The organism is Arthrobacter sp. AB6, from assembly GCF_031844545.1.
Lineage (GTDB): Bacteria > Actinomycetota > Actinomycetes > Actinomycetales > Micrococcaceae > Arthrobacter.
Genome location: NZ_JAUZVL010000014.1, coordinates 57,672 through 103,448 on the forward strand (window position 1 = coordinate 57,672; position 45,777 = coordinate 103,448).

42 protein-coding genes, 6 tRNA genes and 1 riboswitch (1 of these 49 cut by a window edge) are annotated in these 45,777 nt (G+C 67.2%); of the genes, 29 read left to right on the forward strand and 19 right to left on the reverse strand.

Annotated features, from left to right (window positions below; all coding sequences use genetic code 11):
• Positions 1-499, forward strand: partial view of an energy-coupling factor transporter transmembrane component T gene (locus Q9R30_RS12350; protein WP_104997572.1) — the 3' portion only. The gene continues 245 nt to the left of window position 1, outside the view; 499 of the gene's 744 nt are visible here — the last part of the coding sequence; its start codon lies off the left edge, out of view; its stop codon occupies positions 497-499.
• Positions 500-501: 2 nt separating this feature from the next.
• Positions 502-2,094 carry an ATP-binding cassette domain-containing protein gene (locus tag Q9R30_RS12355; protein WP_311217752.1) on the forward strand — a complete coding sequence of 531 codons (1,593 nt, stop codon included), beginning with the start codon at positions 502-504 and terminating at the stop codon, positions 2,092-2,094.
• Positions 2,095-2,107: 13 nt separating this feature from the next.
• Here Q9R30_RS12355 and Q9R30_RS12360 read toward each other — a convergent pair whose 3' ends face one another.
• The 9 genes from Q9R30_RS12360 to Q9R30_RS12400 all read right to left on the reverse strand — a co-directional run bounded on the left by Q9R30_RS12360 (position 2,108) and on the right by Q9R30_RS12400 (position 12,393).
• Positions 2,108-4,267: a 3-hydroxyacyl-CoA dehydrogenase NAD-binding domain-containing protein gene (locus Q9R30_RS12360; protein ID WP_311217753.1), complete on the reverse strand. Its 2,160-nt coding sequence runs from the start codon at positions 4,265-4,267 to the stop codon at positions 2,108-2,110.
• Positions 4,264-5,526, reverse strand: coding sequence for an acetyl-CoA C-acyltransferase (locus Q9R30_RS12365; protein WP_311217764.1), 1,263 nt, complete (start codon positions 5,524-5,526; stop codon positions 4,264-4,266). The genes Q9R30_RS12360 and Q9R30_RS12365 overlap by 4 nt, the downstream gene beginning before the upstream one ends.
• Before the next feature lie 291 nt (positions 5,527-5,817).
• Positions 5,818-7,152 (reverse strand): HRDC domain-containing protein, encoded by a 1,335-nt coding sequence (locus tag Q9R30_RS12370; RefSeq protein ID WP_104997575.1) that lies wholly within the window; start codon positions 7,150-7,152, stop codon positions 5,818-5,820.
• A 121-nt stretch (positions 7,153-7,273) separates the two neighbouring features.
• Complete coding sequence (locus Q9R30_RS12375) at positions 7,274-7,924, reverse strand: DUF3000 domain-containing protein (protein WP_104997576.1); 651 nt, start codon at positions 7,922-7,924, stop codon at positions 7,274-7,276.
• Positions 7,925-7,991: 67 nt separating this feature from the next.
• Complete coding sequence (locus Q9R30_RS12380; protein WP_311217765.1) at positions 7,992-9,077, reverse strand: low specificity L-threonine aldolase; 1,086 nt, start codon at positions 9,075-9,077, stop codon at positions 7,992-7,994.
• An 8-nt stretch (positions 9,078-9,085) separates the two neighbouring features.
• Complete coding sequence (locus tag Q9R30_RS12385) at positions 9,086-9,862, reverse strand: SDR family NAD(P)-dependent oxidoreductase (protein WP_311217754.1); 777 nt, start codon at positions 9,860-9,862, stop codon at positions 9,086-9,088.
• Complete coding sequence (locus tag Q9R30_RS12390) at positions 9,859-11,226, reverse strand: DUF6421 family protein (RefSeq protein ID WP_104997578.1); 1,368 nt, start codon at positions 11,224-11,226, stop codon at positions 9,859-9,861. The genes Q9R30_RS12385 and Q9R30_RS12390 overlap by 4 nt, the downstream gene beginning before the upstream one ends.
• Before the next feature lie 142 nt (positions 11,227-11,368).
• Complete coding sequence (gene msrB, locus Q9R30_RS12395; protein ID WP_311217755.1) at positions 11,369-11,887, reverse strand: peptide-methionine (R)-S-oxide reductase MsrB; 519 nt, start codon at positions 11,885-11,887, stop codon at positions 11,369-11,371.
• A 14-nt stretch (positions 11,888-11,901) separates the two neighbouring features.
• Positions 11,902-12,393 carry a hypothetical protein gene (locus Q9R30_RS12400; protein WP_104997579.1) on the reverse strand — a complete coding sequence of 164 codons (492 nt, stop codon included), beginning with the start codon at positions 12,391-12,393 and terminating at the stop codon, positions 11,902-11,904.
• Positions 12,394-12,517: 124 nt separating this feature from the next.
• Here Q9R30_RS12400 and Q9R30_RS12405 point away from each other — a divergent pair, with 124 nt between their 5' ends.
• Positions 12,518-13,798: an alpha/beta fold hydrolase gene (locus Q9R30_RS12405; RefSeq protein ID WP_311217756.1), complete on the forward strand. Its 1,281-nt coding sequence runs from the start codon at positions 12,518-12,520 to the stop codon at positions 13,796-13,798.
• Here Q9R30_RS12405 and ybaK read toward each other — a convergent pair.
• From ybaK to Q9R30_RS12420, 3 genes are read right to left on the reverse strand one after another with little or no spacing between them, the layout of a single operon-like run.
• A complete protein-coding gene (gene ybaK, locus Q9R30_RS12410) occupies positions 13,775-14,281 on the reverse strand; it encodes a Cys-tRNA(Pro) deacylase (protein WP_104997581.1) in 507 nt (168 codons plus the stop codon). The genes Q9R30_RS12405 and ybaK overlap by 24 nt on opposite strands.
• A gap of 23 nt (positions 14,282-14,304) precedes the next feature.
• Positions 14,305-14,763: a SufE family protein gene (locus tag Q9R30_RS12415; RefSeq protein WP_199775358.1), complete on the reverse strand. Its 459-nt coding sequence runs from the start codon at positions 14,761-14,763 to the stop codon at positions 14,305-14,307.
• A 38-nt stretch (positions 14,764-14,801) separates the two neighbouring features.
• On the reverse strand, positions 14,802-15,725 hold the full coding sequence (locus Q9R30_RS12420; protein ID WP_311217757.1) for a sulfurtransferase: 924 nt from the start codon (positions 15,723-15,725) through the stop codon (positions 14,802-14,804).
• 216 nt (positions 15,726-15,941) lie between these two features.
• On the opposite strand from Q9R30_RS12420, the gene zapE reads away from it, so the two are divergent.
• Positions 15,942-16,979, forward strand: a complete 1,038-nt coding sequence (zapE, locus tag Q9R30_RS12425; protein ID WP_104997584.1) for a cell division protein ZapE — start codon at positions 15,942-15,944, stop codon at positions 16,977-16,979.
• 118 nt (positions 16,980-17,097) lie between these two features.
• Here zapE and Q9R30_RS12430 read toward each other — a convergent pair whose 3' ends face one another.
• The 6 genes from Q9R30_RS12430 to Q9R30_RS12455 all read right to left on the reverse strand — a co-directional run bounded on the left by Q9R30_RS12430 (position 17,098) and on the right by Q9R30_RS12455 (position 18,067).
• On the reverse strand, positions 17,098-17,361 hold the full coding sequence (locus tag Q9R30_RS12430) for an antitoxin (protein ID WP_104999699.1): 264 nt from the start codon (positions 17,359-17,361) through the stop codon (positions 17,098-17,100).
• A gap of 158 nt (positions 17,362-17,519) precedes the next feature.
• A tRNA-Val gene (locus Q9R30_RS12435) sits at positions 17,520-17,591 on the reverse strand.
• 40 nt (positions 17,592-17,631) lie between these two features.
• Positions 17,632-17,704: transfer RNA gene (locus tag Q9R30_RS12440), tRNA-Gly, on the reverse strand.
• 58 nt (positions 17,705-17,762) lie between these two features.
• Positions 17,763-17,837 (reverse strand) — tRNA-Val (locus Q9R30_RS12445).
• Positions 17,838-17,876: 39 nt separating this feature from the next.
• Positions 17,877-17,947: transfer RNA gene (locus Q9R30_RS12450), tRNA-Cys, on the reverse strand.
• A 47-nt stretch (positions 17,948-17,994) separates the two neighbouring features.
• Positions 17,995-18,067 (reverse strand) — tRNA-Gly (locus tag Q9R30_RS12455).
• A gap of 296 nt (positions 18,068-18,363) precedes the next feature.
• On the opposite strand from Q9R30_RS12455, the gene Q9R30_RS12460 reads away from it, so the two are divergent.
• The 14 genes from Q9R30_RS12460 (at position 18,364) to hisF (ending at position 29,602) form a co-directional block, all read left to right on the forward strand.
• Positions 18,364-18,435, forward strand: a tRNA-Val gene (locus Q9R30_RS12460).
• 104 nt (positions 18,436-18,539) lie between these two features.
• Positions 18,540-19,400 carry a cytochrome gene (locus tag Q9R30_RS12465; protein WP_104997585.1) on the forward strand — a complete coding sequence of 287 codons (861 nt, stop codon included), beginning with the start codon at positions 18,540-18,542 and terminating at the stop codon, positions 19,398-19,400.
• A 63-nt stretch (positions 19,401-19,463) separates the two neighbouring features.
• Positions 19,464-20,075, forward strand: a complete 612-nt coding sequence (gene def / locus Q9R30_RS12470) for a peptide deformylase (RefSeq protein WP_104997586.1) — start codon at positions 19,464-19,466, stop codon at positions 20,073-20,075.
• The gene (fmt, locus tag Q9R30_RS12475) at positions 20,072-20,992 is read left to right on the forward strand and encodes a methionyl-tRNA formyltransferase (RefSeq protein ID WP_104997587.1); all 921 of its coding nucleotides are present in this window, start codon (positions 20,072-20,074) and stop codon (positions 20,990-20,992) included. Before def ends, fmt begins: the two co-directional genes overlap by 4 nt.
• Positions 20,989-22,560, forward strand: coding sequence for a transcription antitermination factor NusB (locus Q9R30_RS12480; protein WP_311217758.1), 1,572 nt, complete (start codon positions 20,989-20,991; stop codon positions 22,558-22,560). Before fmt ends, Q9R30_RS12480 begins: the two co-directional genes overlap by 4 nt.
• 18 nt (positions 22,561-22,578) lie before the next feature.
• Positions 22,579-23,259, forward strand: a complete 681-nt coding sequence (gene rpe, locus Q9R30_RS12485; RefSeq protein WP_311217766.1) for a ribulose-phosphate 3-epimerase — start codon at positions 22,579-22,581, stop codon at positions 23,257-23,259.
• Positions 23,260-23,298: 39 nt separating this feature from the next.
• A riboswitch (FMN riboswitch) is annotated at positions 23,299-23,448 on the forward strand.
• 173 nt (positions 23,449-23,621) lie between these two features.
• Positions 23,622-24,803 carry a bifunctional diaminohydroxyphosphoribosylaminopyrimidine deaminase/5-amino-6-(5-phosphoribosylamino)uracil reductase RibD gene (gene ribD, locus Q9R30_RS12490; RefSeq protein ID WP_104997590.1) on the forward strand — a complete coding sequence of 394 codons (1,182 nt, stop codon included), beginning with the start codon at positions 23,622-23,624 and terminating at the stop codon, positions 24,801-24,803.
• Complete coding sequence (locus Q9R30_RS12495) at positions 24,803-25,447, forward strand: riboflavin synthase (RefSeq protein WP_104997591.1); 645 nt, start codon at positions 24,803-24,805, stop codon at positions 25,445-25,447. The genes ribD and Q9R30_RS12495 overlap by 1 nt, the downstream gene beginning before the upstream one ends.
• On the forward strand, positions 25,444-26,199 hold the full coding sequence (ribB, locus tag Q9R30_RS12500; protein WP_311217759.1) for a 3,4-dihydroxy-2-butanone-4-phosphate synthase: 756 nt from the start codon (positions 25,444-25,446) through the stop codon (positions 26,197-26,199). The genes Q9R30_RS12495 and ribB overlap by 4 nt, the downstream gene beginning before the upstream one ends.
• Positions 26,196-26,936 carry a GTP cyclohydrolase II gene (gene ribA, locus Q9R30_RS12505; RefSeq protein WP_311217760.1) on the forward strand — a complete coding sequence of 247 codons (741 nt, stop codon included), beginning with the start codon at positions 26,196-26,198 and terminating at the stop codon, positions 26,934-26,936. Before ribB ends, ribA begins: the two co-directional genes overlap by 4 nt.
• Positions 26,937-27,004: 68 nt before the next feature.
• A complete protein-coding gene (ribH, locus tag Q9R30_RS12510) occupies positions 27,005-27,493 on the forward strand; it encodes a 6,7-dimethyl-8-ribityllumazine synthase (protein ID WP_104997594.1) in 489 nt (162 codons plus the stop codon).
• Between the two features lie 101 nt (positions 27,494-27,594).
• Entirely contained in the window at positions 27,595-27,858 is a 264-nt protein-coding gene (locus Q9R30_RS12515; protein WP_009358176.1) for a phosphoribosyl-ATP diphosphatase, read from the forward strand.
• Positions 27,859-27,948: 90 nt separating this feature from the next.
• A complete protein-coding gene (hisG, locus tag Q9R30_RS12520; protein WP_104997595.1) occupies positions 27,949-28,809 on the forward strand; it encodes an ATP phosphoribosyltransferase in 861 nt (286 codons plus the stop codon).
• A 16-nt stretch (positions 28,810-28,825) separates the two neighbouring features.
• The gene (gene hisF, locus Q9R30_RS12525; protein ID WP_104997596.1) at positions 28,826-29,602 is read left to right on the forward strand and encodes an imidazole glycerol phosphate synthase subunit HisF; all 777 of its coding nucleotides are present in this window, start codon (positions 28,826-28,828) and stop codon (positions 29,600-29,602) included.
• Positions 29,603-29,685: 83 nt separating this feature from the next.
• On the opposite strand, the gene Q9R30_RS12530 is transcribed toward hisF, so the two are convergent.
• Positions 29,686-30,330, reverse strand: coding sequence for a TIGR03085 family metal-binding protein (locus tag Q9R30_RS12530; RefSeq protein ID WP_104997597.1), 645 nt, complete (start codon positions 30,328-30,330; stop codon positions 29,686-29,688).
• 112 nt (positions 30,331-30,442) lie between these two features.
• Between Q9R30_RS12530 and hisI the strand changes: the two genes are divergently transcribed.
• The 11 genes from hisI to pyk all read left to right on the forward strand — a co-directional run bounded on the left by hisI (position 30,443) and on the right by pyk (position 45,745).
• Entirely contained in the window at positions 30,443-30,886 is a 444-nt protein-coding gene (gene hisI, locus Q9R30_RS12535) for a phosphoribosyl-AMP cyclohydrolase (protein ID WP_104997598.1), read from the forward strand.
• A 144-nt stretch (positions 30,887-31,030) separates the two neighbouring features.
• The gene (locus tag Q9R30_RS12540; RefSeq protein WP_104997599.1) at positions 31,031-32,593 is read left to right on the forward strand and encodes an anthranilate synthase component I; all 1,563 of its coding nucleotides are present in this window, start codon (positions 31,031-31,033) and stop codon (positions 32,591-32,593) included.
• Entirely contained in the window at positions 32,590-33,225 is a 636-nt protein-coding gene (locus tag Q9R30_RS12545) for a Trp biosynthesis-associated membrane protein (protein WP_104997600.1), read from the forward strand. Before Q9R30_RS12540 ends, Q9R30_RS12545 begins: the two co-directional genes overlap by 4 nt.
• 104 nt (positions 33,226-33,329) lie before the next feature.
• A complete protein-coding gene (locus tag Q9R30_RS12550; protein ID WP_050055433.1) occupies positions 33,330-33,617 on the forward strand; it encodes an HGxxPAAW family protein in 288 nt (95 codons plus the stop codon).
• Positions 33,617-34,438: an indole-3-glycerol phosphate synthase TrpC gene (trpC, locus tag Q9R30_RS12555; protein WP_104997601.1), complete on the forward strand. Its 822-nt coding sequence runs from the start codon at positions 33,617-33,619 to the stop codon at positions 34,436-34,438. Before Q9R30_RS12550 ends, trpC begins: the two co-directional genes overlap by 1 nt.
• Positions 34,439-34,556: 118 nt before the next feature.
• Positions 34,557-35,885 carry a tryptophan synthase subunit beta gene (gene trpB / locus Q9R30_RS12560; RefSeq protein ID WP_104997602.1) on the forward strand — a complete coding sequence of 443 codons (1,329 nt, stop codon included), beginning with the start codon at positions 34,557-34,559 and terminating at the stop codon, positions 35,883-35,885.
• On the forward strand, positions 35,882-36,706 hold the full coding sequence (gene trpA / locus Q9R30_RS12565; protein ID WP_104997603.1) for a tryptophan synthase subunit alpha: 825 nt from the start codon (positions 35,882-35,884) through the stop codon (positions 36,704-36,706). The genes trpB and trpA overlap by 4 nt, the downstream gene beginning before the upstream one ends.
• 3 nt (positions 36,707-36,709) lie before the next feature.
• On the forward strand, positions 36,710-37,864 hold the full coding sequence (gene lgt, locus Q9R30_RS12570) for a prolipoprotein diacylglyceryl transferase (protein ID WP_104997604.1): 1,155 nt from the start codon (positions 36,710-36,712) through the stop codon (positions 37,862-37,864).
• Between the two features lie 264 nt (positions 37,865-38,128).
• Positions 38,129-42,742, forward strand: a complete 4,614-nt coding sequence (gene gltB, locus Q9R30_RS12575) for a glutamate synthase large subunit (protein ID WP_104997605.1) — start codon at positions 38,129-38,131, stop codon at positions 42,740-42,742.
• Positions 42,735-44,192, forward strand: coding sequence for a glutamate synthase subunit beta (locus tag Q9R30_RS12580; RefSeq protein ID WP_104997606.1), 1,458 nt, complete (start codon positions 42,735-42,737; stop codon positions 44,190-44,192). Before gltB ends, Q9R30_RS12580 begins: the two co-directional genes overlap by 8 nt.
• Before the next feature lie 62 nt (positions 44,193-44,254).
• Entirely contained in the window at positions 44,255-45,745 is a 1,491-nt protein-coding gene (pyk, locus tag Q9R30_RS12585; RefSeq protein WP_311217761.1) for a pyruvate kinase, read from the forward strand.
• Positions 45,746-45,777: the final 32 nt, after the last annotated feature.

Consider the following 45,777-nt stretch of genomic DNA (forward strand, 5'->3'; position numbering starts at 1 on the left):
GCCGGCCCGCGTCACCACGGAGGGGCTTTCCTTTGCCGTGGAGCGGGCGGCACAGCTGGGGGCGGCAGTCCTTGCGCTCCTGGTCTTCTCCTTCAGTGTCAGCGTTCCGGACCTGGTGGCGGCGTTGTCCGCCCGCGGCGTCCAGGGCCGGTTCGCTTTCGTGCTGGCGTCCACCCTCACCCTGCTGCCAGCCATCACCTCCAGGGCGGAGGGGATCCGGCAGGCCCAGGAATCCCGCGGCCTGGTGATCCGGCGCGGGCTGCTGCACCGCGTGGCCGCCTTCCGCCGCCAGGCGGTCCCGCTGGTCCTGTCCCTGGTCGAGGACGCCGGTACCCGTGCAGCGGCGCTGGAGTCCCGTGGCTTCAGCAACCCGGGACCCCGGACCACCTACCGCGACGTGCCGGATTCCCAACTCCAGCATGTGCTCCGGGTTGGCCTGCTGGTGGCCGCCTCAGCGGCGGTTGCCCTCCGGCTTTGGCTTTCCGCGGTGGGAACCTAAATATGGCCGGAGGCCGGGACACCCTGGAAACCGCCGGACCCATACTGTCGGCCGGCATCAGCACCTTCACGTTCCATGACGACGCCGCCCCCGTCCTGCAAGGGATGGAGCTCGCCTTCGTCCCCGGAACGTTCACCGCTGTGCTCGGACCGTCGGGAAGCGGGAAATCCACCCTGGGCCGGGTGCTGGCCGGCTGGCTTCCGCCCGGTGGCGGGGGAACCCTCCACGGCTTCCTGGAGCTCGCGGGTACCCGCCTGCAGTTCGGCAGCGGCAGGGATCCGCGCATCAATCCCGCGGAATGGGGCCGCCAGGTGGGGTTTGTTCCCCAGGATCCAGCCGCCGTCCTGTCCACGGTGCGGGCCACAGTGGCCGAAGAACTCGCGTTCGGCCTCGAGAACAGGGCAGTGGAGCGCGCCGCCATGAAGGCCACGGTGGAACGTACCGCCGCGCTCCTGGGACTCACGGACCTCCTAAACCATCACCCGGCCCGGCTTTCCGGCGGCGAGCTGCGCCGGCTTGCCATTGGGTGCGCCATCGTCACGGAACCGCGGGTGCTGATCATGGACGAGCCCTTCGCTTCGCTGGACAGCGCCGGAACCGCCGGACTGGCACAGCTGGTGCGGGACCTCGTCAAGGGCGGCACCGCCGTCGTGGTCCTCAGCCAGGTGGTCGACGCGCCGCTGCTTGACGCCGGGACGTGGCATGTCGTGGTGGACGGCAGGGTGACGGCCAGCGGCACCCCTGCCGACCTGCATCCGGGCTCCGGGCTGCTGCCCTCGGGCATCCGGCGCCCTGGCGGCCTGGTGGAAGGAACACTTGCGGCACGGCCCCGCGGATCAGCGCGCCCGGCCGTGCCGGCCAGTGTGCCGCCGGGCACGGCGCCAGCCGTCCCGGCCCTGGAGCTCCGCGGGGTCTCCTTCGATTACGCAGGCGGCGGCAGGAGGACCCCTGGCCGTACGCGGCGGGGAGGTGGTCCCGACGACGCCAAACAACCCCAGGTGCTGCGGGACGTCAACCTGGCGGTCAACCCCGGAGAGATCGTGGCAGTCACCGGCCCCAACGGTGCAGGGAAATCAACGTTGCTGCGCCACTTCAACGGTCTGCTGCGGCCCGCTTCCGGGCAAGTCCTCGTCCGTGGCTCAGACATCGCCGGGATCCCGGCGGGCATGGTGGCCCGATCAGTGGGCCTGCTGTTCCAGCAACCCCGGGACCAGCTGTTCGAGCGGACCGTACTCCGTGAGGTGCGCTTCGGCCTGGACAGCCTCTTCCAGCCCGGTGAGGCGGCGGGCCGGGCCCTCGAGGCGCTGGCCGCCGTAGGCCTGGCAGGGGCTGCCGGTGAGCACCCCGCCGAACTGCCCGCGTCCAGCCAGCGCCTCCTTGCCCTGGCCACGGTCCTTGCCCGCAAACCCGCGGTCCTGGCCCTGGACGAACCCACCGTGGCGCTCGACGGCGACGGCTTGGCCCTGCTGGACGCTGCGGTGCGTGCCGCGGCAGGGGAGGGCTCCGCCGTCGTGCTCGTTACGCATGACCTCGCCTATGCCCGGTCAATGGCACACCGCGGTGTGGAGCTCGACGGCGGCCGGCTGGCCCGCTGATCAGGCTGGCTGGTCAGGCCGGGCGGGACGCCGCTCCCGGCGGCAGGAAGCGCCTGCCGTTGACGCGCTCGGAGGCACCCACCCGGTCAAGGTACGGGGTGATGCCGCCGAGGAACAAGGGCCAACCGGCGCCGAGGATCATGCAGAGGTCAATGTCCTCCGGGCCCGCAACCACGCCTTCTGCGAGCATCAGGCCGATTTCCTCGGCAAGGGCGTCCTGGGTGCGCTGGAGCACCTGCCCGGCGGTGGAAGGGGAGGTGCCGAAGGACATCAGCGACAGGGTGGACTCGGGGATCGCCTTCGAGCCGTCCGGGCCGGTGGTCCAGAGGCCCTTCACGCCGTTGTCGATGAGCTTTTGCAGGTTGGCGGACACTGTGAAGCGTTCGCCGAAGGCGGCGTGGAGTGATTCCTGCACGTGCTGGGCGACAGGAAGCCCCACCATGGCGCCCAGGGTGAAGGGCGTCATCGGCAGGCCCATGGGCCGCAGGGCGTTGTCGGCCACTTCAGCCGCGGTGCCCTCGTCAAAGGCCGCCGTCACTTCGCCCATCAGCCGCAGCAGGATCCGGTTGACCACGAACGCGGCGGCGTCCTTGACCAGCACGGCTGTCTTCTTCAGGCCCTTGGCCAGCTCAAACGCGGTGGCGAGGACGGCGTCGTCGGTCCGCGGGGCCCGGACGATTTCCAGCAGCGGCATGACGGCCACCGGATTGAAGAAATGGAAGCCCACAACGCGCTCCGGGTGCTTCAAATCCTCCGCCATGGCCGTGACCGACAAGGAAGAAGTGTTGGTGGCCAGGATGCAGTCCGGCGTCACGACCTCTTCCAGTTCCGCGAAGACCTGCTTCTTGACGTTGAGTTCTTCAAAGACCGCTTCGATCACAAAATCGGCGTCCGCGAAAACCTCCTTGGACACCGAGCCCGTGACCAGCGCCTTCGTCCGGTTGGCGGCGTCCTGGCTGATGCGTGCCTTGGCCAGCAGCTTGTCCACCTCAGCGTGGACATAACCCACGCCCTTGTCCACCCTGGCCTGGTCGATGTCCGTCATCACCACGGGGACCTTGAGCTGGCGGGCGAACAGCAGTGCCAGCTGGCTGGCCATCAGGCCGGCGCCAACAACTCCCACCTTGGTGACCGGGCGGGCCAGTTTGGGGTCCGGGGCTCCGGCCGGCCGCTTGGAGCGCTTCTGGACCAGGTCGAGGAAGGCGTACACGGTGGCACGGAATTCATCACTCTGCATGAGTCCGGCCAGGGTTTCGCATTCAAGGGCAGCGGATTCGGCCTGGGTCATGGTGCGGTTCGCTTCGAGGATGTCCAGGACCTTTCCCGGGGCGGGTGCTGCATTGGAGGTCTTGGCCTCCACGAAGGCCCGCCCGGCCGCGACCGCACCGGCCCACCTGGCGGCGGTTTCGGGTTCGGAAGGATCGACGGCGTTGGCACGTTCCGGGGTTACGGTGCCGGAGATAACTCCCGCCGCCCAGGCCAGGGACTGCTCGAGGAAATCGGCCGGTTCGAAGATGGCGTCGGCCAAGCCGAGGCTGAATGCCTCGGGGCCGGTCAGCGTCCGGTTGTTGCTGAGCGGGTTTTCGATCATCACCTTCACGGCGTTTTCCGGCCCGATGAGGCGGGGCAGGATGTAGACACCGCCCCAGCCCGGGACCAGGCCGAGGAAGGCTTCCGGCAGCGCCAGTGCCCCGGCTCCCGTGGACACGGTGCGGTAGGTGGACTGCAGCGCGATTTCGAGGCCGCCGCCCAGGGCTGCGCCGTTGATGAAGGCGAAGCTGGGAACGCCCAGGTTGGCCAGGGTTGCGTAAACGTCGTGGCCCAGCTGCGCCATCCACAGCCCGTGCTCGCGTTCTTCGAGGTTCTTGACGGCGGAAAGATCGGCGCCGGCCACGAGGTAGTAGGGCTTGCCCGTTACTCCGACGCCGACGATCTCGCCGCGGCCGGCGCGCTCGCGAAGGCCCTCCAGCACCGTGCCGAGCTCCACCAGGGTGTTGGGTCCCAGCGTGGTGGGCTTGGAGTGGTCCAGGCCGTTGTCCAGGGTGATGAGCGCAAAAGTGCCCGGGCTGGGTTTTCCCGCCGGAGCGGGCAGTTCGATGTCCTGGACGTAGGAGTGCGTGACGGTCTCGTTCGGGAACAGGTCTGCAAGCTTGGTGAAATCTGCGGCGCTCATGCGGCTCCTTCGGAAGCGGTTTCGGTGGCGGCGGAATCCCCGGGCCGGGCTCCGCTGTAGTCTGTGTATTCCGAGTGATGCGGGTTTTCCCAGATCACGGTGGCTCCCATGCCGAGGCCGACGCACATGGTGGTGATGCCGTACCGGACGGAGTGGTCCTCCTCGAACTGCCGGGCGAGCTGGGTCATCAGCCGAACACCGGACGAGGCCAGGGGGTGGCCCACGGCGATGGCGCCGCCGTAGCGGTTGACCCGGGGGTCGTCCTCGGGAATGCCGAAATGGTCCAGGAAGCTGAGCACCTGCACGGCAAAAGCTTCGTTGATTTCAAAGAGGCCGATGTCCGCAATCGTGAGCCCCGCATTCTTCAGCGCCTTCTCGGTGGCCGGCACGGGCCCGATGCCCATGACTTCTGGTTCAACACCGGCATACGCGTAGCTGACCAGACGCATTTTGACCGCCAGCCCCAGCTCGGCGGCAGCCTCGGCGGACGCCAGGACCGCTGCGGTGGCGCCGTCGTTCAGGCCTGCGGCATTCCCGGCGGTGACGCGGCCGTGGGCCCGGAACGGGGTGCGGAGGCCGGCGAGGTCGGCCAAGGTGGTGCCTGGCCGCGGCGGTTCGTCCGCCGTGTTCAGTGTCCAGCCCTGGCCGGGCTTCAGCGCGGCAACGGGAACCAGGTCCGGCTGGATGCGGCCGTTGCGGCGGGCATTCTCGAACTTGGCCTGCGAGGCGACGGCGTAGGCATCCGTTCGTTCCTTGGTGATGGCCGGAAAACGGTCGTGCAGGTTCTCGGCAGTGTTCCCCATGTTGAGCGCGGCCGGGTCCACCAGCCGCTCTGACATGAACCGCGGATTCGGGTCGGCGCCTGACCCCATCGGGTGGTTGCCCATGTGTTCCACGCCGCCGGCCACCACAACGTCGTATGCGCCGAAGCTGATCCCTCCGGCCACAGCGGTCACCGCGGTCATGGCTCCGGCGCACATGCGGTCAACGGCAAAGCCGGGAACCGTCCTGGGCAGTCCGGCAAGCAGGGCAGCCGTCCGGCCAAGGGTTAGGCCCTGGTCTCCGGTCTGGGTGGTGGCCGCAATAGCCACTTCATCGATCCGCGCGGGCGGCAGCGACGGGTTCCGCCGAAGCAGTTCGCGGATGCACTTCACTATCAGGTCGTCAGCCCGGGTGCCGGCGTAGATGCCCTTGTCCCCGGCCCTGCCGAACGGTGTGCGGAGGCCGTCCACAAAGACGACGTCCCGGACAGTGCGCATGGATGCGCCGCTTCCCTGGTGGCTCACGTATAACTCCTCATCGAGACGTAGGCGCCGGTGGCATGCCTTTGCTGGCAGTGGCCTGGCGGCAATACGTCCGATGTTACTCGTGAGTAACTTGGCCCGCAAGGCCCCCGCCTAAAGGGACGCTCTCTCACTTAATGCGCATTTTTGGCCAATGCTCTCTCACTCTCTTCAAGAAAGTGAGCGAGCGTTGGCAGCTTTCACGCATCAAGTGAAAGAGCGTTTGGGATTCGTTGTGGGAGCCGGAGGCGGTGCAGGCGGATGCGCCTATTTCCCCGCTGCGGTGGCGTCCGCTTTGGGTTCCTTGGCGGGCAGCGGCTGCGGGTGCAGGAACGCTTCAACGATCAGGGGCGTCGCCAGTTCCACCTGCCACTCACGTGCGCCCAGGGCGCGCAGTTCGGCGGCGACTGCTGTTTCGGTGATTTCCGCCGGCGGCCGCCAGGCTACCCGCCGCAGGTAATCCGGAGTAAGCAGGTTCTCCAGCGGGAGGCTCAGCGACTCCGCCTTCGCCTGCAGCAGCGGCCGTGCGGTGGCCAGGCGGGCAGCGGCCTCCGGGTCCCGGTCCGCCCACACACGGGGCGGAGGCGGCGCGTTGGTGGGGAGGTGAAGCGGCGGGAGTTCTTCGAGATCCCGTGCAGCTGCGATGCAGCGCAGCCAGCGGGGCGCTTCACGTTGCGCCGCCCGGCCGTGGAAGCCCTTGGTGCCCAGCAGCTGCGGCACGGTGGCCGGCATGGCTTTGGCCGCCGCCACCAGGGCGGAGTCAGGAATCAGCCGTCCCGGTGCCACGTCCCGTTTCTGTGCCAGGGAGTCGCGCTCCAGCCACAGCTCACGTACGGCGGCCAGCTGCCGGCGGTCCCTGATCTGGTGCAGGCCGGAGGTCTTCCGCCACGGGTCCACGCGGGCTGCAGGCAATCCGGCGGCCAGGATCGCAGCGAACTCCTGCTCGGCGTATTCCAGCTTTCCGTCCGCCTGCAGGAGCTCGATGAGTTCCTCCCGCAGTTCCGTGAGGACTTCAACGTCCAGTGCGGCATACCGCAGCCAGGGTTCGGGGAGAGGCCGGGTGGACCAGTCCGCTGCCGAGTGCTCCTTGGCGAGCCCGAAGCCGAGCAGCTGCTCGATGACGGCGGCCAGGCCCACGCGGGGCAGCCCGGCCAGCCGTGCAGCGAGTTCGGTGTCGAAAAGCTTGTCCGGCCACATGCCCAGCTCCGCGAGGCAGGGCAGGTCCTGGCTGGCGGCGTGCAGGATCCATTCGACACCGCGGAGGGCGTCGTTGATGACGTCCAGGTTCTCGAAGGGTTCGGGGTCGATCAGCCAGGTCCCGGCGCCTTCGCGCCGGATCTGGACCAGGAACGCGCGCTGCCCGTAACGGAAGCCGGAAGCCCGCTCGGCGTCCACACCCGCCGGTCCGGTGCCGGCGGCGATGGCCGCAGCGCAGCGCTCCAGGCCGGACTGCGTCTGGATGACCAGCGGAACGCCCTCCCGGGGGGCGGCGAGCTCAACGATTTCGGGGATGGGGCTGTCAAAGCCTTCCACCGTGATGTGGGGTGCGGTATCAGCAGCCGGGACGCCGGCCGTGGTGTTTTCCGGAATGTTAGGGGTCATGATGCCTCCAGTTTACCGGCCGGCCAGTACACGCCTGCCTTCTGGCCCGGCACCATGCCCCGCCATCCCGTCCGCGGCGGTGCGCCATCGGTCCGCCTTCGGTCCGTCACCAACAATGGTCTTAGTTCCGGCGGCGCAGCGTCAGCGGCGTCACGCCGTCCGGCAGCGGCGGCAGGCCGGCGAAGGTGCACACCATGTCGGACCAGGCCTCAAGGTGGGCCTGGACGTCGGACGTGGCGGGTGTCCAGGAGGCCCGCAGTTCGATGTCGATGGATCCGGGCCTTTCGGACAGGGTCCCGAAACTCTCCGAGAGGACCCTGGTGGCAGTGCCGCCGGCGGCCCGGTACGCCGCCTTGTGGTTCTCCAGTGCCTCCACCAGCCAGGTCCAGGCGACTGTTCCGAGCATTTCGTCGTTGCCCATCTCGGGTTCCAGCTCCGCACGGATATAGGTGACAATGCGGAATTCCCCGTCCCAGACCTCGGAGCCTTGGGGGTCGTGGAGGAGGATGAACCGCCCCGTTGCAAGTTCCATCCCGTCCTCGCCTTCCGTTCCGGACGCGGCAGCGAGTGCCATCGCGGCGGGGCCGTGAAGCGGGGTGCCCGGAGCGCCGGAGCCGGGGGCGAAAACTTCGGCGCCCAGGGCCACGGCAAAGGGCGCCAGCCGGGCCGGTGCCGGGATTTCCGCCAGGCGCAGTTCCCGGCGGCACTGGGCTTTCCTGAGGGTTCCCAAAGCGTGGAGAAACTCCGGGGGAACCTGGTCAAGTGCGTTCACCTTCGCAGGTTACGCAACCGGGCGGGGCAGGTCGGGTAGGCTCGCCGCCGGCTGACGGCGCGGACCGTCAGTTCCCGCCATTGTGCAGTTCCCGGCGGAGTGCGGCAACGAAGGCATCCACATCCTCTTCGGTGGTATCGAAGGAACACATCCAGCGCACCTCGCGCGTGGCTTCATTCCAATCGTAAAAGCGGAACGACGCGCGCAGCCTGTCGGCCACGCCTTCGGGGAGGACGGCAAAAACGCCGTTGGATTCGGTCTCCTGGGTGGGCCGGACGCCGTCGATGGTGTCGACGGCGGCGCGGAGCCGGGCGGCCATGGCGTTGGCGTGCGAGGCGGACCGCAACCACAAGTCACCTTCCAGGAGCGCGATGAACTGCGCTGACAGGAAGCGCATCTTGGAGGCCAGCTGCATGTCCATCTTGCGCAGGTAGACGAGCCCGTGGGCCGCTTCCGGGTTCAGTGCCACCACCACTTCGCCGAACAGCAGGCCGTTCTTGGTGCCGCCAAAGGACAGGATGTCCACCCCGGCGTCGCGCGTGAAGGCCCGCAGCGGAATCCGGAGGTGGGCAGCGGCGTTGGCCAGGCGGGCGCCGTCCATGTGGAGCTTCATTCCCTTGGCATGGGCATGGTCAGCAATGGCCCGGACTTCCTCCGGCGTGTAGCAGGTGCCGAGTTCCGTGGTCTGGGTGATGGACACCGCCAGCGGCTGGGCGCGGTGCTCGTCCCCCCAGCCCCAGGCCTCCCGGTCAATCAGTTCGGGCGTGAGCTTGCCGTCCGGCGTGGGGACATGCAGCAGCTTGATGCCGCCCATGCGTTCCGGCGCGCCGTTCTCATCCATGTTGATGTGGGCGGTGGAGGCGCAGACCACGGCGCCCCAGCGGGGGAGCAGTGACTGCAGTGAAAGGACGTTGGCGCCGGTGCCGTTGAAGACGGGAAAGCACTCGATGCCTGGGCCGAAGTGGTCCTCCATCAGCTGCTGCAGCCTGGCGGTGTAGTCGTCCTCGCCGTAGGAGACCTGGTGGCCGTCGTTGGCGGCCGCCAGGGCAGCCAGCACCTCGGGATGGACGCCCGAGTAGTTGTCCGAGGCGAAACCCCGCACGTTCGGATCATGGAGGCGGATGCCGGCGGCGGTTTCGGCGGTTGTCGTCATGGCTTTGCTCACGCTTTCAGTCTAGGTAAAGTCCGGGCCGGGGACACTGACGCCGCCAGCTGCAGCCGCCGGCCGTTCAGTTCGGCGGCAGGGGCATCAAAGAGTCCGACGACGGCGCGCGCCAGGTCTTCGACGTCCGTTGCGCCCGCGAAGGACCGCTCGGGGTGGCGGCGGCGCAGTTCCTCATCCACCAGTGCTTTGACCACCAGGACGACGGCGGCTGCCGCGCTGCCGCCGTTCCTGCCGGCGGCGCGGCTGAAACCATCAGCGATGGCTAGGGTCCAAGCCTCGGCCGCTGCCTTCGCGGCGGCGTAACTGGCTGTTGCCGCGGTGGGCATGGCGGCGGTGGTGGAGGACACCATGGCGAACCGGCCACAACCGGAGGCGGCGACGTCGTCGTAAAAGACGCGAGAGACGTTGCGGAGCGTGGTGACGGCTCCGCGCACAAGGAAGTCCCAGTCCTCGTCGGTCTGGTCCGCAATGCCTTGCGCCCCGCGCCAGCCGCCCACCACGTGGATCACAGCATCCATTGGCCCGGCAGCAGCGGTGACATCGGCCCGCAGTTGCCGTACCTCATCCATGCGTGCAAGGTCGCACACGAAGGGGGCAACGCCGTCGCCCGCCTGTGCTGCCGCTTTCCTGATCCGCTCCAGGTCCGAGCCCACGGTGAAGACGCGGTGCCCGGCCTCCCTGAGTGCCCGGGCCACAGCGACGCCGGACGCGCCGCTGCCGCCCGTAACCAGGACGTTCAGCGGCGGTTTTGCCGGCTCTGTAGCAGCTGTCACAGCGCGGATGCTCCAGTGATGCCGGCAGTGGACTCAATGACCGGGCGCATCTTCTTTTCCAGTGCTTCGTAGAACATGGACAGCGGGAATTCGTCGTCCAGCACCTGGTCAGTGAGGCCGCGCGGCGGGCCCGCCAGCGGCAGCGCCTCCGGCCCCCTGGCCCAAACGGACGCCGGATGGGGAGTCACAGTGGCGGAGACCAGCTCGTATGCAGCCAGCCAGTGGGCGGTTTTGGGGCGGTCGATGGAGCGCCAGTACAGGTCGTCGATGCGGGCGCCGAGGGCGATGACAGCATTGGCTACTTCATCCCAGTCGATGGTCAGCCGGGTGTCCGTCCAGTGCAGGACGCGCTGCTGGTGCAGCCACGCGAACAGGAGCTGGCCGCCCAGGCCGTCGTAATTCCGGACGCGGCTGCCGGTGATCGCGAACCGGAAGATGCGGTCAAAGATGATGGCGTACTGCACCAGCTTGGCGTGGCGCCGGGCTTCCGGATCGGCGTCCTCGTCTTTTTCTATCCGCACGGACTCGCGGAACGCAGTCAGGTCGCAGCGCAGTTCTTCAAGGGAGTACAGGAAGAAGGGCATCCGCTGCTTGATCATGAACGGATCGAATGGCAGGTCGCCGCGCATGTGCGTCCGGTCGTGGATCAGGTCCCACATGACAAACGTGGCCTCTGTCAGGTCCTGGTCGGCGAGCATCTCCGCTGCCCCTTCGGGCAGTTCCAGGCAGGTGGTCTCGGCGGCGGCCTTGAGGACGCGGCGGAACCTGGCTGCCTCCCTATCCGCGAAAATCGCACCCCAGGTGAAGGTGGGGGTCCTGCTGACCGCCACGGTCTCAGGAAACAGCACTGCCGAGTTCGTGTCGTAGCCGGCGGTAAAGTCCACGAACCGGATGGGTACGAACAGCTTGTTCGAGTAGTCCCCGGCCTCAAGCCCGGCGATGAAATCAGGCCAGATCACCTCCACCAGGACTGCCTCCACAAGGCGGTTGCTGCTGCCGTTCTGGGTGTACATGGGGAAGACGACCAGGTGCTGCAGACCGTCCTGGCGCTGTTTTTGTGGTTGGAAGGCCAAGAGGGAGGAAAGGAAGTCGGGGGTGGCGAATCCGGCCTGGGCCCACCGCGAGAAGTCAGCGCAGGCAGCTTCCAGGTACGCAGCATCATGCGGGAAGGCGGGGGCGAGGGCACGGAGCGCATCGATGATCTCATCCACCAGGGCAGCTGCCCCTGCGTGGTGTGCGGGATCCGGAATGGAGCCGTCCCGGGCCTGGAACGCCTGGATGGCGGTTGCGGCTGCCTTGAGCCGGAGCCAGTCCTTGTTTTCGGCTGAAATCCCGGTGACGGCGGTGGTCAGGGTTTCGGTCATCGTCGGCTGCCTTTCTGGTTGCTTGCTTCTATGGCGAGCGTAGCAAGCAACCAGCAGGGCTAATTGAAAAAGTGGTCAACCCTAAGTATTCCTTTGGCTCGGAGCCCTTTCCAGTGCCCGGAGCAGGACCTTCCCTGCGGGATCAGGACTCCCGTTCCGGGCCGTTGACCTGCGGATCCTCGGTGGAGACCAGCCGGATGGAGATGGAGTTGATGCAGTAGCGCTGGTCGGTGGGGGTCCCGTAGCCCTCACCTTCAAACACGTGCCCCAGGTGGGAGTCGCATGTGGCGCAGCGGACCTCCACCCGGTCCATTCCCAGCGTGCGGTCATGGATGTAGCGGACGTTTCCTTCGGCAAGCGGGGCCCAGAAGGACGGCCAGCCGCAGTGGGAATCGAACTTTTCGTTGCTGGTGAACAGGTCCGCTCCGCAGGCCCGGCACTGGTACACGCCGGCAGTGTGGGTGTCCCAGTACTCGCCCGTGTACGGACGCTCGGTTCCCGCCTCGCGGAGCACATGGTATTCCTCCGGCGTGAGCTCCTCGCGCCACTGTGCGTCGGTCTTTTCCACCCCGTTGCCCGCGACGCCGGTCCCGGCAGGCGGTTCCGTGGCCGGGGGTTCCGTAGCCTTGTTGCCGAAGATGCTGTTTCCGAAGATGCTCATAGCCTTGTCAACGCTTACGAGTCGCCGATAAATCCCGAGCCTGCATAAAGGTGGAGTACCGGCACGCCCAATTGGTCCTGTGCTTTGTTGGCCCAGTCCGTATGGAAGGTGTCAGCGACGGCGTGCGGCCGGGTAATCACAACGGCCTGCCCGGCGCCGGTTTCACGGACCTTGGCGACCAGCCCGTTGACGGCCCCGCCGTCCACTATTTCGCCAGTGACGCCGGTGCCCAGCCCCTCCAGGGCGGCCAGGGAAACGGCGAGGGTCTCCGCTGCCTGCGCCCGCTCCTGCGTGGGATCGGGGGCGTGGGCAGTTAGCTCCCTGAAGGCCTTGGCTATGTCCAGCATCGAAAGGTTTTCAAGGAAGTCCACCAGCAGGTGCCGCTCGGTGTTTGCTGGCACGAGCACCACCAGGCGCGTTTCTGCCCCATCCACCAGGCGTTCGATGTTCAGGCGGTCGTCCGCCCCCAGGGGTTCTTCAGTCAGGATGACGATCGGTTCACTCATGGCCCTAGCCTAGTCCCGGAAGCGGGCCATGCGCAGGGGGCGCCGCGCCCGGCGGGCGGCGGGGCGGACCTGGCGGTCCGCGGCGAAATGCGGGCTTCGGTGCCCGGGCGGTAAGAATGGTTCCATGGCATCTTTCCAGCGAACCCGCCCCGCCCCCGTTGACCACCCCGAGACCGGTGGAATGTCGTTGCGGACAAAATGGGCAATCGGCGGAGCGATCGGCGGAGGCGGCCTGGCCGGGCTCCTGGGCGCGGGTTCGTCCGCGCTGGCGGTGTACTTCGCACGCCGGGTCATCACTCCCGCCCGGCAGCGGACGTCGGACCAGGAGATACTCGCCGTCATCAGGGACGGCCAGGGGCAGCGGGCCATCTTTGCCGCCACTGACGACACCACGGTCGACGGCGTCTACGGGTTCTTCTTCGACGGCGGCAAAGGGCATGCGCGGATCGGCCGCATCGTCTCCTACTCGCCCGCCGACAGGACCGTGCTGCGAGAGGTTGAAGCGGTATACGCCGGCGACCTCTCTGCGGCGCGCCGCGGCTGGTGGAGCGGGGCCGTCTATCCTGACCCTGCCGCCGCCGGAATTCCCTATGAGGATGTCAGCATCGATGTGGAGCGCGGGCAGGCGCCCGCGTGGCTGGTCCGCGCCGGCGGCACGGCCCGCACGTGGGCGGTGATGGTGCATGGACGCGGCGCCACCCGGCAGGAGGCGCTGCGCGCCGTCGGGCCCGCGCTGGAGCTTGGGCTCACCAGCCTCCTGGTTTCCTACCGGAATGACGGCCTGGCGCCGTCCGCCGACGACGGCCGTTACGGCCTGGGCTCCACGGAGTGGCGTGACATTGAAGCTGCCATCGAGTACGCGCTGGCCAACGGGGCCGAAGAAATCGTGCTGTTCGGCTGGTCCATGGGAGGCGCCATCTGCCTGCAGACCGCGGACCTGTCCCGATACCGGCACCTGATCCGGGCCATGGTGCTCGACGCGCCGGTTACTGACTGGGTCAATGTGCTGGCCCACCATGCACAGCTGAACAGGATCCCCTCCCTGGTGGGGCGGTATGGCCAGCTGATGCTGGGGCATCCACTGGGCAGGCGGCTCACCGGACTGTCCGCGCCCGTGGACCTGAAGGTGATGGACTGGGTGTCCCGGGCCGTCGAGCTGCGGACTCCCACCCTGATCCTGCACAGCGTCGATGACGAATATGTACCCTACGAGCCTTCGGCCCTGCTTGCGGAGCGGAACCCGGAGATGGTGACCTTCGAGCCCTTCCACCAGGCCCGGCACACCAAGGAGTGGAATGTCGATCCCGACCGGTGGGAAGGCCGGGTCAAGTCGTGGCTTCGGCAGCAGCTGGCTCCCAGGCTCAACCCTGGCGCCCTGGGCTCACTGGCTTCCGGGAGCGGGTGAGCTGATGGAGGCCGTGACGGCGTCCGTGAGCCGGACCAGGTCGGCCGGCGCCAGTTCGATGTCCAGTCCGCGCCTGCCACCGGAGACCAGCAGGGTGTCCAGCGCCAGGGCGCTGGTGTCCAGCACGGTGGGGGAGGGCAGCCGCTGGCCCAGCGGTGAAATGCCGCCGAGCACATAGCCGGTGCGCCGCTGGGCCGCGGCGTGATCTGCCATTGCCGCCTTCTTTGTTCCCAGCACCGCAGCGAACGCCTTCAGGTCAAGGGTTCCGCTGACCGGCACGATTCCCACGGCCAGCCGCCCCTCCACCTCCACCATGAGGGTCTTGAAGACCCTCGACGGATGGATGCCGAGGACTTGGGCCGCTTCCGCCCCGTAGCTTGCGGTTGCGGGATCGTGGGTATACGGGTGGAGCACAAAGGGAACCCCGGCCGCGGCCAGAGCCGCTGTTGCCGGGGTTCCCTGTGCTGCGCTCTTGCGTGCCATGGGTGCTTCCCGCCGCGTTGGTATCAGGAACGTCCGGCGGTAGCCGCAGCCACCCTGCGCTTGATCCTCCCCAGCATGGCGGTCATGCCCCGCATGCGCAGGGGCGTGATGGCCCTGGTGAGCCCCAGGAGTTCGGGCATGTCGTCCGGAACAGAGAGGATCTCTTCGGCGGACAGCCCGTCCAGGCCTTCATGGAGCACGCCGGCGAAGCCCCGTGTTGTGGGAGCCTCCGCAGGGGCCTTGAAGAACAGCCGCACGGCGGCGCCGGGGCCGCCCTCCCTGTCCGTCTCGATGGTCAGGAAGAGCGGCGACTGGCATTCCACCACCTGTTCCAGCAGTTCGGGGTGGTCCTTGAGCCTGTCCGGCAGTTCCGGGAGGCCCTGGGAGAATTCCAGCAGCAGCTGGAGCCGCTCGGGTTCAGTCAGGGCCTGGAAGTCATCCACGATTGCCGCCAGGGCGGAAGGCAAAGCTTGAGTAGTCATCGGTTCAAGTCTACGCAATTGCGCCGCGGCGGGCAGCGTCAGGCGCCGACTGCGGTAGGGACCGAACCGCGTTCCGCGCCCTTGGCGATCGGTACGCGCACGGCGTTGCCCCACTCGGTCCAGGAGCCGTCGTAGTTGCGGACGGAATCGAAGCCCAGGAGGTACTTAAGGGCGAACCAGGTGTGGCTGGAACGTTCGCCGATACGGCAGTAGGCCACGACGTCGTCGCCCGCCTTCAGGCCCGCTTCGCCAAGGTAGAGGGCTTCAAGTTCCTCCCGGCTGCGGTAGGTGCCGTCCGCGGCGGCGGCGCGTGCCCACGGGATCGACGCGGCAGTGGGAATGTGGCCGCCGCGCAGGGCGCCTTCTTCCGGGTACGCCGGCATGTGGGTGCGCTGGCCGGTGTATTCCTCGGGGGAGCGGACATCGATCAGGGGCTTGCCGAAGTGCGCAAGGACGTCTTCCTTGAAGGCGCGGATGGGAGCGTCGTTGCGCTCAACAACCGGGTAGTCGGCCCTGGCTGGAGCAGGCTTCTCCGTGGTGAGTTCGCGTCCTTCGGCAATCCACTTGTCCCGGCCGCCGTCGAGCAGCCGCACGTCCTGGTGGCCGAAAAGGGTGAAGACCCACAGGGCATAGGCGGCCCACCAGTTGGACTTGTCCCCGTAGATGACCACGGTGCTGTCACGGGAAATCCCCTTCGACGCCGCCAGTTCCGCGAAGGCGGCCCCGTCCACGTAGTCGCGGGTTACTTCGTCGTTGAGGTCGGTGTGCCAGTCGATCTTTACGGCGCCGGGGATGTGGCCGGTTTCGTACAGGAGCACGTCTTCGTCGGATTCCACCACCACCAGCTCTCCGTTGGCGGCAGCGCCACTTTCCAGGGCGGCCGCAAGCCACTCCGTGGAAACCAGCCGCTCCGGGTGGGCGTAGGCGGCGAACTTCTCATTCTGTTCAACGGGATAGGGCATGATTCTGGCCTTTCATTGAGGACACGGGTGACCTGCTGGACCTGAAGAGGACCTGGTTCCACCCTAGCCAGCGGCCCGGGCCATGTCCGTATTCCGTTAACAGGGCGAAATGTTGGCTTCATCACGCCGTCCGGCGCGGGGACGTGCGGCATTAAAAGGCCCGGTCGCAATGCCGGTATCCTTTCTGGGGACCACCCACCAGCAGAACGGACCACCTTGGTACAGATCGAACAGCTTGCCGCCCGCACTCCGGCAGTTTCGGTGGATGAACTCCTCAAGGGTTTTTATCCGTCGCCGCGATTCGGCCAGGTTTCCTTTGCCAGTTACCGCCCCGATCCCAAGCAGCCCAGCCAGTCCGCCGCCGTCCGGGCACTGGAGGGCTTTGCCGACGGCGTCGGTTCCAATGGGGGCGGAGGGCTGTTCAAGAAACTGTTTGCGAAGAAGGACGGTTCCCGCGCGGGCATCTACCTGGACGGCGGGTTCGGCGTCGGCAAGACCCACCTGCTGGCCTCGTTGTGGCACGCTGCGCCCGGCCCGAAAGCCTTCGGCACGTTCGTGGAGTACACGAACCTGGTGGGCGCCCTGTCCTTTCGCAAGACAGTAGAGGCGCTCAGCAGCTACAAGCTTGTCTGCATCGATGAATTCGAGCTCGACGATCCGGGCGACACCGTCCTGATGTCCCGGCTGATGCGCGAGTTGGCCGACGCCGGGGTGAAACTGGCCGCCACCTCCAACACCTTGCCCGGCTCCCTGGGTGACGGCAGGTTCGCGGCAGTCGACTTCCAGCGCGAAATCCAGGTGCTTGCGGACCAGTTCGACGTCATCCGGATTGACGGGGAAGACTTCCGCCACCGGGGCCTGCCCGCGGCGCCGGCCCCGCTGAAGAACAGCGAACTGTCCTCCCACATGAAAGCGGAGTTCGACGGAAAGACGGTTGCCCAGGACGAGTTCAGCACCCTGATTGGGCATCTGGCCGGGGTGCACCCCAGCCGCTACCGCCAGCTGATTGACGGTATTGACGGGGTGGTGTGGCGCAACGTGCACACCATCACCGAGCAGGCCGTGGCGCTCCGGTTCGTGGTGCTTGCCGACAGGCTCTACGACAAGGACGTTCCGATCCTGGCCAGCGGAGTGCCGTTTGACCAGCTCTTCACCGAGGACATGATGACCGGCGGCTACATGAAGAAGTACTTCCGCGCTGTCTCCCGCCTCACCGCGCTGGCCCGCGAAGGGCAGAACCACGAGCCGTCCTAGGCATCGGGCCGCCGCCGGCACCCGCCGTCGTCCTTAAACGCCAAAGGTGCAGGTGCCGCCTCCCGGCGGGACCTGCACCCCCTTGACGTGCTAGGGCAATGCCCTGGCCAAATCCTTCTTACGGAGTCCTGTCAGCCGGCGGAACCGGGTTGACGGGAGTGACCGGCGGAACCTGCTCAGCGGCAGGTGCCTGGCCCGGGGTTCCGTTTTTGTCAATGAGCTTGGAAGCGCCATCCTGGATTTTGTCCACATGGCCGGAGTACTTGCCTCCGGTCTTGGTGTCGACGAAATCACCGGCCTTGTTGATGCCGTTCTTGATGGTCTGCTCGTTGCCGCGGATGAGACCCTGAGCTTTGCCCTTTAGATCGTCAATCAGTCCCACGAACACCTCCCTTCAATCGCGGAGCCAGGTCGCTCCTCCGCGTTCGATCCTAGCGCCGCGGGGGATGCCCAACAAGGAAACCAACCGTTTTGGCCGTTCGCCCGTAGCGGATGCAGGCGCCGGGCATGAAAAAAGCAGCTCCGGGGAGCTGCTGCATGTGGGCGATACTGGGATCGAACCAGTGACCTCTTCCGTGTCAGGGAAGCGCGCTACCGCTGCGCCAATCGCCCGGAACCGGAAGTCCGGCTTATGGGATTTTAGAAGTATGAGAGCGGACGACGAGATTCGAACTCGCGACATCCACCTTGGCAAGGTGGTGCTCTACCAGCTGAGCTACGTCCGCGTATGAAGTGCGTTCCGGCCGGGGCCGGTGCGTACTGCATGAAGCAAGTTTCCTTGCTTGGTGGGCGATACTGGGATCGAACCAGTGACCTCTTCCGTGTCAGGGAAGCGCGCTACCGCTGCGCCAATCGCCCATTGCATCCGGTTTGATCCGGAAACCATGGTTTTCACCGAGGTGGGTACGGGATTCGAACCCGTGTATACGGCTTTGCAGGCCGCTGCCTCGCCTCTCGGCCAACCCACCGTGTAAGCGTCGGTTCCGGAGAACCTTTGCTGTGACAGTGTCCTGCGAGCGGACGACGAGATTCGAACTCGCGACATCCACCTTGGCAAGGTGGTGCTCTACCAGCTGAGCTACGTCCGCATTTTGGAGGGTTGATTCCTTGCCGTTCCCGGCATTTCCTCGCGTTCCAACGAGTAAAAACAATATAGGAGGTTCAGGGATTCTCCAAATCGCCCCGGCCAGGGGCAGGCGGCGTGACCTTGCTTCCCAGTGCTGGCGCGGAAGCGGGCGAGTTACAGGGGTGTAATTCACGACGGCGGACGGGGGCCTTTTGGCTCTTCCCTTGCCCTTGTGGGGGCTGCGGCAGTGCGGTCCCGGCGGGTCAAGGCCGGCGATTTTTGAATTACGCCAACGTCGGCTAGCATTCAAATGCATCAGGGCGATTGGCGCAGTGGTAGCGCGCTTCGTTCACACCGAAGAGGTCACTGGTTCGAACCCAGTATCGCCCACCGCACAGAGGTCCGTTTCCGCTCGTTCGCAGCGGAAACGGACCTTTTTGTTTGTGCGGATCCTGCCTGCAGATTTTGTCGGCCCCCTGTGAAAGAGTTTTTCTATGACAGCTCCACTCCTCGCCCATGCAACCGAATACGGCCGGATGTACGCCCGCTCCACGTCGGAGCAGTTCTCGGTTCCGTCCATCACCACGGTCATCAGCCAGCAGCCGCACGGACTGGACGGCTGGTTCGGGTACATGGGGGCCAGCAGCCTCGCCAACGATCCCTTGCTGGCGGACTGCCTGGGGAGCCCGGCCAAAATCCGCCAGGCTGTCAGCCGGGCGGCGAAGGCTGCCGAAAACTACCGCGATGACGCCGCAAAGCGCGGGGACCGGGTGCATTACTACTGCGAGCAGGTGGCGCTTCGTGCGTTGGGGCGTCCCCACGCCATGCAGGAGGCCCGCGAAGCCTTGGCCGCCAACGGGGAAGAGGCCTTTGCTGTCCGGTTCGATGAATGGTGGGAACTGTTCCGGGTGGAACCCATCGCTCCGGAAATCACCGTCTGGAACAATGCCGTGGGGTATGCAGGAACCCTGGACCTGGTGGCCCGGATCAACGGCCGCGTCTGCCTGATCGATTACAAGACCAAGGGCACCACGCGGGACGGCCTGGTCAAGCCGCTCGATGACAAAGTGGTGATGCAGCTGGTGGCCGGCATGAAGGCCGAAGAAAGCCTGGTGGACCCCGTGGCAGGGACGTGGGAGCCCTGGAAGTACGGTGAAAACCCCGTCCTGCTGGCGGTGGCCATCGGCGAGACGGAGGTCCGTCCCGTCCGCGCCAACCCGGATGTCCTGAAGCATCACTGGTGGAAGTTCTGCGCCCTGCGGCGGGTCTGGGAGCTTTCTGCGGACACCATCAGCGCCGGCGCGGCGCTGCTCCCCATCGCCCCGCCACCGCTGGCGCAGGTGCAGACGGCCTAGCAGTTTCTCTGCGCCTAAACTGGATAGGTCCCCTTTGCCGTCAACCGTGAGGAAATACCGCGCATGGCTATCCTGAATATCCGCATCATTGGCGATCCTGTGCTGCGCACAGTTGCCGATCCCGTGACGGAATTCGGGCCCGAGCTGGCCAAGCTGGTCGCGGACATGACCGAAACCATGGAGGACGTGGACGGTGCCGGCCTGGCCGCGCCGCAGGTGGGCGTAAGCCAGCGCGTTTTTACCTACCGCATCGACGGCGTCGAGGGCCACATCATCAATCCTGTGCTGGAAAACAGCGAGGACTACCAGCCCGACCATGTGGAAGGCTGCCTGTCCATCCCCGGCCTGGGCTTTCCGGTGCGGCGTTTCCGCTCCACGCGCGTCACCGGCGTCGACCTGCACGGCAACCCTGTCACGGTGGAGGGGGAAGGGCTGTTGGCCCGCTGCTTCCAGCACGAAAACGACCATCTTGACGGCATCCTCTACACTGACCGGCTCGAGGGTGAGCACCGGAAAACCGCCCTGCGGTCCATCCGCAACGCCAACTACGACTCCATCACCGAACGCACGACGACGAAGCGCGCCAGGACTGTCGGGTCCAGTTTCGGCGGCCCCGCCCAAGGCTCCCCGCGGGGCTCGAGCTTCGGCGCCGGGGCAGCCGGCGGCGCAGGGTGAGGGTCCTGTTCGCGGGAACTCCCGCCGTCGCCGTCCCTTCGCTCGACGCGCTCGTGGAAGCCGGCTTCGAAGTGGTTGCCGTGCTGACCCGCCCTGATGCCCCCGTGGGCCGCAAGCGCGTGCTCACTCCGTCGCCCGTTGCGGCGCGCGCAGCTGAACTGGGAATCGAGGTCATTCATGCCGCCCGCGTTGATGCTGAGGCAACGGCCAGGATTGCCGGCGTAAACCCGGACGTAGCCGCCATTGTGGCCTACGGCGGACTGGTTCCGCCGGCCGCCCTCGCTATCCCGCGGCACGGCTGGATCAACCTGCACTTTTCCCTGCTGCCGGCCTGGCGCGGTGCGGCCCCGGTACAGCGTGCCGTCATGGCAGGGGACGACGTCACCGGAGCTGTGACCTTCCAGCTGGAAGAAGGACTGGATACGGGACCCGTGTTCGGCACCCTTACGGAATCGGTGGGGCCGGAGGACACGGCGGGAGAACTCCTTGAGCGGCTGTCCCACAGCGGCGCCGTGCTCCTGGCCCGGACATTGTCCGCCATCGAGGCAGGGAAGGCCTTCCCTCAACCCCAGGCGGGCGAGGTGACCCACGCGCCCAAGCTGACCCTGGAAGATGGCCACCTTCGGTGGAACCACCCGGCCCTGGCCATAGGGCGGCAGGCCCGGGGCGTAACCCCCGAACCCGGTGCGTGGACCCTCCTGGACGGGCACCGCGTCAAGCTGGAACCGGTCCGGCTGCGGCCCGATGTCACTGGCCTTGCCCCGGGGGCCCTGTCCCTCGAGGGCAAAAGCGTGCTGGTGGGCACAGGATCCCACGCCGTGGAACTGACCCGGATCCAGCCTGCGGGCAAGAAAATGATGGCCGCTGCCGACTGGGCACGCGGCATGGCTTCCCTTGAAAGTGTGGTGTTCGAATGAGCGCGTCCGGCGGCAATCCAGGCGGGGGCGGCAACGCCGGGCGCGGCGCCGCGGGCGGCGGCCGCGGCAAAGGGGGACCCAGGGACAACAGCCGGCGAAACGCCCAGGGCCGTGAACGGAACCGCGGTCCGCAGCGCAGCTTCACGGAAAACGCGCCCTCCCAACGGACCCGCCGTGCCGATCCCGCCCGGCTGGTGGCCTTCGAAGTCCTGCGCGCCGTCGCTGCCGAGGACGCGTACGCCAACCTCGTGCTCCCGGCACGGATCCGCCACCACGGGCTGGACAAGCGGGACGCCGGCTTCGCCACCGAACTAACGTATGGTGCCCTGCGGGGCCAAGGCACCTACGACGCCATCCTGGCGCGCTGCGTGGACCGACCGCTTGACCAGCTGGACCCGGCGGTCCTGGACGCTCTCCGGATCGGAACCCACCAGCTGCTGGCCATGCGCGTCCCCGCACACGCCGCCCTCGACCAGACCGTCGGCCTGGCGCGTGCCGTGATCGGGGCGGGGCCTTCAGCGCTCATCAACGCTGTGCTCCGCAAGGTTGCTGCACACACGCTTGCGGAGTGGCTGGACGTGCTGGTGGCCGGAGAGACCGACGAAACGAAAATCGCTGCGCTCCGCTACGCCCACCCGGAATGGATCGTCCGCGCCATGCGCCAATCACTGGTGGCGCACGGCCGGCCGGCCAGCGAAGTGAACCACCTCCTGGAAGCGGACAACGCCGCCCCGGTGGTCAACCTGGTGGCCCTGCCTGGCCTGGGCAACCTGGACGAGGCGCTGGAGAACGGGGCCATTCCGGGCGAACTCGTCCAGGGGTCTGCCCTTTCCAGCGGCGGTGACCTGGGGCGGTTCTCCTCCGTCCGTGAAGGAACCACCCGGGTCCAGGACGTCGGCTCCCAGCTGGTGGCCCGCGCCATGGCGGCCGTTGACATCGATGTGCCGGCAGGAGCGGGCGATACCAAGGCGGAGGCGTGGCTTGACCTCTGCGCCGGTCCGGGTGGAAAGGCAGCCCTGCTGGGCGCCCTGGCCAAGCAACGGGGCGCAACACTGCTGGCCAACGAACCCGCTCCCCACCGCGCCAAGCTCGTCAGCCAGGCGCTCTCGGCCGTGCCGCCGGAAACCTGGCAGGTCCGGACCGGAGACGGCCGCGACGTCGGATCCGAAGCGCCCGAATCATTTGACCGTGTCCTCGTGGACGTCCCCTGCAGCGGCCTCGGCGCATTGCGGCGCCGGCCGGAGTCCCGGTGGCGCCGATCACCCAAGGACCTTGCCGATCTCGGTCCACTGCAGCGCGAGCTGCTGGCCTCTGCCCTGGCAGCGGTTCGTCCAGGGGGAGTGGTGGCCTACGTGACCTGCTCGCCGCATCCGGCGGAAACAACGGCCGTCGTGGCTGATGCCCTCCGCAAACGCGATGACCTGGAACTCCTTGACGCCGGAGCGGCGCTGGACGCCGTCAGCCTCCCCGGAAAGCTGGACGCCGGGCACGAGTCCACAGCGCAGCTCTGGCCCCATATCCACGGCACAGACGCCATGTTCCTCGCGCTCATCCATAAGAAGCCCTGACCCGTGAAAGGTTCCCCTGTGACGCAATGCTGCATCAACCCGAGCATCCTCTCGGCCGACTTCGTCAACCTGGAGGCCGAACTGCAGCGCATCAGCACCGCTGACGCCGTGCACGTGGACGTCATGGACAACCACTTCGTCCCCAACCTGACCATCGGACTGCCCGTGGTGCAGCGCATCCGGGAGGTGAGCCCCATACCCCTGGACGCGCACCTGATGATCGCTGACGCAGACCGGTGGGCACCGGGCTTCGCCGACGCCGGCCTGGCGTCCGTCACATTCCACGCGGAGGCGTCCATCGCGCCCGTGAAGCTGGCCCGCGAACTTCGCAGCAGGGGATCGAAAGCCGGGATGGCAATCCGGCCGGCTACCCCCGTGGAGCCCTACCTGGACATGCTGTCCGAGCTGGACATGCTGCTCATCATGACGGTGGAGCCCGGATTCGGCGGCCAGGCATTCCTGGACCTCACCCTGCCCAAGATCCGGCGCGCCAGGGCTGCCATTGACGGTTCAGGAATCGGCGTGGCCATCCAGGTTGACGGCGGGATCACGGAGGAGACAATCGTCCGGGCCGCGGAAGCAGGCGCCAACGTGTTTGTTGCCGGCTCCGCCGTCTACGGCGCCGAAGACCCCGCCGCGGCCATCGAGCGCCTGCGCCGGGAGGCCAACAGGACGTTACCCGCGGTGACGGGGGAATAGCCGGGAGCCGGTGCCGGTTATGGCACAATAGCAACACACATACGTGCTCCGGGGTCGGTGTAAGTCCGAACCGGCGGTGACAGTCCGCGACCCGCGAGCCGGTGGTTTCCGCAAGGAAATCCCGGCGGACGGTTGAACCGGTGAAATTCCGGTACCGACAGTTAAAGTCTGGATGAGAGAAGCACGTACAGCTGTATCTGTGGGGCCATTCCGGCGCCGCAGCCTTCTGCTGTCGTAAACCCCCGGAGCCATCGCGGTTCGAGAGGGAAGGAACGACACGGAATGAACCCCAAGCGATGGCTCTTCGATGCCAAACACCCTGCCGTTTTTCCGGAGGGCGCAGCCGCCGCACTGGTTGCCGCATGACGGCGGGCAATCCGGCCACGGCCGACGCAATCACCGGGCCGCACTCCAGCCACCCGCTGCAGCACGCTGACGGGGCAGTTACTGCCTTCAGTGCTGCCGAGACCGGAGCCATGGAAGCAGCCCTCGAAGCAGCCCTGCGGGGCCCGCGGGGGGCAAACCCCTTGGTGGGCGCCGTCGTCGTGGATCCTGCAGGCCGCCACCTGGTCACCGGTTTCCACCGCGGCGCCGGCACCGCGCACGCAGAGGCGGACGCGATCAGCCAGGCCACAACCGCGGGCCTGGATCTCTCGGGCTGCACCATGGTGGTTACCCTGGAGCCCTGCAACCACGTGGGGCGCACAGGCCCTTGCGCCGAGGCCATCATTGGCGCCGGAATAACGGACGTGGTGTACGCGGTGGATGATCCGCACGACCCGGCAGCAGGCGGAGCCGCAACGCTGCGTGCCGCGGGCGTCCGGGTCCGCAGCGGGCTCGGGGCTGCGGAGTCCCTGGACCTGAACCGCCAATGGTTTGAGGCTGTGATGGCGAAACGGCCCTTCGTCACCCTCCACATCGCCCAGACGCTGGACAGCCGCATCGCGGCCGAGGACGGCACCAGCCAATGGATTTCCAGCCCGGAATCCCTGGCGGACAACCACGCCATCCGCAGCCGGATCGATGCCATCCTGGTGGGCACCCAGACCGTCCTGGTGGATGACCCGCGGCTCACCGCCCGGAACGAATCGGGAGCACTGGCAGCGAGCCAGCCGGTGCGGGCCGTCATGGGGCTGCGCGACGTCCCCGCCGGCGCCGCCGTGCGCGGAACAGACGGACTGGTGGCGCACCTCCGCACCCGGGACCCGCGCGAGGCGCTGGCCATGCTGTACCGATCCGGGACCCGCCACGTCATGGTGGAGGGAGGCTCGCGCATCCTGAGCGCGTTCCTCTCTGCCGGGCTGGTCGATGAACTCATCGTGTATCAGGCGCCCACCCTGCTGGGCTCCGGCACGCCGGCCCTGGGGAGCCTGGGGATCACCACCCTCGCCGACGCCCAGCAATGGGACTGGGACGGGTCCGACGGCGGTGCCGTGCGAAAGCTGGGCCGGGACCTGCGACTTCACCTTAGACCGCAACGGACCGTTGCACTGGAACCTCAACCAACCCGCGACAGCGCGGAGCCAGCCCAGGGAGGCTACTGATGTTTACCGGAATTATTGCCGAACAAGGGCATGTCCTGGCCGTGGAGCGGGACGGGAACGCCAGCGCCACCGTGCGGCTGCACGCCCCCGGCACCACCGAAGGGCTCGCGCTCGGCGGCTCCATCGCCGTCAACGGGGTGTGCCTCACGGCCACGGAGATCAACGGCAAGGAATTCAGTGTTGACGTGATGGGGGAAACCCTGGTCCGCAGCACCATTGGCGAACTTGCGCCGGGTGATTCGGTCAACCTTGAACGCTGCGTTACGGCGGGCGGCCGGCTGGACGGGCACGTGGTGCAGGGTCACGTGGACGGTGTCGGGGTGTTGCTGGAACGCGAGGCCCTCGGCAACTGGGAGCGGCTTCGGTTCGGCGTGCCCGCCAACCTGGCGCGCTACATCGCCGAAAAGGGCTCCATAGCCATCGACGGCGTCTCGCTGACAGTGACCGCAGTCAGTGAGGCCAGCGAGCAGGCGCCTTGGTTTGAGGTGGGGCTCATTCCCACAACCCTGGCTGAAACCGGCCTGGGCGCCAAGAGGACCGGCAGCCGGGTGAACCTGGAAGTGGATGTCCTGGCCAAGTACACCGAACGCCTGCTGGCGTTCAACACGCCGGCGCCCGCCGCCGTTGAGGGAGGGGCCCGATGAACGCCGCAGTAAAGCTGGAAAATGCAGCGGCGGCCGGATCCGCCGTCGCCGCTGCTGCCCGCACCGGCCAGCCAGCGGCTGCCACTGGACTCGATACCATCGAAGAAGCGGTACGGGCCATCGCCGCCGGCAGGCCGGTGCTGGCAGTGGACAACGAGGACCGGGAGAACGAGGGCGACATCATCTTCGCCGCCCAGCATGCCACCCCGGCCCTGATGGGCTGGACCATCCGCTACAGCTCGGGTGTCATCTGCGTTCCGCTGTCAGGGGACCGCGCGGACGCCTTGGCACTGCCTCCGATGGTGGCAGTCAACGAGGACGCCAAGGGGACGGCCTACACGGTGTCCTGTGATGCCACAGTGGGTGTGAGTACCGGGATTTCCGCGACTGACCGGGCCCTGACCGCCCGCGTGCTCGCAGATCCGCAGGCCGGGCCGGAGGCGCTGACCCGTCCCGGGCATATTTTCCCGCTGCGGGCCGTTAATGGGGGAGTGCGGGAACGCCCCGGCCACACCGAAGCGGCCGTAGACCTGTGCCGGCTCGCCGGACTGGAAGCTGTGGGCGTAATCGCCGAAGTTGTCTATGACGACGGTGAGATGATGCGGCTGGACGGGCTTCGCGCCTTCGCTGCCGAACACGGGTGCCCACTGATCTCGATTGAAGAGCTGGTGGCCTACCTCGAGGCAACGGGCCCAGCGGCTGACAGCAATACCCGGGCAGGACGCGCGGGCGGAGAAGAGGAGATACGATGACGGCTTCCGGAGCTTCGGGCAACGGCCACCACGCGCCGGGTTCGGGTAACGGCCACCACCCGGAACCCGGACACGGCCGGGTAACCCATCCCGTCAGCGGCGGGCCCGTCGTGCAGCTGCCGACCGCATTTGGCGACTTCATTGCCCAGGCGTGGACGGACCTGGTCACCGGCCACGAGCACCTGGCCGTCAGTTCCCCCAACCCGCCCAGGGACGGAAAGGCACCTTTGGTCCGGCTTCACTCCGAGTGCCTGACCGGGGATGTCTTCGGTTCCTACCGCTGCGACTGCGGCGAACAGCTTGCCTACGCCCTGGAAATGATCGGCGAGCAGGGCGGCACCCTGCTGTACCTGCGCGGCCAGGAGGGCCGCGGCATCGGCCTTGCCAACAAGATCAAGGCCTACGCGCTGCAGGAGGCCGGCTTTGACACCGTCGAGGCCAACGAGCAGCTGGGCCTGCCCGTGGATGCCCGTTGCTACAAGGCTGCCGCCCAGGTGCTCGCGGAAATGGGGCTGCACGAGGTGCGGCTCCTGAGCAACAACCCGGACAAGCAGAACAGGCTGGCAAAGGCCGGTGTCAGGGTGGTTGAAATGGTCCCCACGGAGGTGCCCTCCCGCGACCAGAACATCCGGTACCTGCAAACCAAGAAGGACCGCATGGAGCACCGGCTGACGCTCGATACCCACGTGGCTGCCGTCCCAGCCGCCGCTGACTCCTTTGGCCACGAACAAGACTGACCGCAGCATCAAGCCGGCCACGAACAAGACCGACCACATCACAAGACTGAACGGAACAGAACTGACCTATGAGCGGACACGGCGCCCCCGACATCGACCTCACCACCCTCAACCCCGCGGAAACCTCGCAGCTGCGGCTGGCAATCGTGGCAGCCAGCTGGCACACGCAGATCATGGACGGCCTCCTGGACGGCGCCCTCCGGGCCGCAAAGGACGCCGGGATTGCCGAGCCCACGGTCCTGCGCGTCCCCGGCAGCTTTGAGCTTCCCGTGGCTGCCGCGCGGCTGGCGCCGCACTTCGACGCCGTCGTCGCCCTCGGCGTCGTCATCCGTGGCGGCACCCCGCACTTTGACTACGTGTGCCAGGCAGCGACGTCGGGCCTCACCGACGTCAGCGTGCGCACCGGCGTCCCGGTTGGCTTCGGCGTCCTGACCTGCGATACCGAACAGCAGGGCCTGGACCGTGCCGGCCTGCCGGGCTCCAAGGAAGACAAGGGCCACGAGGCCGTCACCGCGGCCTTGGCCACCGCCGTCGTGCTGAAGCAGTACGGCAGCTAGCAAAGCCCGCATGGCGGGCGCGTGTGTATTCGCTCACATCGCGCCCGTCATGCAACGGCCCGGGAAGCGCCCTTTGGGCCGCAGCAAGTAGGCTGTAGGGCGTGAAGAATTTCGAGACGCTGTTCGCTGAGCTCAGCGAGAAGGCAGCCACCCGCCCGGAAGGCTCCCGCACCGTCGCTGAATTGGAGTCCGGTGTTCACGGCATCGGCAAGAAAGTCGTTGAGGAAGCAGCCGAAGTGTGGATGGCTGCCGAATATGAATCCGATGAAGCCGCGGCCGAGGAAATCTCCCAGCTGCTGTACCACCTGCAGGTCCTGATGCTCGCCAAAGGCCTCACCCTGGAAGACGTCTACAAGCATCTGTAGCCACCGGTCCGGCGCGCTTCACGCCGCCGGTGCCCGCCGTGGCCTGCATTGCCTGAACCGCTAGACCTCCCTCACCCAGAAAGACCTTCCATGCTGCGAGTAGCCGTCCCCAACAAGGGCTCCCTGTCCGAAGCCGCATCCGCCATGCTGTCAGAGGCGGGGTACCGCCAGCGCCGGGACTCCCGCGAGCTGGTGATGGTGGACCCGGACAATGACATCGAGTTCTTCTTCCTCCGTCCCCGCGACATCGCCGTATACGTCGGCCAGGGAACGCTCGACGTCGGCATCACCGGCCGCGATCTCCTCCTGGACGCCGAGGTGGAGGCTGAAGAGCTGCTTCCGCTGGGTTTTGCTGCCTCCACGTTCCGTTTTGCGGGTCCCGTGGGAGACTTCGCGAAGGTGGAGGAACTGGAAGGGAAGCGGCTTGCCACCAGCTACGACGGCCTGCTGCGTGGCTACCTGGCCGAGCGCGGCATCAAGGCCAAGGTGGTCCGCCTGGACGGTGCCGTGGAATCCTCGGTCCGGCTGGGCGTCGCGGATGCCATCGCGGATGTTGTCGAGACCGGCAACACCCTCAAGGCCGCCGGGATGGAGATCTTCGGCGAACCGATCCTGAAATCCGAGGCCGTCCTGATCCGCCGTACCGGCGAAGGCGGTGCGGCGAACGGAACGGCCAAGGAGATCGAGGTCCTGATCCGCCGGCTCCAGGGCGTACTGGTGGCCCGCCAGTACGTGCTGATGGACTACGACATCCGCAAGGAGCTCGTGGAACAGGCCGCTGCCCTCACACCCGGTCTGGAATCGCCCACTGTCTCGCCGCTGCGCGACTCGGACTGGGTTGCCGTCCGGTCCATGGTGCCCAAGAAGGAAACCAACCGGATCATGGACGAGCTGTACGATCTCGGCGCCCGCGCCATCCTGGTCAGCAGCATCCACGCCTGCCGCATCTGATTTCCAGGAGAATTTCATGGCTGTAGCTGTACGAGTCATTCCCTGCCTCGACGTGGACGCCGGGCGCGTCGTCAAGGGCGTCAACTTCGAGGGCCTGCGCGACGCCGGCGACCCCGTGGAGCTCGCCCACCGCTACGACAACGCCGGAGCAGATGAACTGACCTTCCTGGACGTCACGGCGTCCTCCGGCAACCGCGAAACCACGTTCGATGTAGTCCGCCGGACGGCCGAAGAGGTCTTCATCCCGCTCTGCGTCGGCGGTGGCGTCCGGGGAGTCGCAGAGGTGGACAAGCTGCTGCGCTACGGCGCAGACAAAGCGTCCATCAACACCGCCGCCGTCGCCCGGCCGGACGTCATCGACGAGATCACCCGGCATTTCGGTTCCCAGGTCCTCGTCCTGTCCCTCGACGCCCGCCGCACCCGCCCGGGATCCCAGCCCACGCCGTCGGGGTTCGAAGTGACTACCCACGGCGGACGCACAGGAACCGGTATCGACGCCATCGCATGGGCCAGGGAAGCCGCGGACCGCGGCGTGGGGGAGATCCTGCTGAACTCCATCGACGCCGACGGCACCAAGGATGGGTTCGACCTCGAACTGATCAAGCTGGTCCGGGCCGCCGTCAAGGTGCCCATCATCGCCTCGGGCGGCGCGGGGGAGCCTGCGCACTTTCCGCCCGCCGTAGCGGCCGGCGCTGATGCCGTCCTGGCAGCATCCATCTTCCACTGGGGGCCGGACAACATGATGTCGCAGGTCAAGGACGCCATCCGCGAAGCAGGCTTCGAAGTCCGCTGACCCCCTGCTTAAACAGCAACGCGGGGTCACTTTACGCCCGATGAACCAAGGTTTTCGGGCGTAAAGTGACCCCGCGTTGCTTTTTAAAGCCCGACTTCGGCTGACTGGAGCAGCGCGACGGCGTCCGGCTGGCCTTCGAAGGTCACCAGCGCGTGGCGGGTCCGGCCGTGGGCATGCATCAGCAGTTCGCCCGGCTCGCCCACGATGGCCACCGAAACAGGGGCACGTTTGGCCACATGGCGCGGTCCGGACGGGCGCACCAGGACGATGCCCAGGTCGACACCGCGGTACAGGATGGCGGCGCGCTTGACGAGCTCATCCCACAGGGCTTCCGAGTAGGCCTCGTCCAGTGCCCGGGGCGCCCAGCGGTCAACCGCCCGGCGGACGTCCTCCGTGTGGACGAAGTACTCGATGAGGTTGGAGCTTTCGTCCAGCGCCTTGATCTTCATCGGCGACAATGCCGGCGGCCCCGCGCGGAACGTGTTGACGAGCTTCGCGTACTCCTCGCCCGTGGTGAGCTTCGCGGCGAGCCTGGCAGTGGCCTGGTCCGAGGCCTTGGCCAGGCGCTTGATGATCAGTCCCAGCCCCACGGCCGCCTTGCGTTCGCGCAGGTAAAGGTGCGCGGCAAGGTCCCTGGTACGCCAGCCCTTGCAGAGCGTGGGCGCGTCAGGGCCCGCCGCAAGCAGGGTCTCGGCAAGGACTTCTCGGGACGGTTCGACGAAATGCATCACTTGTGAAACTAGCACGACACGCGCAGAGTTGGGCAGCACGCCCGCCCCTGGTGGCCGTGCCGTCGTTCACACACATCGAGGGCCAAGTGGAGGCACTAGACTTGACCTGATGTCTGAGCAGCCCGCCCCTGTCCCGAACCCCGGTATTGCCGCGCCCGCAGCCACTTCGCCCGGCCAGGCCCCGGCCCCGCTGGCGAGCCCGCTTCCCGCGGAGCTGGCAGCCGCGCTCAAGCGTGACAGCGCCGGCCTGGTGGCGGCCGTCGTCCAGCAGTACGACACCAACGAGGTCCTGATGCTGGGCTGGATGGATGACGAAGCCCTGCACCGGACCATGACCACCGGCCGGGTAACCTTCTACTCGCGCTCCCGCCAGGAGTACTGGCGCAAGGGGGACACCTCCGGGCATGTGCAGTGGGTCAAATCGGTGGCGATGGACTGCGACGGCGATGCGCTGCTTGTGCGCGTTGACCAGGTTGGGGCCGCGTGCCACACCGGCACACGCACGTGCTTCGACGGCCGGGACCTGGCTGTCGCCACAGGCCAGGCAAGCTGAATCATTTCCAGCCGCAGCCCGCTGCGGAACGGGGGAGGGCAGGGGCCGCCCCCTCCAAGCAAAGCCACCGCCGGGATTCCCGGCCTCCAGGCACCTGGCCCTTCCAGAACCGGCCCCTACAAGAACAGGCGGAACAGCATAGCCATGCAGGACCTTGGAATCATCAGCCCCGGCCTTGAGGAGTTCCGGGAACTGGCCGGCCATAGCCGCGTCATCCCCGTCCGGCTCAAGGTGCTCGCGGACGCCGAGACGCCCATCGGCCTTTACCGCAAGCTGGCGCAGGGGCAGCCCGGAACCTTCCTGATGGAATCCGCTGCGGTGGGCGGCGCCTGGTCGCGCTACTCATTCATCGGCGCCAAATCCCGGGCAACATTGACCACCAAGGACGGAAACGCGCACTGGCTGGGTGAACCGCCGGCGGGGGTCCCCGTGGACGGCAGCCCCGTCGACGCCATCCGCGACACCATCGAAGCCCTCCGCACCGACAGGTTCGAGGGGCTGCCGCCGTTCACCTCCGGGCTGGTGGGATTCCTGGGCTGGGAGACCGTCCGGCACTGGGAACGCCTGGTGAGCCCGCCGGAGGACGACCTGCACCTGCCGGAAATGGCGCTGAATCTGGTGACCGACATGGCCGTCCACGACAACGTTGACGGCACGGTGCTGCTCATTGCCAACGCCATCAACTTCGACAACAGCTCCGACCGCGTGGATGAGGCCTGGCACGATGCCGTGGCCAGGGTCAAGGCGCTCCTTGCCAAGGTCAGCAGCCCCGTTGCGCAGCCCGTGTCCGTCCTCGCTCCGGCGGCACTGGACTTCGCCTCTAGCGTCCAGGAGCGCTGGGACGAAGCCGAGTACCTGGCGGCCCTGGACCGGGGCAAGGAAGCCATCGTTGACGGTGAGGTGTTCCAGGTGGTCATCTCGCGCCGCTTCGAGATGGAGTGCAAGGCGTCCGCGCTGGACGTCTACCGGGTCCTGCGGAACACCAACCCCAGCCCGTACATGTACATTTTCAGCCTCGAGGACGCCGACGGTCGGGAGTACTCGATTGTGGGTTCCTCGCCGGAGGCCCTCGTCACGGTGACCGGTGAAGAAGTCATCACCCACCCCATCGCCGGCTCGCGCCCCCGCGGCAAGACGGTGGAGGCGGACAAAGCCCTCGCCGACGAGTTGCTGGCGGACCAGAAGGAACGCGCCGAACACCTGATGCTCGTGGACCTCTCTCGCAACGATCTCTCCAAGGTCTGCGTAGCGGGAACCGTGGACGTCACGCAGTTCATGGAGGTGGAACGCTTCAGCCACATCATGCACCTGGTGTCCACGGTCGTTGGCCGGCTCTCGCCCAAGGCCAAGGCCTATGACGTGCTCAAGGCCACGTTCCCGGCCGGCACCCTGTCCGGGGCCCCGAAACCCCGCGCCCTGCGCCTCCTGGACGAACTCGAGCCGCACCGCCGGGGTATCTACGGCGGCGTGGTGGGCTACCTGGATTTCGCCGGCGACATGGACATGGCCATTGCCATCCGTTCGGCGCTGATCCGGGACGGGCGTGCCTACGTCCAGGCCGGAGGCGGGATCGTGGCTGACTCGGTCAACCCAACGGAGGCCCTGGAAACAGTCAACAAGGCCGCGGCGCCGCTCCGGGCGGTCCACACGGCGGGTTCGCTGCAGAACATTTCGGCGGATTCGCTTCCCGGGGCGGACTCCCGGTGACAGGCAGCGGACCGGCTTCAGCGCCAACGGGGACTTCCGGCAGGCGCACGCCGGCGTGGGCACGCAAGTCCACGCTGGTGCTGCTTATTGCGGTCCTGGCGCTGGCGGTCTTCGGCACCACCACCCAAACCTGGATGACCGTCACGCTCGATCCGAACCAGGCGGGACAGGCCGGGGCCGCGCAGGACGCGCTTGAGGTCCAGGGAAGCAAGGCCGCCACCACCGTCACTGCACTGGCGCTGGTGGCCCTCGCCGGCGGCCTGGCCGCAGCCATAGCGGGCAGGATCGCGCGGTGGATCATCACCGCCATCATCGTCCTGGCCTCCGCTGGAATTGTTGCCGCAGCAGCAACGGTCCTGGCCAGCCCGCTGGCGGCCGCCCAGGGCTCCATTGCGGAAGCGACCGGCATCACCGGAAGCCAGGCGCACGTTGCCGTCACTGCCTTCCCCGTCCTCGCCGTCGTCGCAGGCTGCCTGCTGGCCCTCGCCGCCCTGGTCATTCCCCTCGCCGCACGGCACTGGAAGGCGCGGACGAAATATGACGTGGCGGCCACGGGCAGCGCCGCGGCCTCCGGTCCCGTGGATGAAATCGACAGCTGGGACCGGCTGTCCCGCGGCGACGATCCCACCTGACCCGGCAGGTGCCCACCGCCAGCCCCCGGCAGGGTGCCGCGGATAACAGGTCACCGGCCAAAAAATGGCAGAATGTAAGCAGTATCCACCCTGAGGAGATTTCCATGAGCAAAGCACCTGCGTCCGTTTCCAAGTCCGGCACCCGAACGGTGGCCCCTGGCGCCATCGACCACAGCCAGGAACTTGGCCACGGCAACAGCCCCGCAGCCTGGACCTGCGTCATCGTCATGCTGGTGGGCGCCCTCATCGCATCCATTGCCTTCGTGATCGCCAGCACGCCCATCTTCATCGCCGGCGCCGGCGTCATGGTGCTGGGCCTGATCCTCGGTTACATCATGCGCAAGGCAGGCTACGGCGTCGAAGGCAGCAAGCTGAAGAACTCCGGCCACTGATGTCCACTGTTCTCGATGACATCAACGCTGGTGTCAGGGAGGATATGGCGGCCCGGAAGCAGCTCGTTTCGCTGGCTGAGCTGAAGGACCTGGCGCAGGCGGCGGCGCCTGCCCGCGACGCGTGGGCAGCCCTTGGCGGAACTTCCCCGTCACGGAATGAGCTCAAGGTCATCGCGGAAATCAAGCGCCGCAGCCCCTCCAAGGGTGACCTCGCCGCCATCGGCGATCCCGCGTCCCTCGCCCGGCAGTATGCCGACGGCGGTGCCTCCGTCATCAGCGTCCTCACCGAGCAGCGCCGCTTCAACGGATCCCTGGCCGACCTCGATGCGGTGCGCGCCGCCGTCGACGTTCCGCTGCTGCGGAAAGACTTCACGCTGGACGAGTACCAGATCTGGGAGGCGCGCGCCCACGGGGCGGACCTGATCCTGCTCATCGTTGCTGCGCTCTCGGACGCCCAGCTCGCCGAATTCAGTGCCCTCAGCCACGAACTTGGCATGAACGTCCTTGTGGAGACGCACACGGAAGAGGAAATCGAGCGGGCGGTGGCCGCGCAGGCGCGCATCATCGGCGTCAACGTGCGGAACCTGAAGACGCTCGACGTCGACCGTTCAGTTTTCGCTTCCCTGGCCGGGCGGATCCCGGCCGGCGCAGTGGTGGTTGCCGAGTCCGGCGTCCGCGACGCCGACGACGTCACCCACTACGCCGCAAGCGGCGCCAACGCCGTGCTCGTGGGCGAGGCGCTGGTCAGCCACTCGACGCCGCGGGAGCGGATCGCCGAGTTCAAGGCCGCCGGCGCCGCCGCCATAGCGGCCCGGGGCTGAGGCCAACGCACCCGCGCGCAGGCGGGCGGGGCTGAATCCCCGCCCGCTGAACGCGTCCGGCAGGCTGCCCTGCCGGGACAACCACCTTTGCACTACCAACTCGAACAGGACGGGACTGATGGCTGAAGCACCCTCAGGAAACGCTGACAACAACGCCGCGGAAGCATTCCTGCAGGGCGGCTCCCTCAAGCACGCCCCGGGGCCGTATTTCGGCAGCTACGGCGGACGCTGGATGCCAGAATCCCTGATCGCCGCCCTGGATGAACTCGAGGAGACGTTCAACAAGGCCAAGGACGACCCCGAATTCCGGGCGCAGATCGCGGACCTCAACAAGAACTACTCCGGCCGGCCGTCGCTGCTGACCGAAGCGAAGCGCTTTTCCCAGCATGCCGGTGGCGTCCGGGTCTTCCTCAAGCGCGAGGACCTGAACCACACGGGTTCGCACAAGATCAACAACGTGCTGGGCCAGGCGCTGCTCGCCAAGCGCATGGGCAAGACCCGCGTCATCGCCGAGACCGGCGCCGGCCAGCACGGCGTGGCAAGCGCAACCGCGGCCGCCCTGATGGGCCTTGAGTGCGTCGTCTACATGGGCGCGGAGGACTGCCGCCGCCAGGCCCTCAACGTGGCCCGCATGGAGCTCCTGGGCGCCACGGTCATTCCTGTCACCAGCGGCTCGCAGACCCTCAAGGACGCCATCAACGACGCCCTGCGGGACTGGGTGGCCAACGTGGACAACACGCACTACCTGCTGGGCACGGCCGCCGGTGCGCACCCGTTCCCTGCGATGGTCCGCTACTTCCATGAGGTCATCGGCGAAGAAGCCCGCGCCCAGATCCTTGAGCAGGCCGGACGGCTCCCGGACGCCGTCTGCGCGTGCATCGGCGGCGGCTCCAACGCCATCGGCATCTTCCACGGCTTCCTGGACGATCCGTCCGTCAGGATCTACGGCTTCGAAGCCGGCGGCGACGGCGTGGACACCGGACGCCACGCGGCCACCATTACGCTTGGCAAGCCCGGCGTCCTCCACGGTGCGCGCTCCTACCTCATGCAGGACGACGACGGCCAGACCATCGAGTCCCACTCGATCTCAGCCGGCCTCGACTACCCCGGTGTGGGCCCGGAGCACTCCTACCTCGCTGACATCGGCCGGGTGAGCTACGAGCCCATCACGGACAGCGAGGCCATGGATTCCTTCCGGCTGCTGTGCCGCACGGAGGGCATCATTCCCGCCATTGAGTCCTCGCACGCCCTGGCCGGTGCCATCAAGGTGGGGCAGCGGCTGGCTGCCGAAGCCGCCGAGGCCGGCGGTTCGGCGCAGGACAAGATAATCATCGTGAACCTTTCCGGGCGCGGGGACAAGGACGTGGCCACCGCAGCCGAATGGTTCGACCTGTTGGACAAGAATTCCGCCGAGTCGGAAATCGGCAAAGAGGGGGAGCAGCTGTGAGCACTGCACAGACCACCAGCAAGTCGGCAGCGGCGATCGACAAAGCCCGTGCTGAAGGCCGCGCCGCCCTGATCGGCTACCTTCCCGCCGGCTACCCCAGCGTGGGGGAGACCATTGCCGCCGGTATTGCCCTGGCTGAGAATGGTGCGGACCTGATCGAGATCGGCATTCCCTACTCCGACCCCGTCATGGACGGCCAGGTCATCCAGGCCGCCACCACCGAGGCGCTTGCCAAGGGCTTTTCCGTGCGCCAGGTCTTTGATGTGGTTGCCGGCATCACCAGCAAGACGGACGCCGCCGTCCTGGTGATGACCTACTGGAACCCCGTGGTCCGGATGGGTGTGGACGAGTTCTCCCGCCGCCTGGCCGAAGCCGGGGGAGCAGGGCTCATCACCCCCGACCTCATCCCCGACGAGGCAGCGGAATGGATGGAGGCCTCGGATAAATACGGGCTGGACCGGGTGTTCCTCGTGGCGCCGTCCTCCACAGCCGAGCGCATGCAGCGCACCGTGGACGCGAGCCGCGGCTTCGTGTACGCCGTGTCCATCATGGGCGTCACCGGCGCGCGGACGTCCGTCAGCACTGCAGCCAAGGACGTGGTGGCGGCGGCACACGCCGCAGGAGCCGAACGTGTGTGCGTCGGGCTGGGCGTCTCCACTGCGGACCAGGTCCGCGAGATCGCCGCCTACGCCGAAGGAGTCATTGTGGGCACCGCCCTGGTGGCTGCAATCCGCGACGGCGGGGCGGACGCAGTTGCGGCCCTTACCAAGGACCTCAGCAGCGGACTGAGACGCACCGGACTGACAGAGGAAGAGGCCTAGGCCATGCAGACCCTCCTCCAGGCAGCAGCGATGGTGCCGGCCAGCATTCCGAGCCCGGACTGGTCCGGTTTCGACATTCCCCTGCCGTGGGGAACGCTGCGCATCCACGCCTACGCCCTGTGCATCCTGGCAGGCATCGTGGCGGGCCTGTGGCTCACTTCCGTCCGCTGGGCCAGGCGCGGCGCACCTGAAGGCAGCGTCTGGGACATTGTGGTCTGGGCCATCCCCTTCGGCATCATCGGCGGCCGCCTGTACCATGTGGTCTCGTCGCCGGACGCCTACTTCGGCCCCGGTTTCGACGGCACAGGCGACCTTTCCCTGATCCCGCAGATCCAGCGCGGCGGCCTCGGCATCTGGGGTGCCGTGGTCCTCGGCGTCGTGGGCGCGTGGATCGGCTGCCGCCGCAGCGGCGTCAAGCTCAGCGCCTTCCTGGACGCAGCGGCACCCGGGCTGCTGCTGGCCCAGGCCGTGGGCCGCTGGGGCAACTACTTCAACCAGGAACTCTTCGGCGGGCCCACCACCCTGCCGTGGGGCCTGCAGATCGACGCCGACAACCCGAACTTTCCGGCCGGAACCCCGGCGGACACACTGTTCCACCCCACGTTCCTGTACGAGTCGCTATGGAACGTGGCCGGCGTCGTCATCCTGCTCGCGCTGGACCGGAAGTTCAACTTCCGCCGCAGCCGGCTGTTCTGGCTTTATGCCATGTACTACACCCTGGGCCGGGTCTGGATCGAGGCGATGCGCATCGACGATGCCGAGCAGATCTCCCTGTTCGGCATCACCACCCGCCTGAACGTGTGGACGAGCATCTTCGTGTTCCTGGCCGCGCTCGTGGCGTTCCTCCTGCTGGGCATGAAGAAGCGGACGGAGCCGGACAGCCCCTATCTTCCGGGCCGGGAACCCGCCGGGGACGATGAACGGAAGGCGGCCGTGGAGGGTGGTGACGAGGTCCGGGATCCGGACCCTGTTGTCTCAGATAGTGAATCGCGTGATAATCTCCCTGATAACCAAAGCGGTTCCCGGCGTGTTTCCGTCCCAACGGAAGAGGCCGCGGCTGCGCCGGCGGGCCCCACGCCCGGACCGGACGCAACAGCTGCCGGAAAGTCCGGCAGCACAGCCACAGGAAGCGCGCCGGAAGCCGGCACTACCAAGTAGCGCGCGGGCCAGGCAGGGCAGCAGAGCCACCGCTCGAAGCGCCCAATCACCACAGCGTCGTGGCAGCGGGGCCACCCCGGACAGCATGGAAATGCTGCCTGGTGTTGCCCGGGGCAGGGGCCTGCGTAACCGTTAGTTCAGCAGGCCACCCTGACCTACAATTTCCAGTAAATAACACTTTGTTGTGCCCATGAGAGCGGCGCCCGACGAGTGGGGCCAACGGTGTCCCTTCCATACGCACGATCAGGAGGAAGGACGTCTCCCATGACCCAAACTCTTCACACTCCCAGCTGGTCTGAACCAGATCAGCCTGAGACTGCCATGTCGCCGTTCAAGCGCTTCGCGGCCCTTCCGGAGGCAAGCGGGCTCTACAACCCGGAGCAGGAGAAGGACGCCTGCGGTCTTGCGATTATCGCCACCCTCCGCGGCGAACCCGGCTATGACATCGTGGACGCCGCCCTCACCGCCCTGCGCAACCTTGAGCACCGCGGTGCCGTGGGCGCGGACGAGGGCACCGGTGACGGCGCCGGCCTCCTCATGCAGATCCCGGACGAATTCTTCCGTGCAGTCACGGAATTCGAACTTCCCGCCCCCGGCCAATACGTGGCCGGCACGGCTTTCCTTCCCGCTGAACAGCGCGAGGCCGACGCCGCCAAGTCCGGCATCGAGGGCCTCGCGGCTGACGAGGGCCTGAAGGTCCTCGGCTGGCGCGAAGTGCCTATCGTCGCAGACCTGGTGGGTGCCATGGCACGCGCCTGCATGCCCTACTTCTCCCAGCCGTTCCTGGCGTCCGCTACCGGCGAGGAGCTGGACCGCAACGAACTTGACTCCCGGGCCTGGCGGATCCGCAAGCGCGCCCAGAACAAGTTCGGCGTCTACTTCCCGTCGCTGTCCTCGCGCACCATCGTCTACAAGGGCATGCTCACCACTGCCCAGCTGGAGCCGTTCTACCCGGACCTCTCGGACAAGCGCTTCAAGACCAAGCTCGCGATCGTCCACTCGCGCTTCTCCACCAACACCTTCCCGTCCTGGCCCCTGGCCCAGCCGTTCCGCACCATCGCCCACAACGGTGAGATCAACACCGTCAAGGGCAACCGGAACTGGATGCGCGCCCGCCAGTCCCAGCTCGCCAACCCGCTGCTGGGCGAGACGCCGGAAGAGCTGTACCCCATCTGCACCCCGGGTGCCTCGGACTCCGCGTCCTTCGACGAGGTAGCCGAGCTGCTGTGGCTCTCCGGCCGCCCCATCACGCACTCCATCATGATGATGATCCCCGAGGCCTGGGAAAACCACGCCACCATGGATCCTGCCCGCCGTGCGTTCTACGAGTACCACTCCCTCCTGATGGAGCCGTGGGACGGCCCGGCGGCCGTCTCCTTCACGGACGGCAACCTCGTGGGCGCCACCCTGGACCGCAACGGCCTTCGCCCTGGCCGCTTCTGGATCACCGAGGACGGCCTGATCGTCTTCGCCTCTGAGGTGGGCGTCATCGACGTTGAACCCTCCAAGGTGGTTAAGAAGGGCCGCGTTTCCCCGGGCAAGATGTTCCTGGTGGACACTGACGCAGGCCGCATCATTGACGACGAAGAGGTCAAGGCCGAAGTCGCCGCCGCCAACCCGTGGGCGGAGTGGGTCAAGGACAACCTGATCGACCTCAACGACCTTCCCGAGCGCGAGCACGTGGTCCACACCGCCGCGTCGGTGAATATCCGCCAGCGCACCTTCGGCTACACCACCGAGGAACTGAAGATCCTGCTCGGCCCGATGGCCCGCACCGGCGCCGAGCCGCTGGGCGCCATGGGCTCGGACACCCCGGTGGCCGTGCTGTCCACGCGCCCGCGCCTGCTCTTCGACTACTTCGTGCAGTCCTTCGCGCAGGTGACCAACCCGCCGCTGGACGCCATCCGCGAAGAACTGGTCACGTCGCTGACCTGTGCCATCGGGCCCAACGGGAACCTCCTGGACACCAAGCAGGTGCGCCAGCCGCAGGTGCAGCTTCCGTTCCCGGTGATCAATAACGACCAGCTCGCGAAGATCGCCAACATCGAGAACGCCGACGGCGACAAGGTGGCCATGAAGGTCCGCGGGCTTTACCGCCCGGAGGGCGGCGAGAACGCGCTCCGCGCCCGCCTCACCGAGATCTGCGAGCAGGTGTCCGGTGCCATCAACCGCGGCGTCCAGTACGTAGTGCTGTCCGACCGCGACTCCAACGCGCAGTGGGCGCCCATCCCGTCGCTGCTGCTTGTCAGTGCCGTGCACCACCACTTGCTCCGCAGCGCCAACCGCACCAAGACCGCACTGGTGGTCGAGGCCGGCGACGTCCGCGAAACGCACCATGTGGCAGTCCTGATTGGCTACGGCGCTTCCGCCGTCAACCCGTACCTGGCCATGGAATCCGTGGAGCAGCTCATCGCGGCCGGCGACGTCACCGGGGTCACCCCGCAGGACGGGGTCTACAACCTGATCAAGGGCCTCGGCAAGGGCGTCCTGAAGATCATGTCCAAGATGGGCATCTCCACGGTGGCCTCCTACACCGGCGCCCAGACGTTCGAGGCGCTTGGTTTGGGCCAGGACCTCGTGGACGAATTCTTCGCCGGCACCCACTCGCAGCTTGGCGGCGTGGGCCTGGACGTCATCGCCGCCGAAGTTTCGGCCCGCCACCAGATGGCCTACCCCGAAGGCGGCATCGAACAGCCCCACCGCCCGCTGCTGGGCGGCGGCGAATACCAGTGGCGCCGCGACGGCGAGCCCCACCTGTTCAACCCGGAGACCGTCTTCCGTCTGCAGCACGCAACCCGTGAGCGCCGCTACGACATCTTCAAGGCGTACACCCGCGGCGTGGACGACCAGTCGCAGAACCTGATGACCCTCCGCGGCCTCCTCAAGTTCAAGAACGAGCGCCCCGCCGTTCCGCTCGAGGAAGTGGAGCCGGTCTCCAGCATCGTCAAGCGCTTCTCCACCGGTGCCATGAGCTACGGCTCAATCTCCCAGGAGGCCCACGAAACGCTGGCCATCGCCATGAACCAGCTGGGCGGCAAGTCCAACACCGGCGAAGGCGGCGAGGACGTGGACCGCCTGCTCGATCCGAAGCGCCGTTCCGCGGTCAAGCAGATCGCGTCCGGCCGTTTCGGCGTGACCAGCCTGTACCTGACCAACGCCGACGACATCCAGATCAAGATGGCCCAGGGCGCCAAGCCCGGCGAGGGCGGCCAGCTGATGGCGCAGAAGGTCTACCCGTGGGTGGCCCGCACCCGCCACTCGACCCCCGGCGTCGGGCTCATTTCCCCGCCCCCGCACCACGACATCTACTCGATCGAGGACCTCGCGCAGCTGATTTATGACGCCAAGCGCGCCAACCCCTCTGCCCGGGTGCACGTCAAGCTCGTCTCCGAGGTGGGCATCGGCACAGTTGCCGCCGGTGTCACCAAGGCGAAGGCCGACGTCGTACTGGTCTCCGGCCACGACGGCGGAACCGGCGCCTCGCCGCTGAACTCGCTCAAGCATGCCGGTGTCCCGTGGGAGCTCGGCCTGGCCGAGACCCAGCAGACCCTGATGCTCAATGGCCTGCGCGACCGCGTGGTGGTGCAGGTGGACGGCCAGCTCAAGACCGGCCGCGACGTTGTGATCGCGGCGCTGCTGGGCGGCGAGGAGTTCGGCTTCGCCACTGCCCCGCTGGTGGTTGAAGGCTGCATCATGATGCGCGTCTGCCATCTGGACACCTGTCCGGTGGGCGTCGCGACGCAGAACCCCGAGCTGCGTGCCCGCTTCACCGGCAAGCCGGAGTTCGTGGTCAACTTCTTCGAGTTCCTGGCCGAGGAAGTCCGCGAGATCCTGGCGGAGCTGGGCTTCCGCAGCCTTGAGGAGGCCATCGGCCACGCCGAGGTCCTCGACGCCCGCGACGCCGTCAACCACTGGAAGGCTGACGGCCTGGACCTGGACCCCATCCTGCACGGGCTGGAGTTCGACGACGACGCCCCGCTGCGGAACCTGACCGGCCAGAACCACGAGCTGGACAAGCACTTCGACCAGCGCCTGATCACCATGGCCACCGAGGCGCTGACCGACCGCAGCCCGGTGAAGATCGCCGTCGACGTCATCAACACCGACCGCTCTGTGGGCACCATGCTGGGCCACGTCGTGACCAAGACGTTCGGCACGGATGTCCTGGCGACGGACACGATCGACATCACCCTCAGCGGCACCGCAGGTCAGTCGCTGGGCGCCTTCCTGCCCGCAGGCATCACCCTGCGGCTGTACGGCGACTCGAACGACTACGTGGGCAAGGGCCTCTCCGGCGGCCGCATCATCGTCCGCCCGGACCGGACCAACGTGTTCAAGGCGGAGACGAATGTCATCGCCGGCAACGTGATTGGTTACGGCGCCACCAGCGGCGAGATGTTCCTGCGGGGCCAGGTGGGCGAACGCTTCCTGGTCCGCAATTCAGGTGCCACCGCCGTCGTGGAAGGCATCGGCGACCACGGCTGCGAGTACATGACCGGCGGCCAGACGCTGATCATCGGCCGCACGGGCCGGAACTTCGGCGCCGGTATGTCCGGCGGAACCGCTTACGTGCTGGACCTGGACTCCGCCCGGGTCAACAAGGAAGCCCTGCAGTCCGGCGAACTCCAGCTCCGCGAACTGGACGCCGAGGACCGCGACATCGTGCACGGCCTGCTGGTCAAGCACGTTGAAGAAACTGATTCCCAGCTGGCTGCGCGCCTCCTCGAGAATTTCGATGACACCGCTGCCCGCATTACCAAGGTGCTGCCGCGGGACTACGCGGCCGTGCTGCAAACCCGTCTCGACGCCATCGAAGAGGGCCTGGACCCCGACGGCGAAGAAGTATGGTCTCGAATCCTGGAGGTGACCGGTGGCTGATCCACGCGGATTTCTGAAAGTACGCCAGCGTGAAACCCAGCCGCGCCGTCCCGTTCCCGTCCGCATCATGGACTGGAAGGAAGTGTACGAGGCGCAGGAAAAGGGCACGCTGAAGGCGCAGGCCGGCCGCTGCATGGACTGCGGCGTCCCGTTCTGCCACCAGGGCTGCCCGCTCGGCAACCTCATTCCCGAGTGGAACGACCTCATGTGGCGGGACAAGGGCGAGGAAGCGATCGAGCGCCTGCACGCCACCAACAACTTCCCGGAGTTCACCGGCCGCCTGTGCCCGGCTCCATGCGAGGCGTCCTGCGTCCTGGGGATCAACCAGCCTGCCGTCACCATCAAGCAGGTGGAAGTCTCCATCATCGACGAGGCCTGGGACAACGGCTGGGTGGAGCCGCTGCCTCCCGCACGGTTGACCGGCAAGACTGTTGCCGTCGTCGGCTCCGGTCCCGCAGGGCTGGCCGTGGCGCAGCAGCTGACACGCGTAGGCCACACCGTGGCTGTGTACGAACGCGACGACAAGATCGGCGGCCTGCTGCGCTACGGGATCCCTGACTTCAAGATGGAGAAAGAGCAGGTGGACCGCCGCGTCGAACAGATGAAGGCGGAAGGCACCCGCTTCCGGACCGGCGTCGCCGTGGGCACCGACGTGACGTGGGAGCAGCTGCGGCGGCGCTACGACGCCGTGGTGATCTGCACAGGCGCCACCGTGCCGCGCGACCTTCCCATCCCGGGCCGGGACCTTGATGGCGTGCACTTCGCCATGGACTACCTGGTCCCGGCAAACCGCGCCGTGGCGGGGGAGCAGATCGAAAACCAGATCCACGCCCAGGGCAAGCATGTTGTGATCCTCGGCGGCGGCGACACCGGGGCGGACTGCCTGGGTACCGCGCACCGCCACGGGGCAGCATCGGTGACCACCCTCGCCATCGGCAAGCAGCCGCCGGTCGAGCGTGCCAGCCACCAGCCGTGGCCCACGTTCCCCAACCTCTTCGAGGTTGCCAGCGCCCACGAGGAAGGTGGTGAGCGCACGTACCTTGCCTCCACCGTGGAGTTCGTGGGCGAAAACGGCAAGCTGACCGGCGTCAAGGTTGCCGAGACCGAATTCGTGGACGGCAAGCGCCTGCCCAAGGCCGGCACCGAGCGGATCATCCCCGCGGACCTGGTGTTCCTGTCGCTCGGCTTCACCGGCGCCGAGCCCGCCGGCATCACCGAACAGGTGAAGGCAGAGTTCGACGGCCGCGGCAACGTGTCCCGCGACGGCTACTACATGACCAACACCGAGGGCGTCTTCGTGGCCGGCGACGCCGGCCGCGGGCAGTCCCTCATTGTCTGGGCCATCGCCGAAGGCCGTGCCGCGGCTGCAGCAGTGGACAAGTTCCTGATGGGGAGCACCATCCTTCCAGCCCCCGTGGCCCCCACGGACCGCGCCATCGCCGTGCTCTAGGCATGCATCGGGGGTTCACCTCCACGACAACTATCAATGCAAGAGACCAATAGGGTAGGTATATGAGACGCGCAAAAATTGTGGCTACGTTCGGCCCGGCCATCGCCAGCTACGAGAACACCCTCGCGGTGCTGGAAGCCGGCGTTGACGTCGCCCGCATGAACATGAGCCACGGCGACTACTCCGTGCATGACAACACCTACGAGAACGTCCGGAAGGCGGCTGCCGACCTCGGCAAGGCCGTGGCCATCATGGCTGACCTGCAGGGTCCCAAGATCCGCCTGGGCCGATTCGTTGACGGACCGCACTTGTTGGCTGTTGGAGACACCTTCACGATCACTACCGAGGACGTTCCCGGCACCAAGGAAATTTGCTCGACCACGTTGAAGAGCCTCACCGAGGACGTCAACGTGGGCGATGCCCTGCTGATCGACGACGGCAAGGTGGCATTGCGTGCCATCGCCGTTGACGACGTCAAGGTGGTCGCCGAGGTGACCGTTGGCGGCATGGTGTCCAACAACAAGGGCATCAACCTTCCCGGCGTGGCCGTCAACGTGCCCGCGCTGAGCGAAAAAGACGAGGACGACCTCCGCTGGGCCATGCGCCGCGGTGTTGACCTGGTGGCGTTGTCCTTCGTCCGGGACGCTTCCGACATCACCCGTGTGCACGAGATCATGGACGAGGAAGGCCGCCGCGTGCCGGTCATCGCCAAGATCGAAAAGCCGCAGGCTGTGGAGCAGCTGCCCGAGATCATCGACGCGTTCGACGCCATCATGGTGGCCCGTGGCGACCTCGGTGTGGAGCTTCCGCTGGAGGAAGTGCCGATCGTGCAGAAGCGTGCCATTGAGCTGGCCCGCCGCTGGGCCAAGCCGGTCATCGTGGCCACCCAGGTCCTCGAATCCATGATCGACAACCCGCGCCCCACCCGTGCCGAGGCCTCCGACTGCGCCAACGCAGTGCTGGACGGTGCCGACGCCGTCATGCTCTCCGGCGAGACCAGCGTGGGCAAGTACCCGATCGAAACCGTCAAGGTCATGGCCCGGATCATCGAGTCCACCGAGGTCCACGGCCTGGAGCGCGTCCCGCCGCTGGGCACAAAGCCCAAGACCCGCGGCGGCGCCATCACCCGTGCCGCCGTCGAAATCGCCGACCAGCTGGATGCCAAGTACATCTGTGCGTTCACCCAGTCGGGTGACTCGGCGCGCCGCCTGTCCCGCCTGCGCCCGATCAAGCCGGTCTTCGCCTTCACCCCGGTGGAGCAGGTCTGGAACCAGCTGGCACTGACCTGGGGCATCCAGCCGGTGCTGGTGCAGATGGTGGACCACACGGACGAGATGACCGCGCAGGTGGACCGCAGCCTGCTGGAGATGGGCCTCGTTGACGACGGCGACCTGGTGGTTATTGCCGCCGGTTCGCCTCCCGGAAAGGCCGGCTCCACCAACTCGCTGAAGGTGCACAAGGTGGGCGACCTCGCCGATTCCACCCGTGTTGGCGAAGCAGCCAGCAACAAGGAAAAGCTCGGCCCATGGCCGGAAAAGAAGAAGAAGGCCTAGCCTTCTGACAGCGAAAAGGACCCCTGCCGGTT

Coding starts and splice junctions, on each gene's coding strand:
- Q9R30_RS12355 (WP_311217752.1), top strand. CDS start 502: ATGGCCGGAGGCCGGGACACCCTGGAAACCGCCGGACCCATACTGTCG.
- Q9R30_RS12360 (WP_311217753.1), bottom strand. CDS start 4,267: ATGAGCGCCGCAGATTTCACCAAGCTTGCAGACCTGTTCCCGAACGAG.
- Q9R30_RS12365 (WP_311217764.1), bottom strand. CDS start 5,526: ATGCGCACTGTCCGGGACGTCGTCTTTGTGGACGGCCTCCGCACACCG.
- Q9R30_RS12370 (WP_104997575.1), bottom strand. CDS start 7,152: ATGACCCCTAACATTCCGGAAAACACCACGGCCGGCGTCCCGGCTGCT.
- Q9R30_RS12380 (WP_311217765.1), bottom strand. CDS start 9,077: ATGACGACAACCGCCGAAACCGCCGCCGGCATCCGCCTCCATGATCCG.
- Q9R30_RS12390 (WP_104997578.1), bottom strand. CDS start 11,226: ATGACCGAAACCCTGACCACCGCCGTCACCGGGATTTCAGCCGAAAAC.
- msrB (WP_311217755.1), bottom strand. CDS start 11,887: ATGAGCATCTTCGGAAACAGCATCTTCGGCAACAAGGCTACGGAACCC.
- Q9R30_RS12400 (WP_104997579.1), bottom strand. CDS start 12,393: ATGAGTGAACCGATCGTCATCCTGACTGAAGAACCCCTGGGGGCGGAC.
- Q9R30_RS12405 (WP_311217756.1), top strand. CDS start 12,518: ATGGCATCTTTCCAGCGAACCCGCCCCGCCCCCGTTGACCACCCCGAG.
- ybaK (WP_104997581.1), bottom strand. CDS start 14,281: ATGGCACGCAAGAGCGCAGCACAGGGAACCCCGGCAACAGCGGCTCTG.
- Q9R30_RS12415 (WP_199775358.1), bottom strand. CDS start 14,763: ATGACTACTCAAGCTTTGCCTTCCGCCCTGGCGGCAATCGTGGATGAC.
- Q9R30_RS12420 (WP_311217757.1), bottom strand. CDS start 15,725: ATGCCCTATCCCGTTGAACAGAATGAGAAGTTCGCCGCCTACGCCCAC.
- Q9R30_RS12465 (WP_104997585.1), top strand. CDS start 18,540: ATGACAGCTCCACTCCTCGCCCATGCAACCGAATACGGCCGGATGTAC.
- def (WP_104997586.1), top strand. CDS start 19,464: ATGGCTATCCTGAATATCCGCATCATTGGCGATCCTGTGCTGCGCACA.
- Q9R30_RS12480 (WP_311217758.1), top strand. CDS start 20,989: ATGAGCGCGTCCGGCGGCAATCCAGGCGGGGGCGGCAACGCCGGGCGC.
- ribD (WP_104997590.1), top strand. CDS start 23,622: ATGACGGCGGGCAATCCGGCCACGGCCGACGCAATCACCGGGCCGCAC.
- Q9R30_RS12495 (WP_104997591.1), top strand. CDS start 24,803: ATGTTTACCGGAATTATTGCCGAACAAGGGCATGTCCTGGCCGTGGAG.
- ribB (WP_311217759.1), top strand. CDS start 25,444: ATGAACGCCGCAGTAAAGCTGGAAAATGCAGCGGCGGCCGGATCCGCC.
- ribA (WP_311217760.1), top strand. CDS start 26,196: ATGACGGCTTCCGGAGCTTCGGGCAACGGCCACCACGCGCCGGGTTCG.
- ribH (WP_104997594.1), top strand. CDS start 27,005: ATGAGCGGACACGGCGCCCCCGACATCGACCTCACCACCCTCAACCCC.
- hisG (WP_104997595.1), top strand. CDS start 27,949: ATGCTGCGAGTAGCCGTCCCCAACAAGGGCTCCCTGTCCGAAGCCGCA.
- hisF (WP_104997596.1), top strand. CDS start 28,826: ATGGCTGTAGCTGTACGAGTCATTCCCTGCCTCGACGTGGACGCCGGG.
- Q9R30_RS12530 (WP_104997597.1), bottom strand. CDS start 30,330: ATGCATTTCGTCGAACCGTCCCGAGAAGTCCTTGCCGAGACCCTGCTT.
- hisI (WP_104997598.1), top strand. CDS start 30,443: ATGTCTGAGCAGCCCGCCCCTGTCCCGAACCCCGGTATTGCCGCGCCC.
- Q9R30_RS12540 (WP_104997599.1), top strand. CDS start 31,031: ATGCAGGACCTTGGAATCATCAGCCCCGGCCTTGAGGAGTTCCGGGAA.
- Q9R30_RS12550 (WP_050055433.1), top strand. CDS start 33,330: ATGAGCAAAGCACCTGCGTCCGTTTCCAAGTCCGGCACCCGAACGGTG.
- trpC (WP_104997601.1), top strand. CDS start 33,617: ATGTCCACTGTTCTCGATGACATCAACGCTGGTGTCAGGGAGGATATG.
- trpB (WP_104997602.1), top strand. CDS start 34,557: ATGGCTGAAGCACCCTCAGGAAACGCTGACAACAACGCCGCGGAAGCA.
- lgt (WP_104997604.1), top strand. CDS start 36,710: ATGCAGACCCTCCTCCAGGCAGCAGCGATGGTGCCGGCCAGCATTCCG.
- gltB (WP_104997605.1), top strand. CDS start 38,129: ATGACCCAAACTCTTCACACTCCCAGCTGGTCTGAACCAGATCAGCCT.
- pyk (WP_311217761.1), top strand. CDS start 44,255: ATGAGACGCGCAAAAATTGTGGCTACGTTCGGCCCGGCCATCGCCAGC.